Below are 56,625 nucleotides of genomic sequence, written 5' to 3'. Positions count from 1 at the left end.
GAGAGCAAGCAGCATTTCCGCGACGGTTTCTTCAACCTCAAGGTCTGGATGCTCGGCGGTATCGATTTCTCGATCCTGCTCAGCGCCTATGCCATGGGCTTCTGGATGCCGACCTTCATCCGCAACGCGGGGATCACCGACACCTTTCATATCGGTGTGCTCACCGCCCTGCCGAGTGTCGCTGCACTGCTCGGCATGCTGCTGATCGGCGCCAGTTCCGACAAGCACCGCGAACGCCGCTGGCACATCATCGTGCCGTTTTTCATCGGCGCCGCCGCCATGGCCACCAGCACCTTCTTCACCCATAACGTGGTGGCGACGGTGGCCCTGTTCGCCATTGCCTCGGCGGCGATCATCGGCGCGGTACCGGTGTTCTTCAGCCTGCCGGCGACCTTCCTCAAGGGCACCGCGGCGGCCACCGGCTTTGCCCTGGCCTGCTCGCTGGCGAACATCGCCGGGCTGGTCAGCAACTCGCTGATGGGCGTGGCCATCGACCTCACCGGCAGCAGTGCCGGAGCCCTCTGGTTCTTCGCCGGTTGCCTGATCCTCAGCAGCTTCCTGGTGATCGCCTTGCCGGCCAAGCTGGTCAATCGTTAAGTAGGCCACTGACCTGCCGATGGCGTTTCCAGGCATCGGCAGGCAGGCTGGATTAGCGCAATACAACAACCACTCATTGGGGCATATCACCATGCAACGCTTTCTCAAGGGCTGCGCGCTGGCGCTGGCTGTCGGTCTGTCGGCCGGCTCGCTGCAAGCAGCCGAAAAAGTCATCATCGACACCGATTTCAACGTCCTCAACGACGACGGCCAGGCCTTTATCATGCTGGCGCAGTTGCACGCGCAGAAGAAGATCGACCTGCTGGGCATGACCCTGGTCAGCGGCAATGCCTGGGTCGACCAGGAACAGGTCGACGCGCTCAAGGCCGTGGAGCGCATGGGGGTGGAAAAGGAAATTGGCGTCTACTCCGGCGCGGCCTATCCGCTGCTGCATGACTTCGCCACTTATCCACAGGAGCAGGCGCTGTTCGGCGCAGGCTGGCCGGGGGCGTTCAAGAACCCGCGGCCGACCTCGGCGACACAATTGATCGCACCGCCCGATGGCCTGGCAACGCATACCAAACTGCGCAGCGAAACCGCGCCGCAGTTCATTATCGACAGCGTGCGCAAGAATCCCCATGAGGTGACCCTGCTGGCCATCGGTCCGCTGACCAACCTGGCTCTGGCGATCCGCCAGGCGCCGGACATCGTGCCGCTGATCAAGCGCATCGTGTACATGGGCGGTGCCATCGAGATCCCCGGCAACACCACGCCGGCGGCGGAGTTCAACTGGTGGTTCGATCCCGAGGCGGCGAGGATCGTCCTGCGCTCGCCGATCGAACACGTGATCTTCCCCAACGATGTCTGTGAGAAAGTCACCTTCGATGCCTCGGTCTACCAGCGGGTGATTGCGGCCAAGGGGGCGGTGCCGGAGCTGTACAAGAGCGTGTTCGGACCGCAATTCGCCAAGGACCCGGGCTATCACAGCTTTACCTGGGACAGCCTGCCGGCGTTGTTCCTCGCGGAGCCGGAAATCGTCACCGAATCGCGCGATATGTGGATCGATGTCGACACCCATTTCGGCCCGGACTACGGTCGCGCGCTGGGCTACAAGAAGAACCCGCCGGTGGGGACGCAGAAAGCCAGGATCGTGTTCGCGGTGGACCAGAAGAAATTCTGGAACGACTACGTGTCGCTGGTAACCTTGCCGACGCCGGTGAAAAAGCCCTGAGGCCAGCGCTGTCGGATAGGCCGCTATCGCCGGCAAGCCGGCTCCCACAGAAGAGCAACCGTGAACGCTCCATTGGAGTAGACACAGATCTCTGTGGGAGCTGCTTTGCCAGCGATGACCGCGTAGCGGTCGCCATTCAGAACCGCACGTCAGCCGTGTTCAACACCTGCACAAACGCCCCGTTCAAGGTCGCGTTGTGATGTTCGACAATCGCCCGGGCCGATAGCCCGGGCGTATCCATGCAGGTATGGGCATCGCCCACCAGGAGCGCCTCGAACCCCAGATCCCGCGCCAAGCGGCTCGTGCTATCGACGCAATACTGAGTCTTCATCCCGACGATCACCAAGCGCCCAATACCGGCATCATCCAGTTGCTCGGCCAACCCGGTATTGAAGAAACAACTGGGGCGCGTCTTGTCGAGCAAACGATCCACCGCAGGATCAACCTGAAGTTCCGGCACCAGTTGCCACAGGGCACTGCCCGGCGCAATCGGCGAGCCTTCAGGCCCGTTATGCCTGACCGCGAAAATCGGCGCATTGGCCTGCCGCGCCCTGCCAATCAATTGATTGATATTCTCCAGCACCCGCTGCCCTTCCCAGGGCTGGTCGGGAGCGTGGAACAGACCGACCTGCATATCGATGATCAACAAAGCCGAACGCTGTGCATTGTCTGCTTGCATGGGGTGTTTCTCCTTCCGTGTGATACCCACAAGAGTACCGCAAGCAAAAGTCCCCTTCTCTCAAATCCGCAACCGCCAGTGCCCGTTACGACGCAGGTCAACCACGGATAAAGGCTCGATATCGATCGCGTTGAAGGAAGCGGGGCCGGCCCCCAGGGCATGCAGCAGTGCCGCGCGCATCACAAAGGGATGGGTCACCACGATAAAATGCCCCTCCTCGCGAAAGCCCTCGAGCCAGGCCCCGACCCGGGCACACAACGCCGCCACCGACTCGCCCGCCGGCGGGGCCTGCGTCGGGTCCGAGGTCCAGGCCGCGAGCAAGTCGGGCTCGCTCTCAAGCAAGTCGGTCAGCGCAACACCCTGCCATTCGCCAAAATCCAGATCGCCCAGTTCCGGGACGATTTCGATCTCGCCACCCAAGGCCTCGGCGGTCTGCCAGGCGCGGGTTTCCGGGGCACTGAGGATACGCACCGGTTTTTTCAGACGCGCCGCTAGTTCAGCGGCCTTGAGCAAGCCCTTGGGCTCCACCGGCTCGTCCAGCGGGAAACGCCCCAGGCGCTGGGCCTCGGTGCGGGCATGACAAACAAAGCTCAAACGCGTCGGCATAAGGGTGTGTTCCGAAAGGCAGTCCGTGTCGTGGCTCAACATACCGGGAAGTCACTCGACCCGTATTGCAAGTATCGCTCACGCGAACCCAGGCTCAAATGCGACGTTCGGCTGCAGAGCGAGCTAGTATAGTCAGCTCACTTCATTCCACGAGGAACCGCTCGATGCCTGCTGCCCTGCTCAAGAAAACCCTCGGCGCCCTGCTCCTGCTGGCCGGCCTGGCCGGGGCGAACGCCGCCTTCGCCCATGCCCACCTGAAAAGCGAAACCCCGGCCAAGGACGCCACCGTCAGCGCCCCGGCCGAATTGCGCCTGGTGTTCAGCGAAGGGGTCGAAGCGGCCTTGAGCAAGGTCGAAGTCAGCAGCGCCGAGAAGAACGTCATACTGAAAAGCATCGCCACCGATCCGGCCGACAAGAAAACCCTGATCGTCACCCCGGCCGCACCGCTCCCGGCCGGCGAGTACAAGGTTGTGTGGCACGCGGTGTCGGTCGATACCCACAAGAGCGAAGGCAACTACAGCTTCAAGGTGGGCAACTGAGTCTATGCAAAACGCCATGGTCCTGTGCCGCTTCCTGCATTTCGCCGTGGTGTTGTCATTGTTCGGGGCCTGCCTGTTCAGACCCTGGCTGATCGGCAGCGCAGCCCGACCGGCACTGGATCAACGGCTGCTCCGGATCAAGCGCTGGCTGGCGCTGCTGGGCTTGCTCAGCGCCGGGGGTTGGCTGCTGCTGACCACCGCCGATATGACCGGCGACTGGGCCGACGCCCTGAATCCCGCCACCCTGCAGTTGGTTCTGGGCAAGACCTTTTTCGGTCAGGTCTGGAGCTGGCATCTGGGCTTGTGCCTGCTGCTGTTGCTCAGCCTGCTGGCCAACGCCCGCCCGGCCGTCAACCTGCTGCTCGGTTTCCTGCTGCTGGCAACCCTTGCCCCGGTCGGCCACGGCGCCATGCTCGACGGCCTCGACGGGCGCTTGCTGATGCTCAACCAGTTCATCCACCTGAGCGGCGTCGGTGCCTGGGTCGGTGGCCTGATGTTGCTCGCCCTGATGTTGAACCAGCCAGCGGAACATGACATCAAGCAGGTCCTGGGACGGTTCGGCAGCCTCGGCTACCTGATGGTCGCGGTGATTATCGTCACCGGCCTGATCAATGTGCGTGTGCTCACTGGCGCCATCTGGCCGACGCCACTGTTCAGCGGCTTCGCCCTGATCCTGCTGATCAAGGTGCTGATGGTCACGCTGATGCTGGGACTGGCGCTGTTCAACCGGGTGATGAGTCCTCGCGGACGTTTCAGCATCCTGCGCACCAGTGTGGCGGTCGAATGGCTGCTCGGGCTGGGGGCGATTCTCGCGGTATCGCTGTTGGGCACGCTACCGCCGATGCTGATGGACTGAACCCACCCGGGCATGGCCATCGAACAACGTAAAGCCGTCCGAACTTTCATACCCCTGTTCGCAAAAAAACCTGTCTCATCTAATCATCTATATGAATCCATCAGGTATATTCCCTCCAACCGCGTAACAAAATAATACAAGAAGGGGTTCCCGTTGGATCTTTCACATGCCGCGTGGCTTGCCCACGACACCCGCCTGATCGTCTGCTGCCTGCTGGCAATCGCCACCATCATCGTGCTGATCAGCCTGACCAAACTGCCCCCTTTCCTGTCCATCCTGATCGGCACCTTCGTCGCCGGGATCGGCGCCTCGTTGCCGCCAGAAGAAGTGGCCAAGGCCTTCAGCAAGGGCGCCGGCAGCCTGCTCGGCGAAGCCGGGATCATCATTTCCCTGGGTGCCATGCTCGGCGCGTTGATGGCCGAGTCCGGGGCCGCCGACCGTATCGCCTCGACCCTCTTGCGCCATGCGCGGGGCAAGGCCCTGCCCTGGGTCATAGCAATGGTCGCGATGATCATCGGCCTGCCGCTGTTCTTCGAAGTCGGCCTGGTGCTGATGGTGCCGATCATCTTCGTGATCGCCCGCCAATCCGGCCAGCCGCTGCTCAAGGTGGCGATCCCGGCCCTGGCCGGCATGACCACCCTGCACGCACTGATGCCGCCCCATCCGGGCCCGCTGATCGCGGTCAGTGCCTTGCACGCCGACCTTGGCATGACCATGTTGCTGGGCTTTTGCATCGCCGTTCCGGCGGTGATCCTCGCCGGCCCGCTCTACGGGATCTGGCTGTCCAAGCGCATGGATGTGAAGGAGCCGGCCGAACTCGGCGCCCTGTTCACCGCCAAGGTCCAGACCCGGCGCCAACCGAGCTTCGCCATCTCGCTGCTGATCATCCTGCTGCCGGTGCTGCTGATGCTCGGCAGCACCCTGGCCAAGGTCGCCATGGCGCCGCAAAGCAACTTCGCCATCACCCTGAAGTTCCTCGGCGAGCCCTTGGTCGCCCTGGGCATCGCGGTAATCGCGGCGGTGATCTGCCTGGGCTGGTCCATCGGCATGGCCCGCGACCAGGTCGGCAGCGTGCTGCGCAAGAGCCTTGGGCCGATTGCCATGCTGCTGCTGACCATCGGCGCCGGCGGCGGCCTGAAACAGACCCTGCTGGAAGCCGGCATCAGCGACACCATCAGCAAAGTCGCCACTGGCGCCAACATGTCCTACATCCTGCTGGCCTGGCTGATTGCCGTGGCGCTGCGCCAGGCCACCGGTTCGGCTACCGTGGCAACCACCACCACGGCGGGTATTCTCGCGCCGCTGATGGCCGGCCTGGCGAGCACCCAGAGCTCGCTGGTGGCCCTGGCGATCGGCGCCGGCTCGGTGTTCTTCTGCCACGTCAACGACGCCGGCTTCTGGATGGTCCGCGAGTACTTCGGCTTGCAGCTCAAGCAGACAATCTGGGTCTGGTCGGTGTTGCAGACCATTGTTTCAGTGGTTGGCCTGATCGGCACGCTGTTACTGTGGCAGTGGTTCCAGTAACCCATTGCGACGAGTTGAAGATTGACGGAAGGCGCCTCCCAACTGGGATAATGGCGCCTTTCCCCAGGGAATAACCTGACTCAAGGAATAGTCGTCATGGACAAAAAGCAAACCCGGCAACAGGCGCTCGAGTTACTGGACGCCGGGACACCGAAAAGTCAGATTTTCCAGTCCTTGCGTGGCGGCGCCCTGAAAGACAAGGCGCTGGCAGTGTTGCTGGCCAATCATCCCGATCCGCAGCTATACCAGCGCCATCGCTGGAAAGTCATCGGGGTACTCGCCATCATGATCCTGCAGGGCTTGCTGGCGGCCGCCGTCGGCTTTGTGTTCGGGGCGAGTATCGGCCCGACGGCTGTCTGGTTGATGCCCCTGGGTTTCGCCGCCATTCCCTTCCTGCTGGCCTACGGCGTTTACCGCAACCACTCCAGCTACTACACCGTCTACGTCCTGCTCAACGTCTCGCAGTTCCACCGAGCGTTCGACGGATTCAGCGAGGAGCCGATCACTACGGTTATCGGCGTGCTGATCGGCTTTGCCAGCCTGGTGTACGTCATCTACGTGAAGTCACTGCTGTTTCCGGACGTGGTGTTCATGTCACCGAAAAAGATCAAGGGACAGTACGTCTTCAGCCGTTGAGCTCAGTCTTCGGTGTTGGCAAAGCGCTTCAGCACCTCACCGTCCATGCGGTAGCGCACCCATTCACTCAGGGGTTGCGCGCCGATGGATTCGTAGAAGCGAATCGCCGGCTCATTCCAGTCCAGCACACTCCACTCCAGGCGCCCGCAGTCATTGGCGCAGGCAATCTTCGCCAGATGCCGCAACAGCTTCTTGCCCGCCCCGGCACCGCGTTGTAGCGGCGACACGTAGAGGTCTTCCAGGTACAGGCCATTACGCCCGAGCCAGGTGGAGTAGCTGAAGAAAAACACCGCAAACCCGACCGGCTCGCCGTCACGCAGGCAGATCAGGCCATGGGCCGTGGCGCCTTCGCCAAACAGGCTGCGCTCGATGTCGACGACATTGGCGATCACTTCATGGCGGGCTCGCTCGTACTCGGCCAGTTCAGTGATAAAGGCCAGGATCTGCGGCGCATCGCTGGGCCGGGCTTCGCGTATTTCGAGGGACATGGGCGCTTCCAGAGTCGGTGAAGTCGCCCATGCTATGCGGATTGTGCGACGGCTTGAATCATTTCAATGAAAATTCACCATCGGCAGGCCGATCAGCAGCGTCAGGCTGAGGATCAACCCCGCACCGACACCCAGCCCGAGCAGATGCCAACCCAGGGCATCCCGACGCTCCCGGCTTGCGGACAGCGCCGCCTCACGCCCGCGCGATGCCCGGCTGCGCCAGGTACAGCACTTCATAGGCTTTGTCTGCGCGGTGGCGGTCGGGTTCGGATGACGACAGGGTGAACTAGATCAGCAGGAACAACGCCAGCAAGCCACCGAAGATCGCCCACTTTTCCAGGTAGTAGCGGGTGCGATTGCGCTTTTTCAATTCCTTGCCCCGCAGGCGAATACCGTAGATCTTGGTGAAGAACTTGTTGATCCCACCGGTCTTGTCGTTCGCATCATTCGGCGAGGCGGCGGCGGACATCACGTTGCGGCTGAACCAGCGGTTGAACGCTGTCGCCCAGCGATACTTCAACGGACGCTCGACATCGCAGAACAGGATCACACGATTCTGCTCGGTCTTGTTTTCGGCGTAGTGGATAAAGGTCTCATCGAACATCACCGGCTCGCCATCGCGCCAATGGTAGTCCTGGCCGTCGACATTGATGTAGCAGCCCGGATCGTTCGGCGTCTCCAGGCCCAGGTGATAGCGCAGGGAACCGGCGTAGGGGTCGCGGTGGCGAACCAGGCGCGAACCCGGCGGCAACTCGGCGAACATCGCGGCCTTGATGCTGCCGATGCTGTTGAGCAGCTCCGTGGTACGCGGGCACAGCTCGACGGCGGAAGGATGGTTGTCGCCGTACCACTTGAGGTAGAAACGCTTCCAGCCGGTCTTGAAGAAAGAGTTGAAGCCGACGTCGTTGGGCGTCTCGGATTTCTTGATCTCACCGGCACGCAGCAGCGCCAGGGCCTCGGTGCGGATTTCCTGCCAGTTGTCCTGCAGCGGCTTGAGCTCGGGGAAGTCGGCCGGCTCCAGGTACGGACGGCTCGGCACCTTGGAGAACAGGTAGAGGAAGCAGTTGATCGGGGCCAGGAAGGTCGAGTGGTCACTCAGTTGCCGGCTCAGCTTGTGCCGGACCTTGCCGCGCAGGTGTACGTACGCGATGGACAAGACGTAAACAGCGATGATGATGAGTTTCACGGGCGTCGTCACAGAAGTCAAAAGGACACGCTACCCTTCATGCATCTGGTGAGCCGGTGCACACAAGCCGGGGTCCAGACGTCGCAAAGGTAGCCAACGCGCTAGGGTAGAACAGCTGGCGTATGGGTTTCCAGTGTTTCGTCTTCCGGATGAAAGCAAAATCACTATCCATTACAGGATTTTCTTACAGCGCTACTGGCACGGCCCATCTCCGCAGACCTGGCACGCTCTTGTGAACACGAGGCAACCTTGTAGGAGCCGGCTTGCTGCGGACAGTACTCCGGGAACACCGTCAAAATCTCAGCCTATCGGCTGATCGCGAGCAAGCTGGCTCCTACCAAAATCGACTTCAGCCTTTAGCCAACAAGGCGTCCACTTCCTGCGTCCCGGGCGAAGTGGCCGGCCCCCAGCGCGTGACCGCCAGGGCCGCCGCCGCATTGGCGCGACGGGCCGCTTCGGCGGCATCGAGCCCGCCCGCCAGCCCAGCGAGGAACACCCCGGAATGGGCATCGCCCGCGCCGTTGCTGTCCACCGCCCGCACCTTGAAACCGGGCACATGCCGGTGCTCCCCCGCTCGGCTGACCCAGCAACCATTCGGGCCATCGCGAACCACCAGCAGCGCACCGTCGGCCAAACGTTCGGTCAGACAGTCGAGGGAACCGGCAATATCCGTCGCGCCGGTAAAACGCAGGGACTCGACACTGTTGCTGGTCCAGATATCGATACGCGGCAACAACGCGGCCATGGGGACAGCGTCCGGCGAGTTGACCAGAGGGCCCGGATCGAACACCACGGTTACCGCCTTCGGCAAGGCCAATACCCACTCCAGCAGTGCCGGCGCCTTGTCCGGGTATTGCAAGCTGTAGCCGCTGACATAGACGTAGTCGTCGGCCTGCACCGAAACCCGCGCCAGCTCTTCAGCCGAAACACCGCCCTCCGCGCCAATATAGGAAATAAAGGTGCGCTCGGCGCTGGCTTCAGTCAGCGATACGCAAAGCCCGGTGTCCTTCGCGCCATCGCGCTCAAGGGCGATCTCGACCCCTTCCGCCGCCATCGCCTGGCGGGCTATGTCACCAAAGCGCCCGTTACCGTGGCGCCCGAGATAGACCACCGACAAGCCATTGCGCCGGGCCGCGGCCATGACATTGAAACCCGCACCGGCTTCGAAGCTGGCGGCTTTCGCCAGCACGTCGCCACCGGTCGCCGGCAGTTGGTCGAGGGACATGACCAGGTCAACCATGACCTGGCCGGTATGCAGCAACTTAGCCATTGGCATTCTCTACAAAGGCCGCACGGCGATCCGCCGCACCGCCGAGCACGGCGTAAATACCGCCGGCAACCAGAAAGGTGACGATCCAGCCCAGGCCGTTGTGGCCCAGCCAGGAGTCGGACAGGAAACCGCGGAACCAGGTGGTCTCGGCGGTGGTGCCGATGGTGGTGAAGCTGAAGCCCAGGACAATCGCCACGGCCCAGGCGCCGAAGGCACGCCATTCGATGCCGCCGCTATACCAGTAGGCGCTGCTCGGACTGACGTCCAGCAGGTCCTTGGCGCTGTAGTGCTGGCGATGCACCAGGTCGACCACGAAGATCCCGACCCAGGCAGTGATCGGCACCGCCAGCAACGAGATGAAGGTGATGAACGGACCGTAGAAGCTGTCGGCGATCAACATGAAGTAGATAGAGCCGGCGAAGATCGCCACGATATCGACGATCACCGCGTGCACGCGCTTGACCTTCAAGCCCAGGGTCAAGGTGGTCAGGCCCGCCGAGTACACCGACAGGTTGTTCGACAGCAGCAGTCCACCGAATGCAGTGATCAGGTAGGGTACGGCCATCCAGGTCGGCAGCATGTCGCGGATCGCAATGATCGGATCAGTCGCCTGGGCCAGATCGTGGTTGCCTACCGACAGCAGGCCACCAAGGGTGATCAGCAGCACCAACGGGATACCCGCACCGAAGGCCGCCGAGGCCACCAGGCGGACCGCCTTGACGCTCTTGTGCTGGTAGCGCGACATATCGGCGCCGGCGTTGGCCCAACCGATCCCGGTACCGGCCGCCATGGTACCAATGCCGATGATCATCGCGCTCATCGGTGCCGGGGTGGCGTTGAACACCGCGCTCCAATCGATGGTCGCGCAGAGGAAACCGCCCACCAGGATGTTCAGGGCGCCGAAGACATAGGTCGCCCACTTCTGGATCACCAGCAAGGTGGCATGCCCCAGGCCCGAGACCGACAGGGTCAGCAGCACGAAGATGGCGATAAACAACAGGGTCAGCAGCGGGGCGCTCTTGGCCTCTACCGGCGAGTGGAACAGGATCGAACACAAGGACAGCAGCACGAATGCCGCGGTGGTGGTGTTGACCGTTTCCCAGCCCAGGCGCGACATCAGCGAAACGATGGTCGGGCCGATATTGCCGCGCACACCGAAAATCGCCCGCGACAGGGTCAGGCTCGGCGCGTGGCCGCGACGCCCGGCGATGGAGATGATCCCCACCACGGCAAAGGAACCCGCCGCGCCGAGAATCGCGACAATGATCGCCTGCCAGATCGCCAGCCCGCGAAAGGCCACCAGGGTCGCCCCCAGCGGCAGGCCGAGAATACTGATGTTGGCCGCGAACCAGACCCAGAACAGTTGCAGCGGATGGCCATTGCACTCGGCTTCCGGGACCGGCTCTATACCGCGGGTTTCCAGTTGGCCGGCACTTTGTCCGGCGTTTGATGAGGTCATGCTATTGCGCTCCTGATGCCAATTGTTGTGGTTGTTGGGCAGTGCGGAAGGTGTAGAAAACCCTGGGCCACTTCCGGGCCCCCTTCGTCTGCAGTCCATTGCGTGTTTTTATCTGTCAGACATTGCGCAGGGCGATCAGCCCTTGAACCAGGGGCACCAGCTCCAGCGCATTGACTTCAATGATTTTTGCAATCAGGTCGGCGGGCCAGCAGTCCAGGCCGTCGCAGGCCCCGAGCATGGCGCCGAGGATGCCGGCGATGGTGTCGGTATCACCGCCGATGCTGGCGGCCAGGCAGAGAGCGTCGAAGGCCTTGAGCTTGCCGAGCGCGACCCGTTGTGCCAGCGCGAAGGCCACCACCACCGACTCCTGGGACGCCACCGAGGTGCCGACCACGTCATACAGCAGGTCGGCCAGCTCGCTATCCGGGCAATCACGACTGAGTTCACGGGCCCAGCAGATGCGTGGCCCCAGGCGCCCGCCAGCGACCCAATGGCCATGCTGTTCGGCGGTAAAGGCCATCTCGGTGCCAATATTCAGCGCCTGCTCCAGGCCCTGGCGGTTGAGGCCGCTGGAAATCACCGCGGCGACCGCCGCCGCGCTGGAGATTCCCAGGCTGGTGTTGTGGGTGACCTGGCAGGCCTGGATCACCGCCGCGAGAAAGCGCTGAGGCTGGGCGATATCGGCAGCGATGCCCACCGGGGTGATGCGCATGGCCGCGCCGTTGGTGGTGCCGTAGCGCCCGGCTTCCTCGGGGCTGTGGCCGGCGAGGATCATTTCAATGGCGCGCTTGGTCGACGGGCCGAGCAGGTCCTGCGAACCCTTGGCCTGCATCTGCGCCTCCCAGGCGATCAACCGTTCGGCCAGCAGGGCCGGCTCGATATGGCCGTGACCGTCGATCAGCAACTGCCCGACCAGGATCGCCTGTTCGGTGTCGTCGGTGATGGAACCGGCGGGCATGTTCGGCGCGATCGGCTGGTCGGGACCGGCGTCAACCAGCGTGGTGATGCTGCCGAAGCGCACCTGGATCTGGGCGCGGCTCAGGGATTGGGTCGGCATGCCCAGGGCGTCGCCCAGGGCGAGGCCATAGAAGGCGCCAAGGGCGCGATGAATCGGGGTCATGTTGGGTTTCCAAATGCCAGGTGCAGGCGGAAATGCAGCGGATCGAGCAGGCTTTCGACCTGCTCCATAAAACGTCCCTGCTTGTCGTAGGTGGTGCGCAAGGCCTTGAGAAAAACCGTACCCGGTGGACGACCCAGCAGCTGCGCATCTTCGTCGGACAAGGGTTCGGCGCCGATCCATTGATCGCCGCGATCGCCGACATAGCCGTAGGCCGCCAGGGTAATGGTCAGGGAGTTGTCGATCAGGCCGATACTGGGCAAGCCTTCCAGGCCGCTGCTGGCCGGTATCAGCGAATGTTCGAGGGAGACCGCGGTGCCTTCGGTATTGCGCCGGCGCCGATCGAGGGCAACGAACTGCTCGGTACCGTAGCGACTGAACAGGTCCGGGCGCACCACCGCTTCCAGGCGCAACACCTCGGTGTTGATCAGCGCCCCGCTGTCCGCCAGGGCCTGAGCCCAGCCGGCGCGCTGGTCAAGGGGAATGCCATCGTAGGTGACGATGGAGCCCACGCCGCTCTGGGTCGCGATGTAATTGCGCCGCTTGAGCTCGGCCAGCGCCTCGCGCAGCGTGCCACGGCTCACCGAGAATTCTTCGGCCAACTGATGTTCACCCGGCAACAGCAAGCCGTCTCCAAGAAGACCGCTTTCGATGCGCCGGATCAGCTCATCGACCACCTTTTTTTTCTTATCAAATCGGACATGTCTAATCATGTACAAATTGATAACCGAAACAGGCCTTGGGAGGCAAGGGATTTATATTTCAGGGAGATGAATGGTGGTGTTCTTCAGGGCGCCATCGCCAGCAAACTGGCTCCTACAGGTCAGGGTTCACCCTGGAAACAGCGTCCTACCCGACCCCTTTGTGGGAGCCGGCTTGCTGGCGATCCGCCGACAGGCGGAAATCACTCAAGGCTCGAGGCCGATCGGAAAAAACTCGCCGCCGCTCCACACGCCCAGCCAGGATTGGCCGTCGATTTGCCGGGGCACCGCCAGTTCCACCAGTTGGTAGAACACATTGCGGTGAATCAGGGCTTCGAGATTGCTGCGCACATGCACGTAAGGCGCCGGTTCCTGGCTGACCGGATCGATCACCACCCGAATCGGATGCTCGCCACCAGCCGTCACCTGCTCATCGACGTAAGTGGTAAACCGCAGCTGCTGTGCCTCGCCCTGCCCTTCGACCGCCAGGGTCACCGCGACAAAGGGCGCATCGTCGACCTTGATCCCGACCTTTTCCACCGGCGTGATCAGGAAATAGTCATCGCCGTCGCGGCGCATGATGGTGGAGAACAACTTGACCATCGGCTTGCGGCCAATCGGCGTGCCCTGGTAATACCAGGTGCCGTCACGGGCGATACGCATGTCGATATCGCCGCAGAACGGCGGATTCCACAAGTGGACCGGCGGCAGGCCCTTTTCCGTCTTGGGGATTTGTGCCAACAGGTCGTTGGCCTTGCCCGGCTCACTCATACTCAATCCGACATCCACTGTTCACCAATACCCAACAGACTACGCGCATATTCGGCCAAGGGGGCGGCGATCAGGTCTTCGGGCTTGTTGTTGTGGAACGTCAGCAAGCCACCACGGCTTTTGATCCGTGCGGTATCGATCAGGTATTGGCTACCGGTCTCGATCAACATGATCTGGATCACGCCGCTGTCCAAGCCCAGACGGTCGACGGATTCCTGGTCGGCCCATTCGTCGTAGTTGCCGATGCGGTCGTCCGCCTTGGCGAAGCGCGTGTACAGCAGGTAGTGGGCGCCGGCGGAACGGGCTTCGGCCATGGCCTGGTCCAGACCGAGGGGCCCACGGGCGCGGCGCACCATGGGGAAGTACTCGATGAAACCCTTGAAAGCTTCCTCGGCCACCACATTCGGACGCGGGTAGGCACTGCCGGGCGGCGTGAAGGCGCCCTGGGCAATGTAGATAAAGGAGTCCGGCTGGAGGCGGAACGAGTGGATCCGGCGCGTATCGCTATGGTCGAGCAGCCCCACATCGCTCATCTGATAGCGGACACCTTCGCCCATATCACTGACTTTCATGCAGCCGCCCAGCGCCAACAACGCCAGCAGCACAACCAGGCTACGCATCCTACCCTCCAGAGGCCGGTGACGGAAAACCGGCGAATAGTCGCCTGGATGCAGCTTCCGCGCCAGATCAACCAGGAAGATGATGCAAACCTGTGAGAGCGGTGCTTGTGTGAGAGCGGTGCTTGTGTGGGAGCGGTGCTTGTGTGGGAGCGGTGCTTGCCCGCGAAGAGGCCCTTGAGATCGCTATAAGCTTCGCTGCGGTGCGGCGATCCGACAAGCACCGCGCCCACAATTAAATCGGCAGTGTTCTCAAAGCCGTGGTCAGCCGCCGATGATTTTCATCACCGTCGCACCGCCCGAGAAGGCCACTTCCTGCTTGTCGCCCAAGGCCTTGACCAACAGCCGCTGCAGTGCCGGCAGCGCCTCGTGGCGGGGCTTGTCCAGCAGGTCACCGACATAATGCCGGTTGCTCGACGACAGACAGCCATGCAGCCAGCCGGTGGACGACAGCCGCAAGCGCGAGCAGGTCCGGCAGAATGGCACGCTTTCGTTGGCGATCACCCCAAAGTAACCGCGCCCCGGAATCGCATAACGCACCGCGGTGGCATCCACCGGCGCATCGGCCTGCAGGTATTCGTAGCGCTCGCCGATCAGGCCGAGCAACTGCTGGAGGCTGACGAACTGCTGGAGAAAAGCATTGCCGTCGCTGGCCAGGTGGCCCATGCGCATCAGCTCGATAAAGCGCAGCTCGTAACCATGCTCAAGGCAATAATCCAGCAGCGGCATCACCTGGTCCAGGTTCTGCCCGCGCAACGGCACCATATTGACCTTGATCTTCAGCCCCGCCGCCCGCGCCTGCGCCATGCCGTCGAGCACGCTGGCCAGATCGCCGCCACGGGCGATGCTGCGAAAAGCAGCGGCGTCCAGGGTATCGAGGGAAACGTTGATCCGCTTGATCCCGGCATCCACCAGCAAGGGCAGCTTGCGTGCCAACAACTGACCATTGGTGGTCAGGCTGATGTCTTCCAGGCCCATCTGGCCGACCGCGCCCATAAAGGCTTCCAGCTTCGGACTGACCAGCGGCTCGCCGCCAGTAATGCGCAAGCGCTCGATCCCCGCCGCCTCGATCAGGTAGGCCACGCCACGCGCCATGGCCTGCGCCGACAGCTCGTCCTGGGCAGCCACCAGCCGCTTGCCATTGGGCACGCAGTAGGTACAGGCATAGTTGCAGGCGGATGTCAGACTGATGCGCAGGTTACGAAAACGCCTGCCTTGACGGTCAACGATCATGGAACACTCCGGCGATGGACTGTGGCACGCGCAAAACTTGACCCATAAATCAAGTTTTTACAAGCCCTATCCGTAGGAGCCGGCTTGCCGGCGATCCAGGCGACGCGGATTCAAGTTGCATCGCGTTATCGTTCATCGCCGGCAAGCCGGTTCCTACAGAACTCCACCGAGTATACGCCGCGCGCAGGGGCAAAGGGGTCAGGCGGCTGGCGTTTCGGGGTCGCGCTTGCGCTTGTTGCCCATGCGCACGCCGATGTCCATCAGGAACTGGAAGAAACCTTCCTGGTCCTCCAGCACATTGCTCCAGAACGGCGAGTGGTACAGCGCAACGGCGCCATGCACCAGGGCCCAGGCGGCGCAATAGTGGAAGTACGGCGGCACATCCTCGAGCTTGCCTTCGCTGATGCGGCCCTTGATCAACAAGGTCAGGCGTTCGAAGTTGGAAGCACGGATCTTGTGCAGTTCCTCGACCATCTCTGGCACCTGGTGGCCCTTGACCACTTTTTCTTCCAGGCGGTCGAACAGGCGATAGCGCTGGGGATCGCGCATGCGGAATTCGAAGTAGGCCCGGGACAGGGCCTCCTTGTCCTTGTCGACATCCGCCGAATGCAGCAGCTCGTTCAAGTCACGCTCGTAGTCGAGCATCAGGCGCAGGTAGATTTCCGCCTTGGATTTAAAATGCTTGTAGATGGTGCCTTTGCCGATACCGACGGCATCCGCGATCATCTCGACGGTGACACTGTCTTCACCTTGCTCGAGGAACAGCTTTAGCGCGGTATCGAGAATTTCTTGCTCGCGGCGACGAAACTCACGGACCTTACGGGGTTCTTTGTGCATAAGAAAAGGTCTGTAGGGGCAAAATCGAAGCCAAGCATTATGCCTGACTCGCGCCAAATTGCACGAATCATCCGAGGCTTTTCGTTTTCACCGTCGACGAATCAGCCCGCGCTGGTCAGAAAGGCTTCGCAGTGGTCACCGATCGTCGCCTGCGGCGGCCACCGAAAAGCGTCCTGAGGCGATGAGAACTCAACAGAAGCGCCTGTATTCCAAATCTGTTTAAAAAATGAGCAATGCTGACTGGACGTCGGGCGATCCTGGCCAATACTTGAACTGTCGGCGCGACATCTCCCCCAAGTGACACGCCGATAAAGGTGCCGAAGGACCGCGTACCTTTGTTTTACTCCTAATGGTCTTAACCCGGATTCACCCCCCAGAACCCGGGTTTTTTTTGCCCGCGATTTGCAGGAGCCCCACAAGATCGCGGCCCGACGATATGGTCGTGGTGAAACGCCCTTCGTTGCCCTCAGGAGCCTACATGCGCCAGCGGAAACAGGCGCTTGAAGTTCTCGGTGGTCTGTTCGGCAAGCTGCTCGTAAGGCACCCCGCGCAGCATCGCCAGGTAGTCCGCGACATCGCGCACATATTGCGGCAGGTTCGGCTTGCCGCGATGAGGAATCGGCGCCAGGTACGGCGAGTCGGTTTCCACCAGCAGGCGATCGGCCGGCACTTGCCGCGCCACATCGCGCAAGGCGTCGGCATTGCGAAAGGTGACGATACCCGAGAGGGAAATATAGAAGCCCAGGTCCAGTGCGGCCTTGGCCATCTCCCAGTCTTCGGTGAAACAGTGCAGCACGCCGGCCTGGGGCAGTTGTGCCTCGCGCAGCAACGTCAGGGTGTCGGCGCGCGCGCCACGGGTATGGACGATCACCGGCTTGCCGGTCTGCGCGGCCGCTTGCAGGTGCAAGCGGAAGGACGCCTGTTGCAGTTCGGCCGCCTCGGGTTCGTAGTGATAGTCCAGGCCGGTCTCACCAATGGCCACGACCCGTGGATGCTCAAGCTCGCGCAGCAACCAATCGAGCGCTGGCGCGGCGTCAGGTTTGACGTCCAGCGGGTGGACGCCGATCGAACAATCGACATCGGCATAACGCTCGGCCAGGGCCTTCACGTCGGCGGCGTTATCGACACTGACACCGATACACAGGAAGTGCCCGACACCGCGCTGACGCGCCGCATCAAGCGCTGCATCGAGGGAGCCCGAATGTTCGGCGAGATCAAGACGGTCGAGGTGGCAATGGGAATCTACAAGCATAAAAAGGCGACAACTACATCGTATGGGTGGGACGGTCGGACTTCAGGGCGCCGGCCAGATGGGTTTCGATCTTGCTGCGGGCGGTGTTGTCGCCGTCGTTGAATTGCACGCCGACCCCCGCCGCACGGTTACCCTGGGCCCCCTTGGGGGTGATCCAGGCGACCTTGCCGGCGACCGGGATTTTTTCCGGTTCGTCCATCAGGTTGAGCAACATGAACACTTCGTCGCCCAGCTTGTAGCTCTTGCTGGTGGGGATGAACAGGCCACCGTTCTTGATAAAAGGCATATAGGCCGCGTACAGCACGGACTTGTCCTTGATGGTCAGGGACAGGATACCGTTGCGCGGGCCGGGACCAATGGGTTCGTTCATACTCGCTCCGGTCTTGCAGATAGCCGATTCTAGGCCCATCGCCTCAGTGTTGGGTAGGTAAAGCTGCCCATTGCACCAACAGCGCTTCGAGCAACAGCACCCGGTTCAGGTTGGCCTTGCTCAGGACCTTCTGGCGCTGGGCGAGAATCCAGTCCTGGATCGACAGGACCTTGTCCCGGGCAGTTTTCTGCGCCAGGTATTGCACCACCTTGCGCATGTCCCCCAGACCCAGGCCAGCTTCGTCCTCGGTCAGTTGATAGCGCAGGATCAAGCTCGACCAATCGCAGAACCAGTCGAACAGCAACAACAATGGAATGGCGTTCCACCCCTCAGCCAACTGGGTGGCCGATTGCTGTTGCTTGAGCAATTTCTTCACCCCGTCGACCACCAGCGCCCGCTGTTCGCGAACGCCCTGGGCCTGGAGGCTGACAGCGGCCAGGGGCGAACCCGCCGCCAGGGTCAGCAATTCGACCCGCTCTTCTTCGCTGCTGTCCGGCAAGGCTCCAGCCAGCCATTGCAGGCTCATGGCCTCGCTCGGCAGCGGGCAGGCCTGTTGCACGCAACGGCTGCGGATGGTCGGCAACAACCGGCTGGACTGGTGACTGACCAGCAACAGCACGGTATCCCCGGAAGGTTCCTCAAGGCTCTTGAGCAAGGCGTTGGCGGCGTTGATGTTCATCGACTCCACCGGCTCGATCAGCACCACCTTGCGCCCGCCCAGTTGCGCGGTCTGGACCACGAAGCTGACCAGATCGCGAACCTGGTCGACCTTGATCGCCTTGTCGGCTTCTTCCGGTTCCAGGATGTAATTGTCCGGATGACTGCCGGCGTTCAGCAACAGGCAGGATTTGCAGTGACCGCAGGCATTGAGGTTTGCCGGGCTCTTGCACAGCAGCAGCGCCATCAGCCGTTCGGCCAGGGCGCGCTTGCCGATGCCCGCCGGACCGTGCAACAGATAAGCATGGGCATGCTGGGGCCGCCCGGCCATTTGCTGCCAGAGACCGTCCTGCCAGGGATAGGCTTCAGCCACGGTGCCGCTCCAGGATTTCCGGCAGCAGGCGGTCGAGGGACTGTTGCACCTGGGCCAGCGGCTGGGCCGCATCCACCAGCCGGTAGCGCGACGGATCGGCGGCGAGGCGCTTCAGGTAGGTGCTGCGCACGGCGTCGAAAAACACTCGGCCTTCCTGCTCGAAACGGTCCAGCCGCCCCCGAGCGCTGGCCCGAGCCAGGCCGACCTCCACCGGCAGGTCGAAGACCAGGGTCAGGTCCGGACGCAGTTGGCCCTGGACAAAACTTTCCAGGGTGGCGATACGCTCCTGGGACAGGCCGCGACCACCGCCCTGGTAGGCATAGGTGGCATCGGTAAAGCGGTCACACAGCACCACCGCGCCGCGGGCCAGGGCCGGGCGGATTACCGTGGCCAGATGCTGGGCGCGCGCGGCGAACACCAGCAGCAGCTCGGTGTCGGCACACATGGCCTCGTCGCTGGGCGCCAGCAGCAGTTCGCGGACCTTCTCGGCCAGCGGCGTACCGCCGGGCTCGCGGGTCAGCAACACATCGACGCCTTGGGCCCGCAGGCACTCGGCCAGGTAATCGCGGTTGGTGCTTTTGCCAGCGCCTTCCGGGCCTTCCAGGGTGATAAACAAGCCAGTCACGGGCAATCCTTAATCAGGGTCATTGCGAGTCTTTCGTCTCGGCTTCGGGTGTCGCGGGTGTCGCGGGTACAGGTTCGACAACCGGGGCCGGTGCGGGGTTCGGTGCCGGCTCAGGCACCCCGGGAACCGGGCTCTGGACCGAGGCCGGTGCTGTCGCCGGGGCAGCCGGAGCGGGTGCCGTCGCCGGAGCAACCGGCGGAACCGTTGGAGCAGGTGCCACCGCCGGAGCTGTCGTCGGAACCGCCGGCGCGGGGCTGGAACGGTAGTCGGCCCGGCGCTTGAGCTGGAACTCGCGCACCGCGTTGTTATGCGAGTCCAGGTCGTCGGAGAAGACATGGCTGCCATCGCCGCGCGCCACAAAGTACAGGCTGTTGCCCGGCACCGGGTTCAACGCGGCGTGAATCGCCTCGCGGCCAACCATGGCAATCGGGGTCGGCGGCAGACCGGCGTTCATATAGGTATTGTAGGGGTTGGCCTCACGCAGGTGGGCACGGGTGAGCTTGCCGGTATAACGCTCGCCCAGGCCGTAGATCACCGTCGGGTCGGTCTGCAACAACATGCCTTGCTGCATCCGCCGGACAAACACCCCGGCGATCTGGCCACGCTCCTGGGGCACACCGGTTTCCTTCTCCACCAGCGAGGCCATGATCAGGGCCTGGTAAGGCTCGGTGTAAGGCGCATCAGGGGAGCGTTTCTGCCACTCCTGGGCCAGGACACTGTCAAGACGGTCGTAGGCCTTCTCCAGCAGCTCGGCGTCGCTCATGCCGCGCACGAAGCGGTAGGTGTCCGGGAAGAAGCGCCCCTCGGCGAACACGTCCTTGTGCCCCAACTTGGTCATGACCTCGCTGTCACTGAGGCCGGTCAGGGTTTGCTGGAGCTTTTCGTTTTTGGCCAGGGCATTGCGAACCTGGTGGAAATTCCAGCCTTCGACCAGGGTCAGGCTGTACTGCACCACTTCGCCGCGCTGCCACAGGGACAGCAGCCCGCGCACGTCCATGCCCGGCGTGAGCCGGTACTCGCCGCTATGGAAGGGTACGCCAGCAAGATTGAAGCGCCAGTAGAGGCGCAGCCAAAAGGCATCCTTGAGCAAGCCCTCGGACTCGAGGCGATTGAACGTGCCCGTCGGTGTCGCACCAGCCGGTACATCCAGCAGTTGTTCCTGCGTCAGGTTGAGGGACTGCTCCAGCGCCGAATGCAGCTTCCAGGCCGAACCGCCCAGCAGCAAACCGGCCAGCACCAGAACGGCTTGCAGCAGCACCAAGAATTTACGTCTCAATTCAAACTTCCAATAGCGCGCGGGCAATACCTTGCAGTTTACGGGTGAGCGGGCCAACCGACCAGCTCAGGTCGGCAAAAGCCCGAACGGGCCAGATGCCATAGACGCTGTTACAGAGAAAAACTTCATCGGCTTGCCGGAATTGCTCCAGGCTGATGTCGGAAATATCAACAGGGATTGCCAGTGCTTGGGCCTCTTCCAACAACTGCGCCCGCATCACCCCCGCCACACCACAACGGCTCAGGTCGGCGGTACGGAGCACACCCGCCTGCACCAGGAACAGATTGCTGAACACCCCTTCGATCACCCGACCCGAGGTGTCGAGCATCAAGCCTTCGGCATATTCGGCGCCCTGCCATTCTGCACGGGCCAGGACCTGCTCCAGGCGATTGAGATGCTTGAGCCCGGCCAGCAAGGGCTGCTCGGACAAACGCGTGGTACAGGGAAAAAGACCAATACCTTGCTGTTGGTAGGTCTGTGGATAAGTCGGCGACGGACTGCCTTGCAGGATCCGCCGCGGCAGCGTATCCGCCGACGCCGCATAGCCGCGCTGGCTGTCGCCACGGGTGAGAATCAGCTTGAGCACGCCCTCCCCCAGTGCGGCACTGTAGGCGAGCAGCTCGCAACGAACCCGTTCGTGATCCGCCACGATGCCCAGGCGTCGACAACCCTCCGCCAGGCGCTGCAGGTGCCGCTCCAGCAGCAGCGGTCGACCGCCTTTCACGGCGAGGGTCTCGAACAGACCATCGCCGTAGGCCAGGCCGCGGTCCTTGAGGGACAACGCATCGCCCGGCTGGCCGTCGACCCAGCTGTCCATCACTCGGCGAACCGGCGGAACACCAGGGAGCCGTTGGTACCGCCAAAGCCGAAGGAGTTGGACAGCACGACATCGATGGGCATGCGCCGGGCTTCGTGGGGCACGAAATCCAGGTCGCAGCCTTCATCGGGCTCGTCGAGGTTGATGGTCGGCGGCGCCACCTGGTCGGCGATGGCCAGCACGCTGAAGATCGCCTCGATGGCCCCGGCGGCGCCCAGCAGGTGGCCGGTCATCGACTTGGTGGAACTGATCGCCAGCTGGTAGGCATGCTCGCCAAACACCCGCTTGATCGCCTGGGCTTCGGCCAAGTCGCCGGTCGGGGTCGAGGTGCCGTGAGCATTGATGTACTGCACCTGATCCAGGTTCAGCTTGGCATCGCGCATCGCATTGGCGATACAACGGGCCGCACCGGCACCGTCCTCGGGCGGCGAGGTCATGTGGTAGGCGTCGCCACTCATGCCAAAGCCGATCAGTTCGGCGTAGATGGTCGCGCCACGGGCCTTGGCGTGCTCCAGTTCTTCGAGCACCAGCGCGCCGGCACCGTCGGACAGCACGAAACCGTCACGTCCCTTATCCCACGGACGGCTGGCGCGGGCCGGCTCGTCATTGCGCGTGGACAGGGCGCGGGAGGCACCGAAGCCGCCCATGCCAAGGCCACAGGCGGCCATTTCGGCACCGCCGGCAATCATCACATCGGCTTCATCGTAGGCAATGTTGCGTGCGGCCATGCCGATGCAATGGGTGCCGGTGGTGCACGCCGTCGCGATGGCATAGTTCGGCCCCTGGGCACCCAGGTGGATGGACAGGAAACCGGAAATCATATTGATGATCGAACCCGGCACGAAAAACGGCGAAATGCGCCGTGGGCCCTGGTCGTGCAGCGTGCGGCAGGTTTGCTCGATATTGGTCAGACCGCCAATACCCGAGCCCATGGCCACGCCGATACGCTCACGGTTGGCATCGGTGACCTCGAGGCCGGCGTTACGCACTGCCTGGAAACCGGCTGCCAGGCCGTATTGAATGAACAGGTCGAGTTTGCGGGCTTCTTTGGCCGACAAATATTCTTCGACATTGAAGCCTTTTACCGAGCCGCCAAAACGGGTGGTATAGGCAGAAAGGTCTGTGTGTTCGATCAGACCAATGCCACTACGGCCAGCCAGAATGCCTTGCCAGGTACTCGCAACATCGGTACCCAATGGCGACAACATCCCCATGCCGGTGACTACGACGCGTCTACGCGACACAGCACTCTCCTTTATCCTGTTGACGACACTTTGCCTCACACCTAAAGAAAAAACCGCACGCCGTGATGGCAGTGCGGTTTTTCCATGACAGCAGGCAACGATTACAAACTATTACGCCTGATGCTTGGTAACGTAATCGATAGCGGCTTGTACGGTAGTGATTTTTTCAGCTTCTTCGTCAGGGATTTCGGTCTCGAATTCCTCTTCCAGAGCCATCACAAGCTCAACGGTGTCAAGGGAGTCGGCACCCAGGTCTTCAACGAAGGAAGCAACGTTGGTCACTTCTTCTTCCTTGACGCCCAGTTGCTCGGCAACGATTTTCTTGACGCGTTCTTCGATGGTGCTCATACCTTGTTTTCACTCCTAATGGAAAAATTCAGGCAGCTGGCCGGTGGGTAAGTGTATAGAAAGGCTTTTCAGCTTTTCAACCGAAAGCTTCAGCCTTTGCCCCCCTTTGCCCTCTGCCCCTCAATAAGTTGCAGCTTTATAACGGATTTTAGACAGCTGGTATGACATTTTTTTGAAGCAATCCGTCACATTTGAATTACATGTACATCCCGCCGTTCACCGGGATTGTAGCCCCAGTCACGTAAGCCGCACCGTCCGACGCCAGAAAAGCGACCACTTGCGCAATCTCTTGAGCCTGGCCCAGACGGCCCAGCGGAATCTGCGTCAGCAAGGCTTCACGCTGCGCCTCAGGCAATTCGCGGGTCATATCGGTGTCGATGAACCCTGGGGCCACCGAGTTTACCGTAATTGAGCGCGAACCGACTTCACGCGCCAATGCACGGCTGAAACCTTCGAGGCCGGCCTTGGCTGCTGCGTAGTTTACTTGGCCTGCGTTGCCCATGGCACCCACAACCGAACCAATATTGATGATTCGTCCCCAACGGGCCTTGGTCATGCCACGCAGAACCCCCTTGGACAGGCGGAACAGACTGTTGAGGTTGGTATCGACCACGTCGTACCACTCGTCATCTTTCATCCGCATCATCAGGTTATCGCGGGTGATACCGGCATTATTGACCAGGATCGCCGGCGCACCGAACTGCTCGCTGATGCTCGCCAGCACTGCGGCAACCGATTCATCGCTGGTTACATTAAGCTCCAGGCCGGTGCCTTGAATGCCATGCTCCTTGAGGGTCGCGGCAATCCGTTCGGCGCCCGAGGCCGAGGTCGCGGTGCCGATGACCACGGCGCCGAGACGCCCCAGCTCGAGGGCGATGGCTTGGCCGATGCCACGGCTGGCGCCGGTGACCAGTGCAACTTTACCTTGCAGACTCATGCAGGCTTCTCCTGATTCAGGCCCGCGCCGCGCGCGTGGCGGCGAAGGCATCCGGGGTATTGAGGTTGGACGTGTTGACGCCATCGGCGCAACGTTTGTTCAGACCGGCCAGCACCTTGCCGGGGCCGCACTCGACCAGTTCGGTGGCACCGTTGGCCGCCAGGCACTGGACCGACTCGACCCAACGCACCGGTTTGTAGAGTTGTTCCAGCAGGTCGCGCTTGAGGGTCGCGAGGTCCGTGACCACCTGGGCGCTGACGTTCTGCACCAACGGGATCTGCGGTGCCTGCCAGTCGATGGCGGCAACCGATTCGGCAAAGCGCTCGGCAGCCGGACGCATCAGCTCGCAATGCGACGGCACGCTGACCGGCAGCGGCAGGGCACGCTTGGCACCCTTGGCCTTGCAGACCTCCATGGCACGCTCGACGGCGGCCTTGGCGCCGGCGATCACCACCTGGCCCGGCGAGTTGAAGTTCACCGCGCTGACCACTTCGCCCTGGGCGGCCTCGGCACATGCGGCAAGCACATCGGTATCGTCCAACCCGAGGATCGCCGCCATGGCGCCCTGCCCGGCCGGAACCGCTTCCTGCATCAACTGGCCACGACGCTCCACCAGCTTCACCGCATCGCCCAGGCTCAGGCTGCCGGCGGCGACCAGCGCACTGTACTCGCCCAGGCTGTGACCGGCGACATAGGCCGGACGCGCACCGCCCTCGGCCAGCCACAGACGCCACAAGGCAATGGACGCCGTGAGGATGGCCGGCTGGGTCTTGTCGGTCTGGTTGAGCTGTTCTTCCGGGCCCTGCTGGGTCAACGCCCAGAGGTCATAGCCCAGGGCATCGGAGGCTTCTTTGAAGGTCTCCAGGATCAGCGGGTATTGCGCGCCCAACTCGGCCAGCATGCCGAGGGACTGCGAACCCTGTCCTGGAAAGACGAATGCGAGGGATGTAGACATGTAACAAGCCCCTAATGATCTTGTCGTCGGAGAATTGACGTCCCGCCGTGGCGGACGCAAGAAACTGTCAGTTTGGATGGCTGATTGAACTGAACGGTCACATTTAAGCATCCCCGCAGGAAAACGCCTAAAGCAATAGATCCTCCAGGCGACCATGCAGGCGCTCGGGGAGGTTTTCCTGGATCTCGATCAGGGCCCGCGCAATCGCGCTCTGGAAGCCCTCGACCCCGGCGGAGCCGTGACTCTTGATGACAATACCCTGCAGGCCGAGAAAACTCGCGCCATTATGCCGCGCCGGGGCGAGATCGGCCTGCAGGCGCTTGAGCAGCGGCAAGGCCAGAGCCCCGACCAGCCGCGAGGCCAGGCTCTGCTTGAAGAGCACCTCGATCCGCGCGGCGATCATGGTTGCCAGACCTTCGCTGGACTTGAGCAGGATATTGCCGACAAAACCGTCGCAGACCACCACATCAGCCTCACCGCGATACAAGCCGTCGCCTTCGATGAAGCCGATGTAGTTCAACCCTCGTGCCTGTTGCAACAGGGTCGCCGCCAGCTTGACCTGCTGGTTGCCCTTGATGTCCTCGGTACCGACATTGAGCAAAGCGACACGCGGCCGCGCCACGCCCAGGGCCTCGGCGGCCACCGCGCCCATCACGGCGAACTGGAACAGGTGCTCGGCACTGCAATCGACATTCGCCCCCAGGTCCAGCAACTGGCAATAACCGCGCTGGGTCGGGATGGCCGCGACCATGGCCGGACGATCGATACCCGGCAAGGTCTTCAGCACATGCCGCGACAAAGCCATCAAGGCACCGGTATTGCCCGCACTGACACAGGCCTGGACCTTGCCATCGCGCAGCAACTGCAAGGCCAGGCGCATCGACGAATCCGGCTTGCCGCGCAGGGCCTGGGACGGACGCTCGTCCATGGTGATGATTTCGCTGGCAGGGGTAATGGTCAGGCGTGCGCGATCCACAGTCGGATGACTGGCGATCAGGGGTTCAAGCTGGGAAGGTTGACCGACAAGGGTCAGGTGCAACGAGGGTGTGGCAGACAGACAGGCAATACTGGCCTGGACAATGCTGCGGGGACCGAAGTCCCCGCCCATTGCGTCGATCGCGATGATCTGAGCGGACAAGATTTACTCGTCAGCGCCCTTGTCGATCACTTTACGGCCACGGTATACGCCTTCTGGCGATACGTGGTGACGCAGGTGAACTTCACCGGTGGTCTTTTCCACGGACAGGGTGCTTGCCTCGAGGGCGTCGTGCGAACGACGCATGTCACGGGCGGAGCGGGATTTTTTGTTCTGCTGAACAGCCATAATTGATTAACTCCTAAACGTTTGGGTCACGCTTTAACTGCGCCAATACACTGAACGGGTTGGACCGCGTTACCTCGTCCTCGCTCGGTTCGGGCTCATCGAGCCCCGCCGGCTGCTGGCATTCTTCCGGATGATGAGCAGGCACAATGGGCAAGGCGAGCAGAAGCTCTTCCTCGATCAATGCCTGCAGATCCAAAGGATCTTCGCCCAGTTCCAGCACGTCATAACCTTTCGGCAACGACTGGGTATTCGCACCCTCCTTCACCACAGCATAACTGCATTCGCTGTGGATCGGCAGGGTGACCAGCTCAAGACAACGCTGGCAAACCATTTTGACTTCGGTGTCGATAAAGCTGTGAATCATCACAGACTTACGTTCATCTCGTTCAAAAACGAATTTAGCCTGCACCGTACCGACAGTGTCGGAAAGCGAGTCGCAGAGTCTCTCCAAATTGGCCAGCAGCAGTTCACCTTGAAGGGTGGTGCCACGATCAGCCAATTTGCGCGGGTCAACGTGAGGTGGAATCGGGTCATTCAACATAGGCGCAGCATTCTAGGGATGCACCCTGCCACTGTCAAAGGAAATTAGGCCCTGTCCGTCAGCTGGCGGGCCGACTAGAATCGCCGACCTGCCTCAGGAGAACCGCATGCTGCCTTTGTTACTCGCCTCAAGCTCGGCCTATCGCCGGGAATTGCTGACCCGCCTGCGCCTGCCCTTCAGCTGCGCATCGCCGGATATCGACGAAAGCCAGCGCCCGGGAGAAGCCGCCATCGAGCTGGTCAAACGCCTGGCCGAGGAGAAAGCCCGAACCCTCGCCGCCCGTCATCCGGCGCACCTGATCATCGGCTCGGACCAGGTCGCGGTACTCGACGGACGGATACTCGGCAAGCCCCACGGCTTCGAGAAGGCCCGCGAACAGCTGCTGGCCGCCAGCGGCAACCGCGTCAGCTTCCTCACCGGGCTGGCCCTGCTCAACAGCCAGACCGGGGCATGCCAAGTGGACTGCATCGCCTTCAGCGTGCTGATGCGCAACCTGGATGTCGAACGCATCGAACGCTACCTGCACGCCGAACAACCCTATGACTGCGCTGGTAGCTTCAAGGCCGAGGGATTGGGCGTGAGCCTGTTCCAGAGCACGGAAGGGCCGGATGCCACCAGCCTGATCGGATTGCCACTGATTCGCCTGGTGGACATGCTGCAGGCCGAGGGCCTGCAGATTCCGTAATACCTTTCATCACAAAACCCTCAGCCTGCCGGTTGATCGCGAGCAAGCTTGCTCCCACAAGATAGTGCGACGCAGTATTCAGCCAATAAAAAACCGGTCATTGGCGACCGGTTTTTTTATTGCTGCACGAATATCAGCGCAAGGTCGGCCCCTGGAAGCCCATCCACATTGCCAACTGCTCGGCGACACTGGCACCGAGCTTTTTCGAGAAGCGATCGAAAGGCGACTCCTGAACGGTAAAGTCCACCAACTCCTTCTCGCCGATCACGTCCCGCGCCACCGAACTGGCACTGCCCAGGCCATCGATCAACCCCAAGGGCAGCGCCTGCTCGCCGGACCAGACCAGCCCGGAGAACAACTCCGGATGATCCTTGTCTTTCAGGCGATCACCACGGCCCTTCTTCACACTGGCGATGAACTGGTTGTGGGTGGTGTCCAGCACGCCCTGCCAGAACTGGGTCTCATCGGCCTTCTGCGGCTGGAACGGGTCGAGAAACGCCTTGTGCTCCCCCGAAGAGTAGGCACGCCGCTCCACACCCAGCTTCTCCATGGTGCCGACAAAACCGTAACCGGCCGCCGTCACACCAATGGAACCGACCAGGCTGGACTTGTCGGCATAGATCTCATCCGCCGCACTGGCGATGTAGTAGGCCCCGGAAGCACCGACATCGGAAATCACCGCATACACCTTGGTATCCGGATGCAGACCACGCAGGCGACGAATCTCGTCAAACACATAACCCGACTGCACCGGACTGCCGCCCGGACTGTTGATACGCAGGATGATTGCCTTGACCTTCGGATCTTCGAAGGCAGTGCGCAGGCTGCCGACAATATTGTCGGCGCTGGCCGACTCCTTGTCCGCAATCACTCCACGCACCTCGATCAGGGCGGTGTAGTGAGCCCCACGACTGGCGCTCTTCTCCAGATTGATCAGCGGCGAGAACATCACCAGCACGCCAAGCAGGTATACAAAGGTCAACAGCTTGAAGAAGATTCCCCAGCGCCGCGAACGACGCTGCTCTTGCACTCCGGCCAGCAAGGTCTTTTCCAGCAGCTTCCAGCTTTTCTCATCAGCCGAACCCGATTCGGCATTCGCCTTTGGCGGCGCGCCCCACTCATCAGACATGCGTACTCACCCCAATGAATTCAATTGACCCGGCCATCGAGCCAGGCATGCAACTGTGGAAAACTGTCAATCGCCAAGCGCGGCTCGAACACCCGCAACTCATCCAGCGACAGGGCACCATAACCTACAGCCACTGAATCCATGCCAGCATTGCGCGCCATTTGCAAATCGAACGCCGAGTCCCCGACCATCAAGGCCTGGGAAGCCGGGACAGCACAATGGGCGAGAATCTGCTCAAGCATCAGCGGGTGCGGCTTGCTGGCGGTTTCATCGGCGGCACGGGTGATATCGAAATAATCCAGCCAGCCATGGGACTTCAACACCCGATCCAGCCCGCGACGGGCCTTGCCGGTCGCGACCGCCAACTGGTAACCGGCGGCACGAAACGCCTCCATGGACTGCACCACCCCAGGAAACAGGGGCGAGGGCTCTGCCTCAAGGGCGATGTAGATATCGGCATAGTGTTGACGAAAAACAATCAATTCATCATCGCTGATCATCGGGTACAGGGTGCGAATCGCCTCGGGCAAACCCAAACCGATAATCCCCTTGACCGCCGCCTCATCGCGCAGGACAAACCCCGAACGCGCGGCCGCCTCGCCCATCGCCTCGACAATCCGACCAATGGAATCGGCCAAGGTACCGTCCCAATCGAAAATCAACAGTTTGTATTCAGACCGCACTCAGTCTCTCCACTGTCTTGGCCCACATTTCATCCACCGGTGCCTGCAGCTTCAATTCGCCGCCATCAGGCAGCGGCACGGTCAGCATATAGGCGTGGAGGAACAGGCGCTTGCCACCCAGCTCGCGGATTTCCTTGGTGAACCCATCGTCACCGTACTTGCTGTCACCGGCAATACAGTGCCCGGCGTGCAGGGTGTGCACACGAATCTGGTGGGTACGACCGGTCACCGGTTTGGCCTCGACCATGGTGGCGAAATCACCGAAACGACGCAGCACCTTGAACACCGTGAGCGCCTCCTTGCCCTCCTCGTTGACCTCGACCATGCGCTCGCCGGAGCGCAGGTTGCTCTTGAGCAGGGGCGCGCGCACCTGCTTGATCGAAGCAGCCCAATTACCGCGAACCAGGGCCATATAGCGTTTGTCGATGCCGTCGCCGCGCAACGCTTCGTGCAGATGGCGCAACATGCTGCGTTTCTTGGCGATCATCAGCAGGCCAGAGGTATCACGGTCCAGGCGATGGACCAGCTCCAGCTCCTTGGCATCCGGGCGCAACTGACGAAAGGCTTCGATCACGCCGTAGTTCAGGCCGCTGCCGCCGTGCACGGCAATGCCGGCCGGCTTGTTGATCACGATCAGCGCCTTGTCTTCGAACACAATCGAAGCCTCCAGGCGCTGCAACAGGCCCTGGGCCAGGGGCACCGGCTCGTCGCGCTCGGGAACGCGCACCGGCGGAACCCGCACGATATCGCCGGCCTGGAGCTTGTACTCGGGCTTGATGCGCCCCTTGTTTACCCGCACTTCGCCTTTGCGCAAAATGCGGTAAATCAAGGTCTTGGGCACACCCTTGAGCCGGGCGAGAAGGAAATTGTCAATGCGCTGGCCGGCATATTCCGGCGAGACCTCAAGCAGTTGTACGCCTGGAGTCGGGGGGGTAGTCGTCGTCATGCCGGCGATGATAACAATTTTTTATGGAATTGAAGCACTTAATCATTGCTGCTATAGTCGCGAACGTCGCCAAAAGCGGCTGGACAGAGGACCAACGGCCAACAGCCGGCCCTGCCCAACGTAATTCATCAGGATGCGAGGCCGTCCTACGGGGCTTTCGCCGTTCGAGGAAAGGTTCGCGATTGTAACGAGCGCAGGTGACATGAGGCCTGAAGCGCGCCGGAAAACTGAGTCAACACTCGTTTCCCGAGCCGGTATTAACGGCCAGTTCACAAAGTGCAGTCGATCACGGATCACACCTGGGCGAAGGCTTCGGAAACAACGCCTAATTAGCCATGAGCGTGCTTTCCCCTTTCGGAGAACACGGTAAATGCCAACCCGCTGCGGATTCTGCGCGCGGCCGCACCCGAATTATCAGGGATACGTGTAGGGTGGAGATGCACAACCGTCGGACTGTGTAGCATTAGGCTTTATCAAGACGCTTCATATCGTCCACACCCGCGGTTGATTCCTCCTCCTGACAGAGCTTTTGCTTGTGAGGTGTCTTTTGTCACCCCAAGAAGCAGGACGCGTGAGTCGCGATTTCGTCCCCTCTGGACGAACCTCGCCCGACACAGGAATGGCCAACCACTCCTGACGCACCTGACACCGACCGTGAGAAGTCGTGTGTGCCGAACGCCGTTTCCGGCAGCCCGGAAACCGACGGTACTACATGAAAAGAATGCTGATTAACGCAACTCAACCCGAAGAGTTGCGTGTTGCCCTGGTAGACGGCCAGCGCCTCTACGACCTGGACATCGAGTCCGGTGCCCGCGAGCAGAAGAAGGCCAACATCTATAAAGGCCGGATTACTCGCATCGAGCCAAGCCTTGAGGCTGCCTTTGTCGATTTCGGCTCTGAGCGCCATGGCTTCCTGCCGCTGAAAGAAATCTCCCGCGAATACTTCAAGAAAGCCCCCGAAGGCCGCGTCAACATCAAGGACGTCCTGAGCGAAGGCCAGGAAGTTATCGTCCAGGTCGAGAAAGAAGAACGTGGCAACAAGGGCGCCGCCCTGACCACCTTCATCAGCCTGGCCGGTCGTTACCTGGTACTGATGCCGAACAACCCGCGTGCCGGCGGTATCTCCCGGCGCATCGAAGGCGAAGAGCGCAACGAACTGCGTGAAGCGCTGAACGGCCTGGTGGCTCCGGCCGACATGGGGCTGATCGTGCGCACTGCCGGCCTTGGCCGCAGCAGCGAAGAAATGCAGTGGGACCTCGACTACCTGCTGCAACTCTGGACCGCCATCAAAGAAGCCTCGCTGGATCGTTCCGCGCCTTTCCTGATCTACCAGGAAAGCAACGTGATCATCCGCGCCATCCGCGACTACCTGCGCCAGGACATCGGCGAAGTGCTGATCGACAGCGTTGAAGCCCAGGACGAAGCCCTGACCTTCATCCGCCAGGTAATGCCGCAGTACGCCAGCAAGATCAAGCTGTACGAAGACAGCGTACCGCTGTTCAACCGTTTCCAGATCGAAAGCCAGATCGAGACCGCCTTCCAGCGCGTCGTCGAACTGCCTTCCGGCGGCTCCATCGTGATCGATCCGACCGAAGCCCTGGTGTCCATCGACATCAACTCGGCGCGCGCCACCAAAGGCAGCGACATCGAAGAAACCGCGCTGCAGACCAACCTGGAAGCCGCTGAAGAAATCGCCCGTCAGTTGCGCCTGCGCGACATCGGCGGCCTGATCGTCATCGACTTCATCGACATGACCCCCGCCAAGAACCAGCGCGCCGTGGAAGAAAAAGTCCGCGAATGCCTGGAAGCCGACCGTGCCCGTGTACAAGTCGGTCGCATCTCGCGCTTCGGCCTGCTGGAAATGTCCCGTCAGCGCCTGCGTCCGTCCCTCGGCGAAAGCAGCGGCATCGTCTGCCCGCGTTGCAATGGCACCGGCATCATCCGTGATGTCGAATCGCTGTCCCTGGCAATTCTGCGCCTGATCGAAGAAGAAGCCCTGAAGGACCGCACCGCCGAAGTCCGCGCCCAGGTGCCGATCCCGGTCGCCGCCTTCCTGCTCAACGAAAAACGCAACTCGATCACCAAGATCGAACTGCGTACCCGTGCGCGCATCGTGATCCTGCCGAACGATCACCTGGAGACACCGCACTTCGAAGTGCAACGTCTGCGTGATGACAGCCCGGAAGCCCACACCAACCAGTCCAGCTACGAAATCGCTGCGGCCGCCGCCGAAGTGGAAGAAGTCCAGCCGGCCGCGGCCACGCGCACCCTGGTTCGCCAGGAAGCGGCGGTCAAGACCGCTCCAGTCCGCGCCAACGCACCGGTTCCGGCCGAAGAAGTGGCGGCTCCTGTTGTCGCCCCTGCGCCGGTCGTGGCCGAACCCAGCCTGTTCAAGGGCCTGGTGAAGTCGCTGGTCAGCCTGTTCGCCAGCAAGGAAGAGCCTGTGGCTCCGGCCGTGGTTGAAAAACCGGCAGCCGAGCGTCCGGCCCGTAACGAAGAGCGTCGCAACGGTCGCCAGCAGAGCCGCAACCGTAACGGTCGCCGCGATGAAGAGCGCAAGCCGCGCGAAGAGCGTGCGCCACGTGAAGAACGTGCACCGCGCGAGCTGCGTGAAGAACGTACCCCACGGGAAGAACGTGCACCGCGTGAAGAACGTGCGCCACGTGAAGTCCGCGAAGCCCGTGACGAAGCACCGGCCGTAGCCCGCGAAGAACGCGCTCCACGCGCTCCGCGTGAAGAACGTGCACCGCGCGCCCCGCGTGAAGATCGTAAGCCACGTGGCGAGCGTGAAGAGCGCGTGCGTGAACTGCGTGAGCCGCTGGATGCCGCACCGGTAGTCACCGCCGCGGCAACGACTGCCGCCGTGATCGCGGAAGAGCGTCCGGCCCGCGCCCCACGTGAAGAACGTCAGCCGCGCGCACCGCGTGAAGAACGCCAGCCGCGTGCCGAGCAGGTTGCCGTCGCCGGTGAAGAAGAAGTGTTGCAGGGCGAAGAGCAGTTGCAGGACGATGGCCAGGACAACGCCGAAGGTGGCGATCGTCCACGTCGCCGTTCCCGCGGTCAGCGTCGTCGCAGCAACCGTCGCGAGCGTCAGCGTGATGCCAACGGCAATGTGATCGAAGGTTCGGAAGAAGGCAGCGAAGAACACCACGAGCCAGCCACCGCTGCCGAACTGGCTGCCGGTCTGGCCGTGACCGCTGCTGTCGCCAGCAGCGTGATCAGCGCTCCAGCCGAAGCCGAAGCGCATCAGCAGGCCGAACTGGCCACTGCCGCGATCCAGGAAACACCAGCGGTTGAAGCCCCGATCGTTGAAGCAACCACTCCAGTGAAAGCGCCTGCGGTGCCGGAAGTGGAAGTTGCTCCGGTTCGTGAAGCCGAGCCAGTGGTTGAAATCGCTGCCGAACCCGCTGTTGTCGCTGAGCGGCCGGTATTCGTGGCGCCTGAGCCGGCCATCGAAACATCGGTTGTCGAAACACCGGTTGTCGCGGCGCCAGTCGTTGAAGAACCAGTGGCTCACACCCCGGTTGCCGAAGCCATCGTTGAAGCTCCGGTCTCGGAAGCAGCGCCAGAGCCGACTCAGGAAGTCCAGGCCACGTTCCAATGGTCCGAACCAGCGGTCGAAGCCCCTCAGGCAGCCGTGACTGAAGCGGTGATGGCTGAAGAGCCAGCCGTGGTTGCACAGCCAGAGCCTGCTCCGGTGGTTGCCCCAGTCGTGGCTGAAGTCGCTGCACCGGTTGTCGAGGCGGCTCCCGCCAGCGCCCTGACCAGCAACGGCCGTGCACCGAACGATCCACGTGAAGTGCGTCGTCGCAAGCGTGAAGAAGAGCGTCTGGCTCAGGAAGCTGCCGAACGTGCCGCTGCTGCTCCCGCAGTAGAAGCCGTGGTCGCTGCCGAACCGGCGCCCGCACCTGAAGCCGCTCCGGCGCCGTTCGTCTCGACCGAAAGCGAAACGGCTGCACCGACCATCGACGAAAACCTGCAGTCCGTCGATGAAGTGGTTGAACACAACCACAAAGCCCCGGAAGAAGCCCACGAGCCTAAACCCCTCGCCTGATTCTGAAGGCTGTTGAAAAGCCCCGCCTGCAGTGATGCAGGCGGGGCTTTTTTTGTCCGTGGGCCAGGCCCCTCCTCTCGCAACTGAAGATTCAGCTGCCATATAGCTAGGAAAAGTCCCACATGACAGATTGAAGTCTACTGACTGACTCCAGTTTTTCGGCGGCGCACAGTCAAGCCTCTCAGGGACGGGTGAGAGGGCGATGTTCATAACGGACACAAACAAGACGCTGGCCTGGTGCTTTCCTTTCAAGAGGGCTGGCGCTCAAAGCCGGGAAGTCGCGGATCCACAAATCTGCTACGACGCCTTGGCCAAGGCCACGGGCGGCACCTACCCGCTGGGGCAAGGTGGCCTCTGGCACGGCGGGGTGCATTTCGACAAAAACACCGCGGAGCTCCTCGACCAGAAAGCCGTGCGTTGCATTGCCGATGGCGAAGTCATTGCCTACCGCATCGATCAGGCCTATCCCACCGCCCCCAAGGCCAACGGCGAGCCGGCGACCTATTCAACGGGGTTCGTGCTGGTCAAGCATGACCTGAGCCTGCCTGGCGAGCCGCACAGCGCCATAGCCCCACTGCCGCCACCGTCGCTGACGTTCTACAGCCTTTATATGCATTTACTCAGTTGGGAGCGCTACCAGCGCGAGCCTGACAGAGCCAGGCCTGTGTTCTGGATAGGAGAGCCGCAAACCAAGGGGCAAGTGATCGTTCTCGACACCCCATTCGCCATCAAGTCCAGGGAATTGATCGGACATCCCGGCACTTTCAGCACACCCAGCCATGCGGATGGCGAAGGCCTGCTGCATCTGGAAATCTTCAGTTGCGACGATGTTCCTGCTTTTATCGAAAAGAGCCGAGCCTATGCCGCTCGCCTTCCCGAGAGTGCAAGAGGCCTGGTAGGCATCAGCACAATCGCCAGCGCGCTGGCACCTCACACAGCGCAGATCAATGCCGCCAATCCACCGAAAATGGCCATGCGCAGCCTGCGGACGCTCCCGGGCCTGATCCTGCCACGGGCGGTCCTCGACAACCGGTCCAATGAACGCTGGATCGAGGAGAAAAAACGTATCCGGAAACTGTCCTGGTGGGCCGAGTTGGCGGGAAAACACGGGATCAATCCGAACGGGAAAGCCTGGCACTTCCATCCCATCGGATTATTGGCGAACTTTGTGGCCATCGAAGATGAAAACGACCTCAAGTGGCTCACGGTGGAGCGAGGACAACTGACATTTGATGTGGAGGGTAATGATATTGATGATCCGGCGCATCCGCTGCATATCTACTTCAGTCGCAAGGTGCATTGGCCGGGTGGAGCTTCGGGGATAACCATTGGTCGTGGGTATGATCTAGGGCAGAGAGAGAATGTCGAACTTGATCTGACTGCAGCGAATATCGATGAACCGCTGTATAGCTGGCTGATCGGGGCAAAAGGGCTTAAAGGTCAAGCGGCAAAAAACCACCTCAAGACTGCCAGCACAGAGATCAAGCGATTTACCATTTCCAGAAAGCAGCAGCACGATCTGTTTATACCCGTATATGAAAAAATGAAAAACGATGTCCTACGTATTTCAGCCCAAGAGTTCAACGTCTTCCATTATGGAGCATTAAAATGGAATTCTATAGACAAGAAAATTCAAGACTTGATAGTAGATTTAACCTACAGAGGAGACTACAGCACTCACTCCAGGCCGTTAATACAAAAGCACTTTGTAAACAATGACCTTTCAAAGCTGACAGACATAATGAGCGATAGCTCAAACTGGCAAAATGTACCATCTGACCGTTTCAATAGACGAATAGGACATCTAACAAGGTAAACTTATGAAAAAAAACAATATTTCTCCTACTTGCTTACACCCCCAATATAAGCGCGGAACAGATTAGCTACGAATCAATTTACGAGGTAAAGTCCGAACGCATTGGCAATATAGTTGCCCGGTATTTGATAAGCAGAAACAACTACCCCTGTTTAAATATAGAAACCCTGGACCCCGAAAAAAAATGGACAATCTCCTCAAGGAAACAATTCTGTAGTTTTGAGGAAAAATCCTTCATGACAGACTTTACTGACGCCAACTTCGAAAATATAGTATTTTCAGAGAAAGGATTACATGCAACGTTATCAATCACACGACTCAGGATCTCGGGCGAAGAACTATACGAATGTTTGGTTCCTATACAAGGGAATCACATAGGAAATCTCAACTGTAGTCGCCAGGAATAAGCATTCCAGGTACGTCCACATCCCAAAGCACACCTGGGTCTTCGACAGACACTTCTCGCACTTTGCCGCCCACAAACAAAGGCTTGGCTCCGCGATCCCCAGACAGCCCCATCAAGGCCGGCCCAAACGAGCGACCAAACCCAACCGGATGCCCATACTCGCCCTGAAAAATCGGCACACAGATGCCATCGTCTTCAGTTCTCTCCAGCACCTGTGCAACCGTCTGCGGCAGGATAAACGGCATATCCCCCAGCAACACCAGCCACCCTGCCTGATCGATCGTCGCCGCCACCGCGGCGGCGAGACTGTCGCCCATGCCCGTCGATTCGATCAGCAACACCCGACAGTCATACGCCCGCGCCAGGCCAATCACCTCGACCCGATCCGCCGTCGTCACCAACAAGCGGGTTCCAAGCCCCTGCGGCAACCCCAGCAGTACATGCTCCAACACTGCCCGCTCGACACCATCACGGCCAACACAACGCGCCAGCAACTTGTCCTGATCGGCCCCCGCCGCCTGTCGAAAACGACTGCCCTGCCCCGCCGCCAGGACAATGGCCGCAACAGAATTACTCACTGGCTGCCAACTCCGGCTTTTTCTGCCGCAACTCGACACCGTTCTTGATCGCCACGATTTCCGCCATCAGGGACAAAGCAATCTCCGCCGGCGTATGACTGCCGATATGCAAACCGATCGGGCCATGCAGACGAGCAATGGCATCCGCGGCCAAGCCGAGCATTGCCAGGTTGTCCCGGCGTTTCTGGCTGTTGACCCGCGAACCCAATGCACCGATGTAGAACGCCCGGGAATTCAATGCCGTGAGCAATGCCATATCGTCCAGTCGCGGATCGTGGGTCAGGGCGACGATGGCCGTACGCTCGTCGGTCTGGATATTCAGCACCGCCTCATCGGGCATACCCGGCACAAAACGCCCGTGCTGTTCTTCCCAGCCGTAGACGAACTCCTTGCGTGGATCGCAGATCAAGACTTCAAAATCCAGCAACCGGGCCATTTCCGCCACGTAGCGCGACAACTGACCGGCACCGATCAACAACAGGCGCCAACGTGGACCGTAGATCGCCCGCAAACGCTCACCGTCAAAACTCAAAGTGTCGGTTTTGCCCGCTTCGCTCAAGGTCACTGAGCCGCTGGCCAGGTTCAGCTCCCGGGCGACAATCTCATGGGCCTCGCAGCGCGCCAGCAACTGCGCGACCCAGGCCGGATCGCCGACCCGCTCCTCGGTCAGGCGCAAGGTGCCGCCACAAGGCAGGCCAAAACGCGCCGCCTCGTCACGGGTCACGCCATAGGTCACCAGTTGCACCGGCGGCCCATCTTCTGGCAAGCGGCCATCCTGCAAGCGGGCAATCAAATCGTCCTCAATACAGCCACCGGACACCGAGCCAATCACCACGCCATCCTCGCGCAGGGCCAACATCGCCCCCGGCGGACGTGGCGCGCTCCCCCAGGTCTGGACCACGCTGTACAGCACCACTCGCTGTCCCGCGCGGCGCCATTGCAGCACGCTGCGCAGGACATTCAGATCAACACTGTCCATCAGACTTTCACCTGGTTCCAGCCTTGCAGCTGGTAACGCACCGGCAGGTTACGGATGCGCTTGCCGGTGGCGGCAAAGATCGCATTGCACAGTGCCGGCGCAATCGGCGGCACGCCCGGCTCACCGACGCCGCCCAACGGCACCTCGCCCGGCGGCGTGACCAGATGCACCGCCACCTCCTTCGGCGCCAGGGACATGCGCGCCACTTCATACATATGGAAATTGTCCTGCTGCACCTTGCCCTCCTTGAAGCTGATCTCACCCAGCATCGCGTTGCCCAGGCCCATGACGCAAGCCCCTTCGAACTGCGAGCGAATCCGCTCCGGGTTGATCTGCGGGCCACAGTCCACGGCGATATCGGCCTTGTGCACGATCAGGCTGCCATCGTCCTTGACCTCCACCTCGATCACCGCCGCCACATAGGTGACGAAGCTGTAATGCACCGCCAGCCCCAGGCCGCGCCCTGGCGGCAACTTGCGGCCCCAGCCGGCGGCCTTGGTGGCGGTTTCCAGGACCGTGCGCATACGCCCGGTATCGATTGGATAACGCTCGGGGGATTCACCGTAGTTCCACTGCTCGCTCAGGGTTCGCGGATCGATCTGGCGATCCGGCCCCAGCAACTTGAGCTGATAAGCCAGTGGATCCTGGCCGGCTTTATGGGCCAGTTCGTCGACGAAACTCTGGATGGCGAAACCATGGGGGATGTTCGACACCGAACGGTACCAGCCGACCCGCGTATGCACCTTGGCCTCCGGGTTTTCCAGGCGCACGTTGGGAATGTTGTAGGCCATGTTGGTAAAGCCCATGCCCATTTCAAAGGCGCCCTCGTTGTTCATATTGGGCGCAAACAGTGCCGTGATACTCGGTGCCACGGTGCGATGCAGCCACCCGGATGGCGTGCCGTCCTTGTTCAGGCTGGCCCGCAGGTATTCCGCTGACACGGTATGGAAATACGAGTAATGGATATCGTCTTCGCGGGTCCACTGCACGCGCACCGCCTTGCCCGGCATTTCCTTGGCCAGGATGGCCGCCTCGATGATGTAGTCCGGCTTGGACTTGCGCCCGAAACCGCCACCGAGCAGGGTCACGTTGACGGTGACCTGGTCGAAGCCGATCCCCAGACGCTCGGCAATCCGCTCGCGGGTGACCTGAGGCGCCTGGGTGGGCGCCCAGGCTTCGCAGTGGCCGTCGTGGAAACGGGCAATGGCGACCATCGGCTCCATCGGCGACTGGGCCAGGTGCGGCAGGTAATAACCGGCTTCGAACTGGCTGTCGGCGCGCTTCAAGGCCTCTTCGACATTACCGGTATCGCGTACCACCTTGCCGGGCTGGCGCGCCGAAGCTTCCAGTTCCTGACGATAGGCAATCGAGTCATAACTGGCGTTGACGCCGTCATCCCAGGCGATCGTCAGCGCCTCGCGGCCCTTGATCGCCGCCCAGGTATTGCTGGCAATCACCGCCACACCGCCCAGCGGCTGGAACTCGGAAGGCAGCGGGCGGCTTTCGATTTCCACGACCTTGAGCACGCCCGGGACCTTCAGCGCGGCGGCGGCATCGAAGGATTTGAGCTTGCCGCCATACACCCGCGGACGAGCCACGGTGGCGTAGAGCGTGCCCTCGAAATGCACATCGGCACCGTACAACGCACGGCCGGTGACGATATCCGCCCCGTCGATGGCCCGGAACGCTTCCTTGCCGATATAGCGGAACGCCGACGCTGGCTTGAGCTTCAGGCTGTCACGGGCCGGAACGGCCAGTGCAGCGGCAGCCGCCGCCAGGGCCCCGTAACCGAGTTCACGCCCGCTCGGGCTGTGGATAACCTTGTGCAACTGCGCTCGGCACTCCGCCAGCGGAACGTTCCACTGCGCGGCCGCCGCCTGTTCAAGCATGCTCCGGGCCGCCGCGCCGCAACGCCGCATCGGTTCGTACCAATGGCGCATGCTGCGTGAACCGTCGGTGTCCTGGTTGCCGAAACGCACCTCGTCCCCCGGCGCCTGCCTGACCTTGACCAGGGCCCAGTCGGCCTCGAGCTCGTCGGCCACTACCATGCTCAGGCTGGTACGCACGCCCTGGCCCATCTCCGCGCGGTTGCAGATCACCGTCACGCTACCGTCGGCCTCGATGCTCACATAGACCTTGGGATCATCGACCCAGCCATTGGGCATATGATCGGCCCCGTATTTCTGCTCGCCTTCGGCAAAGGCCTCAGGCAGCCCCCAGGTCGCCGCCAGGACCAGCGCACCGGTGGCGCCGACGCCCTTGAGAAAGCCGCGCCGGCTGAGATTGCTCAGGGCGAAATCGTTCACGGACAGGTTCATGCCTTAGTCTCCCGCAGATGGGCCGCGGCCTGGTGAATGGCCGTCTTGATGCGGTTGTAGGTCCCGCAACGACAGATATTGCCAACCATGGCCTCTTCGATCTGGGCATCGCTGGGCTTTGGGTTGACCTTGAGCAAGGCCGTGGCCGACATGATTTGCCCGCCCTGGCAGAAGCCACACTGGGCGACCCCACCGTCCAGCCAGGCTTGCTGCAGCGCCTGACCGACCGGGTCGCTGTGCAGGTTGTCGATGGTACTGACGCTCTGCCCCGCCACGGAGCCGACGGGGGTGATGCAGGAGCGCACCGGCAAGCCATCGATGTGCACGGTACAGGCGCCGCACAGGCCCATGCCGCAGCCGAATTTGGTCCCGGTATAACCCGCCACGTCGCGGATCGCCCAGAGCAGCGGCATGTCCTCGGTGACGTCCAGTGGATGGTCTTGACCGTTGAGTTTCAGGGTAATCATGGGCACGCCCGCATAGTTCAAGGTTATGGGGTCGAGCCATCCGCCGTTGAATGCCACGGTTCGACACGGGGCGGATCGACTCAGGCTAAGGGGCTCTCTCATGAAGCGAACGCTTCATCGGGCCTTTCATGGGATCTGTTTTTACGCCGTTGGCCGGCGAAGGGAAAGCCGTATTCGGAAAAAAGCCAGGTGTACGCTGGATCGCTCTGAATCGGGCTTGTCCGTGATAACGGCGGTGAATGCCGCAGCGCTATCGCCGGCAAGCCGGCTCCTACAGGGTTTCGCGTACGACGACAGAATGCGGCGAAACACCGAGCGTTGACGATAGTGAATATGCCACCGCTATCGCTAAGAGCATAGCTTCAGTAGAGATTCGGCTCCATTTCCAGCTCAACGGAAAAGCGTTGCAAAATGTCGGCCTGAATCCGCCGCGCCAGCGCCAGCAATTGCAGGCCGCTCGCCGCGCCATAGTTGACCAGCACCAGCGACTGCAAGCGATGCACCCCTGCGTCTGCATCGCGAAAGCCCTTCCAGCCTGCCGCCTCGATCAGCCAACCCGCCGCCAGTTTCACCTGACCGTCAGCCTGTGGATAACTCACCAGGCCAGGATGCAGCGACTTCAGTTCGGCGGCCAATGCCGCTGAAACCAGCGGGTTCTTGAAAAAGCTGCCGGCATTGCCCAACACCGCCGGGTCCGGCAGTTTTTCGCTGCGAATGCTGCAAATCGCACGGCTCACATCCAGCGCGGTCGGCTGGTTGATTCCCTGCTCGGCCAGGCGCGTGGCCACAGGGCCGTAACCCAGGTGCAAATGCTCGACGCGACTCAAGGCAAAGCGCACCCGCAGAATCAACCAGCGCCCGGCGGCGTGCTTGAACAGGCTGTCGCGATAACCAAACTGGCACTCTTGCAGGGAAAACTCGCGCAGCTCGCCAGTTTCACGATCCAGGGCGGTCAGGCCCGCAAACACATCCTTGATCTCGACCCCGTAGGCGCCGATGTTCTGCATCGGTGCGGCGCCGACGGTACCGGGAATCAGGCTGAGGTTTTCCAGACCCGACCAGCCCTGGGCCAGGGTCGACAGCACAAACGGATGCCAGGGTTCGCCGGCCTCGGCTTCGATCACGACATTGATGCCGTCATCGTGCAGCCGCCGAATCCCCCGGGTGCCCATGCGCAACACCAGTGCCTGGATATCCGCGGTCAACAGCAGGTTGCTGCCGCCACCGATCACCAGCAGCGGCAATTGCTGCTGCGCCGCATAGGCCAGGGCCTCATGGACATCGGCATCGCTATGGGCCTCGGCGAACCACTGCGCACGGACATCGACGCCAAAACTGTTGTAGGGTTTAAGGGACACCCCGGCTTGCACTTGCAGGGTCATAGACGCCCCTTGAGTTCGATCACCAACCGATCGCAGGCTTGTTCGATCAGGTGCAGCACCTGCTCGAAACCGTGTTCTTCGTCGTAATACGGGTCCGGCACTTCCTCGACCTCACCGTCATAACGGCGCAGGAACAGGTCCAGTTCGGCCTTGCCCTGGGGCGGTTGCAGTAACTTGAGGTTACGCAGATTGCTCTGGTCCATGGCCAGGACCAGGTCGTAGCGGTTGAAATCCGCCGCGCCGACCTGCCGGGCGCGCTGGGCCGACAGGTCATAGCCGCGCATCCGCGCCGCCCGCTGGCTGCGAGTGTCCGGCGGCTTGCCGACATGCCAGGGACCGGTGCCAGCGGAGGCCACCTCGATCTGCTCGGCCAAGCCGGCCTCACGCAATTTGTGCCGCAAGACACCTTCGGCCGTGGGCGAACGACAGATATTGCCCAGGCAGACAAACAGAACCCGCATCAAGCCTCCAGCAGACGACGAACGCGATCGAGGTCTTCCGCGGTATCGACGCCGGTAGGTGGCGCCTCCAGGGCATCGGCGACGTGAATCCGTACGCCGTGCCACAGCGCCCGCAGTTGCTCCAGGCGTTCGGTGGTTTCCAGCCAGCACGGGCCCCAACTGACGAAGTCATGCAGGAAGCCGGCGCGATAGGCGTAGATGCCGATATGACGGCGGAAAGGCACGCCTTGTGGCAGTTGCTCGCGACTGACGGCAAAGTCATCCCGCGCCCAGGGCAGGGTCGCCCGGCTGAAGGTCAGGGCCAGGCCATTGATGTCGCTGACCACCTTGACCACATTCGGGTTGAACAGGGCTTCCAGGTCATGGATCGGTTCGGCCAGGGTGGCCATGCGCGCTTCGTCATGGGCCGCCAGGTTGGCCGCGACCTGATCGATCACCGCCGGCGGAATCAGCGGTTCGTCGCCCTGGACATTGACGACAATGGCATCCGCCGCCAAGCCCAGCAAGGTGGCCACTTCGGCCAGCCGATCGGTGCCGGACTCGTGATCTTCGCGGGTCAGCAGCACTTCGGCACCAAAGGCCTGGCAGGCCTCGACGATACGCGCATCGTCGGTGGCCACTACCACCCGCTGGGCGCTGCTTTTGCACGCCTGTTCCCAAGTGTGCTGGATCATCGGTTTGCCGGCGATCAGTTGCAATGGCTTGGCCGGCAGGCGGGTGGAGGAAAAGCGCGCCGGAATGACAACGACGAACGGGGTGGTCATTTGTCCAGGCGCTCGTCGGTGCTCAGGGTCCGGGCTTCGCTTTCCAGCATCACCGGGATGCCGTCGCGGATCGGATAGGCCAGGCCCGCGCCCTTGCTGATCAGTTCGGTCTTGTCGGCGCTGAGCTTGAGGGGACCCTTGCAGATCGGGCAGGCGAGGATGTCGAGCAGTTTGGTGTCCATGAAGGTTCCCTGGATAAAAACGGGTTTAGGGCAAGAGTCGGTCGGGCAACAGGCGTAGCAGTTGGGTGTCGAACCAGGCCGTGAAAGCCTCGGACGGTAACGCATCCACCGCCAGGTACCACCAGTCGGGCGCCGCGAAGGCCCGGCATTTCACCGCATCTTTTTCGGTCATCACCAGTGGCAGCGTCGGTTCGAAGCTCAAGGTCCCGGCGCTGTACTCGGCATGGTCGGCAAAAGCATGGGGTACAGGCTGCCAGTGTAGCGTTTCGAGGGTGTTGAAGAAACGTTGTGGGTTGCCGATACCGGCGACCGCATGCACGACCTGTCCGCGGGGGAAATGATCGACGGGCTTGCGCTCGCCGGTCAGCAGGTTGACCAGCGCCGTCGGTTGCAGGCGAAAGGCGAAGCCGTTGTTACGGTCTTCGCTGGCGCCGTTGTAGAGCACCCCATCGACACTTTGCAGGCGTTCAATCGGTTCACGCAGCGGACCGGCGGGCAGGCAGCGGCCATTGCCCAGGCCGCGGGCGGCATCGATCAGCACCAGTTCCAGGTCGCGGGCCAGGCGGTAATGCTGCAGGCCATCATCGGACAGGATCAGGTCGAGTTTTTCCGTCGCCAGCAAGGCCCGGACCGCTCGACCGCGGTCCGGATCGATCATCAATGGCACGCCATTGCGCTGGACGATCAACAGCGGCTCGTCACCAACCAGCGCCGCCGCCTGGTCGGCCCGCACCCGCCAGGGCAACTGGGGCGGCTTGGCGCCATAGCCGCGACTGACCACGCCGACCCGCAGGCCGCGCTGCCGACAATGCTCGATCAGCCAGAGAATCATCGGTGTCTTGCCGGTGCCGCCGACGGTGATATTGCCCACCACGATCAACGGCACCGGCGGCTGGTAGATCGATCCCTCGCCCGCGACGAAACGCGCACGCTTGCCGTCGACCACCCGGCGATACAGCCACTCCAGCGGGCGCAGCAGGGCCAACGCCGGATGACCGTCATACCAGGCGGCGAGCAGGCGCTCGGAGAAGCTCATCAGGGGGCCGGCGCTGCTTCGACGGTGGTCATGCGCAAATGGCTGAAGCCCAGCTTGCCGGCCGCATCCATCGCCGTGATCACGGCCTGGTGCTGGGTCTTGCCGTCGGCGCTGATCGACAGCGGCAAACTGGTATCGCCGCCGGACTCTTTCTGCACCGCGTCCATCAGGCTGGCCAGGTCATTGCTCGGCAGGCGCTGGTTGTTCACCGTGTAGACACCCTCGGCACTGATGGCGATATCCAGTTGTTTGGGAATACGGTCCTCGGCTGGCGAGCCGCTGACCGCCTGCGGCAGGTCGACCCGCAGTTCGGTCTGGCGGGTAAAGGTGGTGGTGGTGACGAAAAACAGCAGCAGGACGAACACCACGTCGATCAACGACGTCACGTTGATATCCACGGGCTCCAGGGGCTTGCGGCGGAATTTCACGCTTTACCCTCTGGCATGTCGACGTCGCGATCGCCCTGCACCACCTCGACCAGCTTGATCGCTTCCTGCTCCATGCCCACCACCAGTTCATCGACCCGGCGCAACAGGAAACGATGGAAGAACACCGCCGGAATCCCGACCATCAGGCCCGACGCCGTAGTGACCAGCGCCTTGGAAATCCCCCCGGCGAGCACGCTGGCATTGGCGGTCATGCCCGTACTCATGAACGAACTGAAAATATCGATCATGCCCAGCACCGTGCCCAGTAGCCCGAGCAAGGGCGACATGGCGGCAATGGTGCCGAGGGCGCTGAGGTAGCGTTCCAGTTCGTGGATGACCCGGGCGGCGGCTTCCTGAATACACTCTTTCATGATCTCGCGACCATGCTTGGAGTTCGCCAGGCCCGCGGCGAGGATCTCGCCCAGGGGGGAATCGGCGCGCAGTTGCTTGAGTTTTTCCTTGTCCAGTTGCTTGTCCTTGATCCAGCGCCAGACCTGCCCGAGCAGATGCTCCGGGGTCACGCGGCTGGCCCGCAGCGTCCACAGGCGCTCGGCGACGATGCCCGTTGCAGCAATGGAGCTCAAAATGATCGGCAGCATCATCCAGCCGCCGGACTTGACCAATTCCCACACAGTGACAGTCCCCTCGAAAAAGTGCGCCACTCTAACATAGGGGTTGCGAGGGCCGAAGATCGTGATGTCGCATGCCGGAGGACTTTAATAACCCAGGGTTATTGAACAACACCGGGCTATTGCCGCCAGAAGCGCCGCGCGGCTTGCAGGGCCCGCGGTTCGTCGAAACGACCCAGCAGCAAACGTAGCGCGCCCTGTTCCGCGCTGTCGAAAATGGCCATGTCCAAGGCTTTGTAACGCGCGATGACCTGCGGGTGGGGATGACCGAAGGCGTTACCGCGTCCACGGGAAATCAGCACGCCACGGGGGGACAAGCGTTGCAGGAAAACCACCGACGAGGAACTGCGGCTGCCGTGATGAGGGGCCTGCAGCCAGTCGCTACTGATCGCCAGTGGACTGTCGAGAAAGGCCCGCTCGGCCTCGACATCGATATCGCCGGTCAGCAGCAGACGCTCGCCATTGGCCTCGATCTGCAGGACGCAGGAAGATTGATTGCTGTCCCGGGCCTGAGGCCAGCGCCACAGGGTAAAACGCACGCCATCCCACTGCCAGTGCCGGCCGCTGACACAGGACTGGGCCCGCAACACCGCGGGCAAGCCCTCGGGGTCGCCGCCGAGCACTTCGCCCACCGGCAAGCCACGTCGTACGGCCAGGGCGCCGCCGGCATGATCGGCATCGGCATGGCTGAGCAGCAACGTATCGAGTTGCCGCACACCCAGCTTGCGCAAGGACGGCAGCACCACCCGTTCGCCCTGGTCAAACTCGCCAAAGCGCGGTCCGGCGTCGTACAACAGACTGTGTTGGCGGGTTCGGACAAGGATCGCCAGGCCCTGGCCGACATCCAGTTGCCAGACCTCGGCCTCGCCCGGCGCCACCTGCGCCGAAGGCGCAAACACCGCCAGCGCCGCCAATGGCCAACCCAGGGGCCGCAGGGGCAGACCAGCGGGCAGCAACAACAGCAGGATACCCAGGCCACTCAGCGCCCAGGCCCAGAACGGAACGGCCGCCGGTACCCAGGCCGGTACCTGTGCGGCCAGCCATTCAAGCCCTTGAAACAACCCGCCGAGCACGCCGCCGGCCAACCACAGCAGTCCCTCGCCCAGCCATGGCAAGGGCAACAGCAGCGTGCCGAGCAAAGCCAAGGGCAAGACCAGCAGACCGATCAGGGGGACGGCGAACCAGTTGGCCAGCGGCGCGCTGAGACTGACCGGCAGCCCCAGCAACAGCAATGCGGGAAACAAGCCGAGGGCGATCACCCATTGCGCGCGGGTCCAGCTCTGCCAGAAGCTCCAGGCGCCCAGTCGTCCACTGAAGGTGAAGATCAGCACCGCCACGGCGGCAAAGGACAACCAGAATCCCGCTTGCAGACTCACCAGCGGGTCGAACAACAGCACCAGGTTCAAGGCCGCCAGCAGCGGCACCAGCGCCCCCAGGTGGCGATAACGCAAACGCCACAGCAGCACCATGGCGAGCATCACACAGGCCCGGCGCACCGGTACGCCGAAACCGGCCAGCAGCGCATAGCCCAGCGCCGCCGCAAACGCCAGGGCGCACGCCCACGGCAGCCAGGGCAGGCGGCCCGGCCACAGACCATAACGCGCCAACCCGGCGATCAAAGCGTAGACCAGCCCCGCGAACAGGCCGATATGCTGGCCGGAAATCACCAGCAGATGCAGGGTGCCGGTGTCCTGTAGCACGCGCCAGGTCTGTGTCGACAGTCCCGAGCCGTCACCGAGCACCAACGCCACCAGGATTGCCGACTGCCCCTGGGTATCGACTTGCAGCAAACGCCGCCTGAGCGTATCGCGCCAGCCGCCGCTGGCAGGGGCTAGCAACTGCCCGTCCTTGATCGTGCCGGTGGCGCCGATGCCGCGAGCGAGCAACCAGGCCTCATAGTCGAACCCGGCGGGATTGAGCAAGCCATGCCCCCGTTTGAGCTGTACCGCCAGGCGCCAGCGCTCGCCACCGCGCAGATCCGGGCCACCGAACCAGGACACACGCAAACGAGCCGGCAACCGGGCTCGACGCGACGTCGCGCCCTCCAGCTCGAAGCGCACCACCTGTTCGTCACGTTGCGGCAAACCGACCACCCGGCCTTCCACCCACAGCGTCTGACCGTCCAGCGCTGTCGCCAGCCGATCATCCAGCCCCCGTTGTGCCTGGAAACAGGCCCAACTGAAGCCGAACAGAAACAACGCCAGGGGATAAGTGCGAAACGGCAGCAGCATCCAGCCGAGTACCGGCAGCACCAGCAGCAGCCCACCGGGCGGCAGTTGTGGCAGGAAACGCAAGGCCACAAGCCCCGCCGCCAGCGCCAACATCCCTGTGCGCATAACCCCCTCCTTGAACCCATTCAGTTCTCGGAATAGCCGGGTTACGCGGACGGTGCTTTATTTACTGTCACAAAATCTGAATCGGCCGCCCGTAAAATCCGGGCATACTGCCCGCCTGAATCGCCCGAGAAGCCTTATGCCGCGTCGCTTATTCAAACGCTACATGCCGGACCCGACCCGCATCAGGGAACATAAACACTTACGTTTTTTCGGTCCGCTGCTCCACGATCCGAACCTCTGGCACCTCAATCGGCACTCGGTGGCGCGGGCCATGGCGGTGGGTTTGTTTGCGGCCTTGATGCCGATGCCCTTGCAGATGCTGCTGGCGGCACTCCTGGCGATTCTCGTGCGCGGCAACCTGCCGATTGCCGTCAGCCTGGTGTGGCTGACCAATCCGCTGACGATTCCGCCGATTTTCTATTGTGCCTACCAACTCGGCGCCTGGTTGCTGCACGTGCCGCCCCGCAGCCTGCCCGACGAGTTGACCTGGGCCTGGATCAGCGGGCAGCTGTCGACGCTCTGGCAACCGCTGTTGCTCGGTTCGCTGGTATTGGGAGTGGCGCTGGGCGCCTTGGGTTATTACCTGACCATGAGCTACTGGCGCTGGTGGGTGGCCAGGCAATGGAAACGGCGCCTGGAACGGCGCCGTCATCCATGAAACCCGTTACTGGCGCATACCGCGGCCGCTGACCAGCAACCGCGCACAACCGATGTAGAGGGCCAGGGTCGCCACGACCATGAAAGTGATGGCCACGCTGATGCGGATGTCCGACACCCCGAGAATGCCGTAGCGGAAGGCGTTGACCATGTGCAGCACCGGGTTGGCCAGCGACACGGTCTGCCAGAACGGCGGCAGCAGGGTAATCGAGTAGAACACCCCGCCGAGGTAGGTCAGCGGCGTCAGCACGAAAGTCGGGATAATCGAGATATCGTCGAAGTTACGTGCAAAGACCGCGTTGATGAACCCCAGCAGCGAGAAGATCGTTGCCGTCAGTATCACCACCAGTAGGGTCACGCCCAGGTGATGGACCTGCAAATGGGTGAAGAACAGCGACAGCAGGGTCACGATAATCCCCACCATCAGCCCGCGCAGGACACCGCCGAGGGTGTAGCCGATCAGGATGGTATGCGGCGAGACCGGGGAAACCATCAACTCTTCGATGGAGCGTTGGAACTTGCTGCCGAAGAAGCTCGAGACCACGTTGCCGTAGGAGTTGGTGATCACCGACATCATGATCAGCCCCGGCACGATGTACTCCATGTAGGTGAAACCACCCATCCCGCCGATCTGCTTGCCGATCAGGTTACCGAAGATCACGAAGTACAGGACCATGGTAATGGCCGGCGGCAGCAGGGTCTGTGGCCAGATCCGGGTAAAACGCCGGACTTCGCGGTAAACGATGGTGTTGAGGGCGACCAGGTTGGGCTGCAGTTCCGAACTCATACCGCCACCTTCGACAGGTTTTTTTCCACCAGGGACACGAACAGCTCCTCCAGGCGATTGGTTTTGTTACGCAGGCTCAGAACTTCGACCTGCTGCGTGGCCAGTTGCCCAAACAACGCCGTGATCCCCGCCGCCTTGTCGACCTGGACTTCCAGGGTGCGACTGTCCAGCAGCTTGCTCGGATAACCGATCAACTGCGGCGCGTGCTGCAGATCGTTCTTCAGGTCCAGCAGGAACGTCTCCACATGCAGTTGGCTGAGCAACTGGCGCATGCTGGTGTTTTCGACGATGGTGCCGTGATCGATGATGCCGATATTGCGGCACAACTGCTCAGCCTCCTCCAGGTAATGGGTGGTGAGGATGATGGTGATGCCTTTCTGGTTCAGTTCGGTGAGGAAGGTCCACATCGAACGACGCAGTTCGATGTCGACCCCCGCGGTCGGCTCGTCGAGGATCAGCAGGCGCGGTTCATGCACCAACGCCCGGGCGATCATCAGCCGGCGCTTCATGCCGCCGGACAACGACCGCGATGGCACGTCGCGCTTGTCCCACAGGCCCAACTGGGTCAGATACTGCTCGGCGCGTTCCTTGGCGATTTTCGCCGGAATGCCGTAGTACCCGGCCTGGGTCACGACGATATCGAAGGTCTTCTCGAACTGGTTGAAGTTGAACTCCTGAGGCACCACGCCAATACAGCGCTTGAGTGCGGCGGGTTCGCGATCCAGGTCGTGACCGAACACCTTCACCGTACCGCCGCTCTTGTTCACCAGGGTCGAGAGAATGCCGATGGTCGTGGATTTGCCGGCACCGTTAGGACCGAGCAAGGCGAAAAAATCACCTTCGGCGACATCCAGATCGATACCACTCAGGGCCTGGAAACCGTTGCCGTAGGTTTTGGTTAGCTGCCGGATGGACAGAGCGGAACTCATATCGGATTCATGCACCAAGAAGGGAAGAAAGAACTAAATAAGGGCACGCCGTTTTGAATACAACAGCGGCGAACCGGCCTCATGTTGCTTGGGCTCGCCGCACAAGTACAGCAACCGACGTTAATAGTGGCTATTAAGTCAACGCGGTCATCACCGCACGCTGATAGGCCGGACGCTGCTTCAGGCGTTCGTACCAGGCACTCAAATGAGGCATCGGCGGGCGTTCGATGGGCATTTCGAACCAGGCATAAATAAAGCTGCCCAGGGGAATATCGCCCATGCCGATCTCATCACCCGACAGGTAGGGTTGCTCGGCCAGCGCCGCATCGGCCCGCTGCAGCAGGTCGGCGCAGATTTTCAACGAGGCGTTGATCGCAGCCCAATCCTGTTGTTCGACGGGGGTACGCAATACGCCCCAGAACACCCCGCGAAACGGTGTGGCAAAGGACGAGGTGGTCCAGTCCATCCACTTGTCCGCCTTGGCCCGCGCCTGCGGATCATTGGAGAACCAGTTGGAGCCGGCGGCATGCTTGGCGGTCAGGTAGCGCACGATGGCGTTCGATTCCCAAAGGACGAAATCACCGTCCTCGATCATCGGCACCAACTTGTTAGGGTTTTTCGCACGATATTCGGGAGTATCGACTACGCCGAACGCTCCTCCGGCATCCAGAGACTCGTAAGGCAGGCCAAGCTCCTCGGCACACCACAAAGCTTTTCTGACGTTCGATGAATTTTTCCTACCCCAGATCTTCAGCATGACAGCCTCTCTATGGATAAATGCCGACGCAGTCTACCCCTGAACAGCCCTGGCTCAAATCCTTGCACCTGCGGAAAGTAGCAGAGCGAATGAGGCCAGTCGCGACGCCAAGCATGACGAAGATGGGCGAACTCCACTCGCACGGGACGGTCACTATCGATAGCCTGCTTACTGTTCGAGCCGGTCGCCCGGGCCGTTGCACGTGCAAGCATCTGCCTACAGATTTGGACACACTGCCCCATGCCCTGTTTACCGGATGCCGACTAAGCTCTGGGAATGCCTTGGCGCTATCTTTATGGAGGATTGCATATGCTGTTGTTGTGGATATTGGTACTGGTGATCGGCGTCGCCTGGCTGGCACATCGCCGAATCGCTGCGCTTCCCGTCCTCGGCATAGTCGCCGTCTACCTCATCGCGATGGGCCGGTTCGGCCATGCACCGGGCACACTGATGCTGGTGCTGTGGGTGTTGCTGGCGGTTGTCGCGGCCGCGCTGCTGCTGCCCGATCAGCGACGCAAGCGGTTCAGCGCCCCGCTGTTCGCCTGGTTCCGTAAAGTCCTGCCGCCGATGTCCGAGACCGAACGCGATGCCATCGACGCCGGAACCGTCTGGTGGGATGGCGAGCTGTTCAGCGGACGTCCGGACTGGAACAAGCTGCTGGCCTATCCCAAGGCCCAGTTGAGCGAGGAAGAACAGGCGTTTATCGACGGTCCGACCGAGGCACTCTGCGCGATGGTCAGCGACTGGCAGATCGGCCAGGCCATGGACCTGCCGCCCGAGGCCTGGGCGCACATCAAGCAGCACGGCTTCTTTGCCCTGATCATTCCCAAGGCGTTCGGCGGCAAGGGCTTTTCTGCCTATGCCCACTCCCAGGTGGCGATGAAACTGGCGACCCGCAGCGGCGACCTCGCCTCCACCGTGATGGTGCCCAACTCGCTGGGCCCGGCGGAACTGTTGCTGCATTACGGTACCGACGAGCAACGCAATCATTACCTGCCACGCCTGGCCCGCGGCGACGATATTCCATGCTTTGCCCTGACCGGCCCGCTGGCCGGTTCCGACGCTGGTTCCATGCCGGACACCGGCGTTATCTGCAAGGGCCAATGGCAAGGCGAGGAAGTCCTCGGCCTGCGCCTGAACTGGGAAAAACGCTACATCACCCTGGGCCCGGTGGCGACCCTGCTGGGGCTGGCCTTCAAGGCCCATGACCCGGAGCACCTGCTCGGCGAGGAGGAAGATCTGGGCATCAGCCTCGCGCTGATTCCCACCGACACCCCGGGGGTCGAGATCGGCCGACGCCACCTGCCCCTGGGCGCCGCCTTCATGAACGGCCCGAACTCGGGCAAGGATGTGTTTATCCCGCTGTCGTTTCTGATCGGCGGCCAGGACATGCTCGGCAAAGGCTGGATGATGCTGATGAACTGCTTGTCGGTGGGCCGCTCGATCTCGCTGCCGGCAGTGGGCACGGGGGCGGCCAAGTTCACCAGCCTGGTGACCGGCCAGTACAGCCAGGTCCGCGAACAGTTCAACGTACCGCTGGCCGCCTTCGAGGGTATCCAGGAAGCCCTCGCCCGTATCGGCGGCAACGCCTGGCTGATGGACAGTGCGCGAATGCTCACGGCCAATGCCGTCGACCTCGGCGAGAAACCCTCGGTGCTCTCGGCGATTCTCAAATACCACCTGACCGAACGCGGTCGCGAGTGCATCGGCCACGCCATGGACGTGCACGGCGGCAAGGGCATCATCATGGGCCCGAACAACTACCTGGGCCGCAGTTGGCAGGGCGCGCCGATCTTCATCACCGTGGAAGGAGCGAACATCCTGTCGCGCAACCTGATGATCTTCGGCCAGGGCGCGATTCGCTGCCACCCCTTCGTCCTCAAGGAAATGGCCCTGGCTGCCCGCGAGGATCACGAGCAGGCACTGGTGGAATTCGACAAGCTGTTGCTCGATCACATCGGCTTTGCCATCAGCAACGCCGCCAGCACCCTGGTCCTGAATCTCGGGCTAGGACATTTCGAGGCGGCGCCGGGCAATCGTCTGAGCCAGGGCTATTTCCGCGCGCTGAACCGCCAGGCGGCGGCGTTCGCCCTGCTGGCGGACCTGTGCATGATGCTGCTGGGCGGCGAACTGAAGCGTCGCGAACGGCTGTCGGCCCGCCTGGGGGATGTACTCAGCCATCTGTACCTGGCGTCGGCGGCGCTCAAGCGTTATCACGACCTGGGCTCCCCGGAATACCTGCAGCCACTGCTCACCTGGGCCATGGAAGAAAGCCTCGGGCACTCGGAACGGGCCCTCGACGAATTGTTGAAAAACTTCCCGAACCGCGTGCTTGGCTGTCTGTTGCGCGCGGTGGTATTTCCGTTCGGTCGTCGGCACACCGGCCCTTCCGACGAACTGGATGCCGAAGTCGCCGCCGTGCTCGGTCGGGCCAAGGGCGACCCGGCGCTGGAAGCCGTGCTCGAAGGCTGTTACCGCCCGCAATCGGCAAGCGATCCGGTTGGAGCCCTGCAACACGCCTACGACCTGTTGAGTGCCAGTCACGAGCTACAGAAAAAACTGCACAGCGCACTCAAGAGCGGCCAGGTCAAGCCGCGTGCCGAGGAGTCGGCTATCGATGCGGCCCTGGAGGCCGGCGTGTTGCAACCCGCCGAAGCCGAAACCCTGCGCCAGGCAGAAGCCGCCCGGCGCAAGGTCATCGATGTGGATGACTTCAGCAAGGAACAACTGCGCCCAGGCAAAGGCAAGGTTCGCTAGGGTCCGAGCGCCGGCAGGTCGGCTGGGTATATAGCCTGACACGACAACGGGCGCCGAGAGCCTTATACTCTCGCGCCCGTTTTACCCTTGAGGACCCCTGTCATGTCCAACCTCGTTGCCGATCACCTGGTCCTGCTCGACCACCTGCGCAGCATTCTGGTCGCCGTCGGCGAAGCCGAGCAGGTCCCCGAAGAAAGTCACGCGCTGTTCCTCGAACGTTTCGATGAGTTGCGTGCACAGCTGCCGGTCGAGCCGGTGGAAAGCCAGTACCTGGGCCAAGACCTGCTGTGCCAGGTAATCCTGCGCTATCCGCAAATTGCCCATCTGGTGCCACGCGACCTGCTGTGGTTCTTTGGCGGCGACTGCCTGCATTACATGCCGGATGACGAGCTGGAGCTGTACCAGGCGCTGGAAGAGCGCCGTTATGAAGCCGAACAGAACGACGAGCCGTTCGACTGGAATCAGGAAAAGCAGTTGCTGGCGCTCTCGACCCAGGACAGCAAGCACTGATACGCACCGCTCGCCCAGGCTGGATGCGGCCCTTGTGGGAGCTGGCTTGCCGGCGATGAAGCCCTTGAAACAGGCATCGCCTGTCCGGCCGCCATTGCCAGCATGCCGGCGCCTACAACGCTTTGCGCAACGTCGGCTCCCGGGCCAGGCGCTCCACCAGGTAGTCGATAAACACCCGCAACTTTGGCGACAGGTAGGGCGTCGGCGTATACAGCAGCCAAAGGCCGCCGTGATAGGACGCCAGAAACGTCCAGGCGGGTAGCACCTGGACAATCAAGCCCTGCTCCAGCGCATGCCGCGCCGTGAAATACGGCAGGCTGCCAATGCCGATATGCTGCAGCACCGCATCCAGCCGTACACCGGTGTGATTAGCCGCATAACGCCCGCGCACCCCGACGGTCACCGACTTGCTGCCCTGCCTGAACTTCCAGCGCGCGTCGTTGGGTGTGTCCCCCAGATAGATGCAACTGTGCTCCAGCAGGTCATGGGGATGCTGCGGCGTGCCGTGCTCGGCCAGATACTGCGGGGTCGCACAGAGCAGATGCTCGATGGGCATCAACTGGCGTCCCACCAGCCCGACCGGTGGATGGTCGGTGATGCGCAGGATCAGGTCGACATTGTCCTCGATCAGGTCCACCGGCCGATCCTCGAGAATCATCTGTACATCCACCTGCGGATAACGCCGCAGAAACTCCGGCATATGCGGATGCACGACAAAACGCCCCACCGCCTTCGGCACGCTCACCCGCACCAGTCCCCGGGCCTCATGGGTGTACTGACCGCTGATCTCCATCACCGAACGGGCTGCGCTGACCATTTCCCGGCAACGTTTGAAGGTCTCCTCGCCACTGTCGCTCAGGCGCAATTTGCGTGTGGTGCGTTGCAGCAGCCGGGTCGCCAAGGCCTTTTCCAAGCGGGAAATCGAGCGACTCACCGCTGAAGGCGAGGAACCGAGCTGGCGTGCGGCTTCGGAGAAGCTGCCGGTCTCGACCACCTTGACGAAAATCGCCATTTCACTCAGCAACGCCAGGGGCGGATTTATGCTCATGACGCACAGGTCCATTGAGATTTGATCGGATTATCACAGGCTAGCAGCCTTTTTATACTGGCGACACACCCACCCGATCCGAACCGGCATCCGATCATTTCCCCCTGGAACCATCATGAATCCCCAGTACCTGAACGAATTTATCGCCCTGGCAGGCATCCACTTTCTCGCCGTGGTCGCCCCCGGCCCGGATTTCGCCGTGACCATCCGCCAGAGCGTGCGCTTCGGCCGGCTGATCGGCGCGATCACCGCCCTCGGCATCGGCGCCGGGATCTCGGTGCACGTGCTCTACACCCTGCTCGGCGTCGGCGCCTTGATGCACAGCGCGCCCTGGTTGCTGAACGTGGCCAAGGTGATCGGCGGCGGCTACATCCTCTACCTGGGTATCAACCTGCTGCGCAGCAAAGCCCAAGCGGCGCGCGCGGATTTCGATCAAGCCGCCGACGAGCTCCCGCGGCAGAGCCTGACCAAGGCCTTTATGGTGGGCTTCCTGACCAACGCCACCAACCCCAAGGCCACGCTGTTCTTCCTGGCGATCTTCACCACCGTGGTCAGCGCCTCGACGCCAATGAAGATCCAGGCGCTGTATGGCCTGTGGATGTGCAGCGTCAACGCACTGTGGTTCATCCTGGTCAGCCTGCTGTTTTCCAGCGAACGGATCCGCCAGGCGTTCCTGAAGATGGGCCACTGGTTCGAACGCACCATGGGCGTGGTACTGATTCTGTTTGCGGGGAGGCTGATGCTATCTTTATAAGAAGCCTGAAAAATCACGCGCAAACAAAAACGCCGCTCATTGCTGAGCGGCGTTTTTGTTGAATATGGAGCGGGAAACGAGACTCGAACTCGCGACCCCGACCTTGGCAAGGTCGTGCTCTACCAACTGAGCTATTCCCGC

General features: G+C 61.9%; 58 protein-coding genes and 1 tRNA gene (1 of these 59 only partly in view). 13 read left to right on the top strand and 46 right to left on the bottom strand.

Annotated elements, in window-relative coordinates; translation table 11 throughout:
- Both AC07T0_RS26030 and AC07T0_RS26025 read left to right on the top strand, forming a co-directional pair.
- Positions 1-597 carry the final stretch of an MFS transporter gene (locus AC07T0_RS26030; protein WP_495003880.1) on the top strand. It extends 714 nt beyond the left edge of the window, so the window shows 597 of its 1,311 coding nt (coding positions 715-1,311); the start codon falls outside the window, past its left edge; it ends in the stop codon at positions 595-597.
- 91 nt (positions 598-688) lie between these two features.
- Complete coding sequence (locus AC07T0_RS26025; RefSeq protein WP_495003898.1) at positions 689-1,768, top strand: nucleoside hydrolase; 1,080 nt, start codon at positions 689-691, stop codon at positions 1,766-1,768.
- Positions 1,769-1,904: 136 nt separating this feature from the next.
- On the opposite strand, the gene AC07T0_RS26020 is transcribed toward AC07T0_RS26025, so the two are convergent.
- On the bottom strand, positions 1,905-2,447 hold the full coding sequence (locus tag AC07T0_RS26020; protein WP_495003879.1) for a cysteine hydrolase family protein: 543 nt from the start codon (positions 2,445-2,447) through the stop codon (positions 1,905-1,907).
- Between the two features lie 60 nt (positions 2,448-2,507).
- A complete protein-coding gene (locus AC07T0_RS26015) occupies positions 2,508-3,053 on the bottom strand; it encodes a histidine phosphatase family protein (RefSeq protein ID WP_495003878.1) in 546 nt (181 codons plus the stop codon).
- A gap of 164 nt (positions 3,054-3,217) precedes the next feature.
- Between AC07T0_RS26015 and copC the strand changes: the two genes are divergently transcribed.
- The 4 genes from copC to AC07T0_RS25995 all read left to right on the top strand — a co-directional run bounded on the left by copC (position 3,218) and on the right by AC07T0_RS25995 (position 6,608).
- On the top strand, positions 3,218-3,592 hold the full coding sequence (gene copC / locus AC07T0_RS26010; RefSeq protein WP_495003877.1) for a copper homeostasis periplasmic binding protein CopC: 375 nt from the start codon (positions 3,218-3,220) through the stop codon (positions 3,590-3,592).
- Between the two features lie 4 nt (positions 3,593-3,596).
- Entirely contained in the window at positions 3,597-4,448 is an 852-nt protein-coding gene (gene copD / locus AC07T0_RS26005; protein ID WP_495003876.1) for a copper homeostasis membrane protein CopD, read from the top strand.
- 153 nt (positions 4,449-4,601) lie between these two features.
- Complete coding sequence (locus tag AC07T0_RS26000; protein ID WP_495003875.1) at positions 4,602-5,972, top strand: GntT/GntP/DsdX family permease; 1,371 nt, start codon at positions 4,602-4,604, stop codon at positions 5,970-5,972.
- A gap of 96 nt (positions 5,973-6,068) precedes the next feature.
- Positions 6,069-6,608 carry a hypothetical protein gene (locus AC07T0_RS25995; protein ID WP_495003874.1) on the top strand — a complete coding sequence of 180 codons (540 nt, stop codon included), beginning with the start codon at positions 6,069-6,071 and terminating at the stop codon, positions 6,606-6,608.
- A 2-nt stretch (positions 6,609-6,610) separates the two neighbouring features.
- On the opposite strand, the gene AC07T0_RS25990 is transcribed toward AC07T0_RS25995, so the two are convergent.
- From AC07T0_RS25990 to AC07T0_RS25875, 24 genes are all read right to left on the bottom strand, one after another.
- Complete coding sequence (locus AC07T0_RS25990) at positions 6,611-7,096, bottom strand: GNAT family N-acetyltransferase (RefSeq protein WP_495003873.1); 486 nt, start codon at positions 7,094-7,096, stop codon at positions 6,611-6,613.
- Between the two features lie 63 nt (positions 7,097-7,159).
- Entirely contained in the window at positions 7,160-7,333 is a 174-nt protein-coding gene (locus tag AC07T0_RS25985) for a hypothetical protein (protein WP_495003872.1), read from the bottom strand.
- Positions 7,334-7,382: 49 nt separating this feature from the next.
- Positions 7,383-8,282 carry a lipid A hydroxylase LpxO gene (lpxO, locus tag AC07T0_RS25980; protein WP_495003871.1) on the bottom strand — a complete coding sequence of 300 codons (900 nt, stop codon included), beginning with the start codon at positions 8,280-8,282 and terminating at the stop codon, positions 7,383-7,385.
- Between the two features lie 349 nt (positions 8,283-8,631).
- On the bottom strand, positions 8,632-9,552 hold the full coding sequence (locus tag AC07T0_RS25975; protein WP_495003870.1) for a PfkB family carbohydrate kinase: 921 nt from the start codon (positions 9,550-9,552) through the stop codon (positions 8,632-8,634).
- Positions 9,545-11,011 (bottom strand): purine-cytosine permease family protein, encoded by a 1,467-nt coding sequence (locus AC07T0_RS25970; protein ID WP_495003869.1) that lies wholly within the window; start codon positions 11,009-11,011, stop codon positions 9,545-9,547. Before AC07T0_RS25970 ends, AC07T0_RS25975 begins: the two co-directional genes overlap by 8 nt.
- A 115-nt stretch (positions 11,012-11,126) precedes the next feature.
- Positions 11,127-12,131, bottom strand: coding sequence for an ADP-ribosylglycohydrolase family protein (locus AC07T0_RS25965; protein ID WP_495003868.1), 1,005 nt, complete (start codon positions 12,129-12,131; stop codon positions 11,127-11,129).
- Positions 12,128-12,841: a GntR family transcriptional regulator gene (locus AC07T0_RS25960; protein WP_495003867.1), complete on the bottom strand. Its 714-nt coding sequence runs from the start codon at positions 12,839-12,841 to the stop codon at positions 12,128-12,130. Before AC07T0_RS25960 ends, AC07T0_RS25965 begins: the two co-directional genes overlap by 4 nt.
- A gap of 195 nt (positions 12,842-13,036) precedes the next feature.
- The gene (locus AC07T0_RS25955; RefSeq protein ID WP_495003866.1) at positions 13,037-13,600 is read right to left on the bottom strand and encodes a DUF1285 domain-containing protein; all 564 of its coding nucleotides are present in this window, start codon (positions 13,598-13,600) and stop codon (positions 13,037-13,039) included.
- Positions 13,601-13,602: 2 nt separating this feature from the next.
- A complete protein-coding gene (locus tag AC07T0_RS25950; protein WP_495003865.1) occupies positions 13,603-14,220 on the bottom strand; it encodes a DUF4823 domain-containing protein in 618 nt (205 codons plus the stop codon).
- A gap of 261 nt (positions 14,221-14,481) precedes the next feature.
- Entirely contained in the window at positions 14,482-15,450 is a 969-nt protein-coding gene (locus tag AC07T0_RS25945) for a GTP 3',8-cyclase MoaA (RefSeq protein WP_495003864.1), read from the bottom strand.
- Positions 15,451-15,648: 198 nt separating this feature from the next.
- Positions 15,649-16,287 (bottom strand): TetR/AcrR family transcriptional regulator, encoded by a 639-nt coding sequence (locus tag AC07T0_RS25940; RefSeq protein ID WP_100940748.1) that lies wholly within the window; start codon positions 16,285-16,287, stop codon positions 15,649-15,651.
- Between the two features lie 466 nt (positions 16,288-16,753).
- A complete protein-coding gene (locus AC07T0_RS25935; RefSeq protein ID WP_495003863.1) occupies positions 16,754-17,539 on the bottom strand; it encodes a TatD family hydrolase in 786 nt (261 codons plus the stop codon).
- 13 nt (positions 17,540-17,552) lie between these two features.
- Entirely contained in the window at positions 17,553-17,909 is a 357-nt protein-coding gene (locus AC07T0_RS25930; protein ID WP_103496781.1) for a PilZ domain-containing protein, read from the bottom strand.
- Between the two features lie 43 nt (positions 17,910-17,952).
- On the bottom strand, positions 17,953-18,939 hold the full coding sequence (locus AC07T0_RS25925; protein WP_495003862.1) for a DNA polymerase III subunit delta': 987 nt from the start codon (positions 18,937-18,939) through the stop codon (positions 17,953-17,955).
- On the bottom strand, positions 18,932-19,564 hold the full coding sequence (gene tmk / locus AC07T0_RS25920; protein ID WP_495003861.1) for a dTMP kinase: 633 nt from the start codon (positions 19,562-19,564) through the stop codon (positions 18,932-18,934). The genes AC07T0_RS25925 and tmk overlap by 8 nt, the downstream gene beginning before the upstream one ends.
- Before the next feature lie 19 nt (positions 19,565-19,583).
- The gene (gene mltG, locus AC07T0_RS25915; protein WP_495003860.1) at positions 19,584-20,840 is read right to left on the bottom strand and encodes an endolytic transglycosylase MltG; all 1,257 of its coding nucleotides are present in this window, start codon (positions 20,838-20,840) and stop codon (positions 19,584-19,586) included.
- A gap of 1 nt (position 20,841) precedes the next feature.
- Positions 20,842-21,657 (bottom strand): aminodeoxychorismate lyase, encoded by an 816-nt coding sequence (pabC, locus tag AC07T0_RS25910; protein WP_495003859.1) that lies wholly within the window; start codon positions 21,655-21,657, stop codon positions 20,842-20,844.
- Positions 21,657-22,901, bottom strand: a complete 1,245-nt coding sequence (gene fabF / locus AC07T0_RS25905) for a beta-ketoacyl-ACP synthase II (protein ID WP_495003858.1) — start codon at positions 22,899-22,901, stop codon at positions 21,657-21,659. The genes pabC and fabF overlap by 1 nt, the downstream gene beginning before the upstream one ends.
- 111 nt (positions 22,902-23,012) lie before the next feature.
- The gene (acpP, locus tag AC07T0_RS25900; protein WP_495003857.1) at positions 23,013-23,249 is read right to left on the bottom strand and encodes an acyl carrier protein; all 237 of its coding nucleotides are present in this window, start codon (positions 23,247-23,249) and stop codon (positions 23,013-23,015) included.
- 196 nt (positions 23,250-23,445) lie between these two features.
- The gene (gene fabG, locus AC07T0_RS25895; protein ID WP_121133400.1) at positions 23,446-24,186 is read right to left on the bottom strand and encodes a 3-oxoacyl-ACP reductase FabG; all 741 of its coding nucleotides are present in this window, start codon (positions 24,184-24,186) and stop codon (positions 23,446-23,448) included.
- 16 nt (positions 24,187-24,202) lie between these two features.
- Positions 24,203-25,141, bottom strand: a complete 939-nt coding sequence (gene fabD / locus AC07T0_RS25890; RefSeq protein ID WP_495003856.1) for an ACP S-malonyltransferase — start codon at positions 25,139-25,141, stop codon at positions 24,203-24,205.
- Positions 25,142-25,268: 127 nt separating this feature from the next.
- The gene (gene plsX / locus AC07T0_RS25885) at positions 25,269-26,279 is read right to left on the bottom strand and encodes a phosphate acyltransferase PlsX (RefSeq protein ID WP_495003855.1); all 1,011 of its coding nucleotides are present in this window, start codon (positions 26,277-26,279) and stop codon (positions 25,269-25,271) included.
- 3 nt (positions 26,280-26,282) lie between these two features.
- Positions 26,283-26,465: a 50S ribosomal protein L32 gene (rpmF, locus tag AC07T0_RS25880; RefSeq protein ID WP_003179396.1), complete on the bottom strand. Its 183-nt coding sequence runs from the start codon at positions 26,463-26,465 to the stop codon at positions 26,283-26,285.
- Positions 26,466-26,478: 13 nt separating this feature from the next.
- On the bottom strand, positions 26,479-27,006 hold the full coding sequence (locus AC07T0_RS25875) for a YceD family protein (RefSeq protein ID WP_495003854.1): 528 nt from the start codon (positions 27,004-27,006) through the stop codon (positions 26,479-26,481).
- Between the two features lie 106 nt (positions 27,007-27,112).
- Between AC07T0_RS25875 and AC07T0_RS25870 the strand changes: the two genes are divergently transcribed.
- Complete coding sequence (locus tag AC07T0_RS25870) at positions 27,113-27,691, top strand: Maf family protein (RefSeq protein WP_495003853.1); 579 nt, start codon at positions 27,113-27,115, stop codon at positions 27,689-27,691.
- 133 nt (positions 27,692-27,824) lie between these two features.
- On the opposite strand, the gene sppA is transcribed toward AC07T0_RS25870, so the two are convergent.
- The 3 genes from sppA to rluC are packed head-to-tail and all read right to left on the bottom strand — an operon-like array spanning position 27,825 to position 30,449.
- A complete protein-coding gene (sppA, locus tag AC07T0_RS25865) occupies positions 27,825-28,820 on the bottom strand; it encodes a signal peptide peptidase SppA (protein ID WP_495003852.1) in 996 nt (331 codons plus the stop codon).
- Positions 28,821-28,840: 20 nt separating this feature from the next.
- Positions 28,841-29,503 carry an HAD-IA family hydrolase gene (locus AC07T0_RS25860; protein ID WP_495003851.1) on the bottom strand — a complete coding sequence of 221 codons (663 nt, stop codon included), beginning with the start codon at positions 29,501-29,503 and terminating at the stop codon, positions 28,841-28,843.
- A complete protein-coding gene (rluC, locus tag AC07T0_RS25855) occupies positions 29,493-30,449 on the bottom strand; it encodes a 23S rRNA pseudouridine(955/2504/2580) synthase RluC (RefSeq protein ID WP_495003850.1) in 957 nt (318 codons plus the stop codon). Before rluC ends, AC07T0_RS25860 begins: the two co-directional genes overlap by 11 nt.
- A 712-nt stretch (positions 30,450-31,161) precedes the next feature.
- Between rluC and rne the strand changes: the two genes are divergently transcribed.
- Together rne and AC07T0_RS25845 are read left to right on the top strand one after the other, a co-directional pair.
- Positions 31,162-34,503: a ribonuclease E gene (gene rne / locus AC07T0_RS25850; protein ID WP_495003849.1), complete on the top strand. Its 3,342-nt coding sequence runs from the start codon at positions 31,162-31,164 to the stop codon at positions 34,501-34,503.
- A 202-nt stretch (positions 34,504-34,705) separates the two neighbouring features.
- On the top strand, positions 34,706-36,319 hold the full coding sequence (locus AC07T0_RS25845; RefSeq protein ID WP_495003848.1) for a pesticin C-terminus-like muramidase: 1,614 nt from the start codon (positions 34,706-34,708) through the stop codon (positions 36,317-36,319).
- 384 nt (positions 36,320-36,703) lie between these two features.
- Here the strand turns inward: AC07T0_RS25845 and AC07T0_RS25840 are convergent, their stop codons facing one another.
- The 12 genes from AC07T0_RS25840 to AC07T0_RS25785 all read right to left on the bottom strand — a co-directional run bounded on the left by AC07T0_RS25840 (position 36,704) and on the right by AC07T0_RS25785 (position 48,285).
- Positions 36,704-37,303, bottom strand: coding sequence for a nucleotidyltransferase family protein (locus AC07T0_RS25840; protein WP_495003847.1), 600 nt, complete (start codon positions 37,301-37,303; stop codon positions 36,704-36,706).
- Positions 37,296-38,282 (bottom strand): XdhC family protein, encoded by a 987-nt coding sequence (locus AC07T0_RS25835; RefSeq protein ID WP_495003846.1) that lies wholly within the window; start codon positions 38,280-38,282, stop codon positions 37,296-37,298. Before AC07T0_RS25835 ends, AC07T0_RS25840 begins: the two co-directional genes overlap by 8 nt.
- A complete protein-coding gene (locus tag AC07T0_RS25830) occupies positions 38,282-40,600 on the bottom strand; it encodes a xanthine dehydrogenase family protein molybdopterin-binding subunit (protein WP_495003845.1) in 2,319 nt (772 codons plus the stop codon). The genes AC07T0_RS25835 and AC07T0_RS25830 overlap by 1 nt, the downstream gene beginning before the upstream one ends.
- Positions 40,597-41,067: a (2Fe-2S)-binding protein gene (locus tag AC07T0_RS25825; protein WP_495003844.1), complete on the bottom strand. Its 471-nt coding sequence runs from the start codon at positions 41,065-41,067 to the stop codon at positions 40,597-40,599. The genes AC07T0_RS25830 and AC07T0_RS25825 overlap by 4 nt, the downstream gene beginning before the upstream one ends.
- 362 nt (positions 41,068-41,429) lie before the next feature.
- Positions 41,430-42,449, bottom strand: a complete 1,020-nt coding sequence (gene murB / locus AC07T0_RS25820) for a UDP-N-acetylmuramate dehydrogenase (RefSeq protein ID WP_495003843.1) — start codon at positions 42,447-42,449, stop codon at positions 41,430-41,432.
- The gene (locus AC07T0_RS25815; RefSeq protein WP_495003842.1) at positions 42,446-42,910 is read right to left on the bottom strand and encodes a low molecular weight protein-tyrosine-phosphatase; all 465 of its coding nucleotides are present in this window, start codon (positions 42,908-42,910) and stop codon (positions 42,446-42,448) included. Before AC07T0_RS25815 ends, murB begins: the two co-directional genes overlap by 4 nt.
- Entirely contained in the window at positions 42,910-43,674 is a 765-nt protein-coding gene (gene kdsB / locus AC07T0_RS25810) for a 3-deoxy-manno-octulosonate cytidylyltransferase (protein ID WP_495003841.1), read from the bottom strand. Before kdsB ends, AC07T0_RS25815 begins: the two co-directional genes overlap by 1 nt.
- Positions 43,671-43,856 carry a Trm112 family protein gene (locus AC07T0_RS25805; RefSeq protein ID WP_007931663.1) on the bottom strand — a complete coding sequence of 62 codons (186 nt, stop codon included), beginning with the start codon at positions 43,854-43,856 and terminating at the stop codon, positions 43,671-43,673. The genes kdsB and AC07T0_RS25805 overlap by 4 nt, the downstream gene beginning before the upstream one ends.
- A gap of 25 nt (positions 43,857-43,881) precedes the next feature.
- Positions 43,882-44,892 (bottom strand): tetraacyldisaccharide 4'-kinase, encoded by a 1,011-nt coding sequence (gene lpxK / locus AC07T0_RS25800; RefSeq protein ID WP_495003840.1) that lies wholly within the window; start codon positions 44,890-44,892, stop codon positions 43,882-43,884.
- Positions 44,892-45,320 (bottom strand): ExbD/TolR family protein, encoded by a 429-nt coding sequence (locus AC07T0_RS25795; RefSeq protein ID WP_495003839.1) that lies wholly within the window; start codon positions 45,318-45,320, stop codon positions 44,892-44,894. Before AC07T0_RS25795 ends, lpxK begins: the two co-directional genes overlap by 1 nt.
- The gene (locus AC07T0_RS25790; RefSeq protein WP_495003838.1) at positions 45,317-45,952 is read right to left on the bottom strand and encodes a MotA/TolQ/ExbB proton channel family protein; all 636 of its coding nucleotides are present in this window, start codon (positions 45,950-45,952) and stop codon (positions 45,317-45,319) included. The genes AC07T0_RS25795 and AC07T0_RS25790 overlap by 4 nt, the downstream gene beginning before the upstream one ends.
- A gap of 116 nt (positions 45,953-46,068) precedes the next feature.
- Entirely contained in the window at positions 46,069-48,285 is a 2,217-nt protein-coding gene (locus tag AC07T0_RS25785; RefSeq protein WP_495003837.1) for a DNA internalization-related competence protein ComEC/Rec2, read from the bottom strand.
- 136 nt (positions 48,286-48,421) lie between these two features.
- On the opposite strand from AC07T0_RS25785, the gene AC07T0_RS25780 reads away from it, so the two are divergent.
- Positions 48,422-48,943, top strand: a complete 522-nt coding sequence (locus AC07T0_RS25780) for a DUF2062 domain-containing protein (protein WP_495003836.1) — start codon at positions 48,422-48,424, stop codon at positions 48,941-48,943.
- Between the two features lie 6 nt (positions 48,944-48,949).
- Here AC07T0_RS25780 and AC07T0_RS25775 read toward each other — a convergent pair whose 3' ends face one another.
- The 3 genes from AC07T0_RS25775 to AC07T0_RS25765 all read right to left on the bottom strand — a co-directional run bounded on the left by AC07T0_RS25775 (position 48,950) and on the right by AC07T0_RS25765 (position 51,415).
- Positions 48,950-49,729: an ABC transporter permease gene (locus AC07T0_RS25775; RefSeq protein WP_442438809.1), complete on the bottom strand. Its 780-nt coding sequence runs from the start codon at positions 49,727-49,729 to the stop codon at positions 48,950-48,952.
- Positions 49,726-50,658: an ABC transporter ATP-binding protein gene (locus AC07T0_RS25770; protein ID WP_495003835.1), complete on the bottom strand. Its 933-nt coding sequence runs from the start codon at positions 50,656-50,658 to the stop codon at positions 49,726-49,728. The genes AC07T0_RS25775 and AC07T0_RS25770 overlap by 4 nt, the downstream gene beginning before the upstream one ends.
- 133 nt (positions 50,659-50,791) lie before the next feature.
- On the bottom strand, positions 50,792-51,415 hold the full coding sequence (locus AC07T0_RS25765) for a glutathione S-transferase (protein ID WP_495003834.1): 624 nt from the start codon (positions 51,413-51,415) through the stop codon (positions 50,792-50,794).
- A 309-nt stretch (positions 51,416-51,724) separates the two neighbouring features.
- On the opposite strand from AC07T0_RS25765, the gene AC07T0_RS25760 reads away from it, so the two are divergent.
- Positions 51,725-54,172 carry an acyl-CoA dehydrogenase gene (locus AC07T0_RS25760; RefSeq protein WP_495003833.1) on the top strand — a complete coding sequence of 816 codons (2,448 nt, stop codon included), beginning with the start codon at positions 51,725-51,727 and terminating at the stop codon, positions 54,170-54,172.
- Between the two features lie 102 nt (positions 54,173-54,274).
- Positions 54,275-54,682 (top strand): PA2817 family protein, encoded by a 408-nt coding sequence (locus tag AC07T0_RS25755; protein WP_100940784.1) that lies wholly within the window; start codon positions 54,275-54,277, stop codon positions 54,680-54,682.
- Positions 54,683-54,794: 112 nt separating this feature from the next.
- On the opposite strand, the gene AC07T0_RS25750 is transcribed toward AC07T0_RS25755, so the two are convergent.
- Positions 54,795-55,730, bottom strand: a complete 936-nt coding sequence (locus AC07T0_RS25750) for a LysR family transcriptional regulator (protein WP_495003832.1) — start codon at positions 55,728-55,730, stop codon at positions 54,795-54,797.
- Between the two features lie 115 nt (positions 55,731-55,845).
- Here AC07T0_RS25750 and AC07T0_RS25745 point away from each other — a divergent pair, with 115 nt between their 5' ends.
- Positions 55,846-56,484: a LysE family translocator gene (locus AC07T0_RS25745; RefSeq protein ID WP_495003831.1), complete on the top strand. Its 639-nt coding sequence runs from the start codon at positions 55,846-55,848 to the stop codon at positions 56,482-56,484.
- A 65-nt stretch (positions 56,485-56,549) separates the two neighbouring features.
- Here the strand turns inward: AC07T0_RS25745 and AC07T0_RS25740 are convergent.
- Positions 56,550-56,625 (bottom strand) — tRNA-Gly (locus AC07T0_RS25740).

This window comes from Pseudomonas sp. GW821-FHT04D07 (genome assembly GCF_059420225.1).
Note: the sequence above shows the minus strand (reverse complement) of the source record. Positions and strands in the feature narration are given on the sequence as shown.

Coding starts and splice junctions, on each gene's coding strand:
- AC07T0_RS26025 (WP_495003898.1), top strand. CDS start 689: ATGCAACGCTTTCTCAAGGGCTGCGCGCTGGCGCTGGCTGTCGGTCTG.
- AC07T0_RS26020 (WP_495003879.1), bottom strand. CDS start 2,447: ATGCAAGCAGACAATGCACAGCGTTCGGCTTTGTTGATCATCGATATG.
- AC07T0_RS26015 (WP_495003878.1), bottom strand. CDS start 3,053: ATGCCGACGCGTTTGAGCTTTGTTTGTCATGCCCGCACCGAGGCCCAG.
- copC (WP_495003877.1), top strand. CDS start 3,218: ATGCCTGCTGCCCTGCTCAAGAAAACCCTCGGCGCCCTGCTCCTGCTG.
- copD (WP_495003876.1), top strand. CDS start 3,597: ATGCAAAACGCCATGGTCCTGTGCCGCTTCCTGCATTTCGCCGTGGTG.
- AC07T0_RS25995 (WP_495003874.1), top strand. CDS start 6,069: ATGGACAAAAAGCAAACCCGGCAACAGGCGCTCGAGTTACTGGACGCC.
- AC07T0_RS25990 (WP_495003873.1), bottom strand. CDS start 7,096: ATGTCCCTCGAAATACGCGAAGCCCGGCCCAGCGATGCGCCGCAGATC.
- AC07T0_RS25985 (WP_495003872.1), bottom strand. CDS start 7,333: ATGAAGTGCTGTACCTGGCGCAGCCGGGCATCGCGCGGGCGTGAGGCG.
- AC07T0_RS25975 (WP_495003870.1), bottom strand. CDS start 9,552: ATGGCTAAGTTGCTGCATACCGGCCAGGTCATGGTTGACCTGGTCATG.
- AC07T0_RS25970 (WP_495003869.1), bottom strand. CDS start 11,011: ATGACCTCATCAAACGCCGGACAAAGTGCCGGCCAACTGGAAACCCGC.
- AC07T0_RS25965 (WP_495003868.1), bottom strand. CDS start 12,131: ATGACCCCGATTCATCGCGCCCTTGGCGCCTTCTATGGCCTCGCCCTG.
- AC07T0_RS25960 (WP_495003867.1), bottom strand. CDS start 12,841: ATGATTAGACATGTCCGATTTGATAAGAAAAAAAAGGTGGTCGATGAG.
- AC07T0_RS25955 (WP_495003866.1), bottom strand. CDS start 13,600: ATGAGTGAGCCGGGCAAGGCCAACGACCTGTTGGCACAAATCCCCAAG.
- AC07T0_RS25950 (WP_495003865.1), bottom strand. CDS start 14,220: ATGCGTAGCCTGGTTGTGCTGCTGGCGTTGTTGGCGCTGGGCGGCTGC.
- AC07T0_RS25945 (WP_495003864.1), bottom strand. CDS start 15,450: ATGATCGTTGACCGTCAAGGCAGGCGTTTTCGTAACCTGCGCATCAGT.
- AC07T0_RS25940 (WP_100940748.1), bottom strand. CDS start 16,287: ATGCACAAAGAACCCCGTAAGGTCCGTGAGTTTCGTCGCCGCGAGCAA.
- AC07T0_RS25935 (WP_495003863.1), bottom strand. CDS start 17,539: ATGCTTGTAGATTCCCATTGCCACCTCGACCGTCTTGATCTCGCCGAA.
- AC07T0_RS25930 (WP_103496781.1), bottom strand. CDS start 17,909: ATGAACGAACCCATTGGTCCCGGCCCGCGCAACGGTATCCTGTCCCTG.
- pabC (WP_495003859.1), bottom strand. CDS start 21,657: ATGGACAGCTGGGTCGACGGCCAGCCGGGCGATGCGTTGTCCCTCAAG.
- acpP (WP_495003857.1), bottom strand. CDS start 23,249: ATGAGCACCATCGAAGAACGCGTCAAGAAAATCGTTGCCGAGCAACTG.
- fabG (WP_121133400.1), bottom strand. CDS start 24,186: ATGAGTCTGCAAGGTAAAGTTGCACTGGTCACCGGCGCCAGCCGTGGC.
- fabD (WP_495003856.1), bottom strand. CDS start 25,141: ATGTCTACATCCCTCGCATTCGTCTTTCCAGGACAGGGTTCGCAGTCC.
- rpmF (WP_003179396.1), bottom strand. CDS start 26,465: ATGGCTGTTCAGCAGAACAAAAAATCCCGCTCCGCCCGTGACATGCGT.
- AC07T0_RS25875 (WP_495003854.1), bottom strand. CDS start 27,006: ATGTTGAATGACCCGATTCCACCTCACGTTGACCCGCGCAAATTGGCT.
- AC07T0_RS25870 (WP_495003853.1), top strand. CDS start 27,113: ATGCTGCCTTTGTTACTCGCCTCAAGCTCGGCCTATCGCCGGGAATTG.
- sppA (WP_495003852.1), bottom strand. CDS start 28,820: ATGTCTGATGAGTGGGGCGCGCCGCCAAAGGCGAATGCCGAATCGGGT.
- rluC (WP_495003850.1), bottom strand. CDS start 30,449: ATGACGACGACTACCCCCCCGACTCCAGGCGTACAACTGCTTGAGGTC.
- rne (WP_495003849.1), top strand. CDS start 31,162: ATGAAAAGAATGCTGATTAACGCAACTCAACCCGAAGAGTTGCGTGTT.
- AC07T0_RS25845 (WP_495003848.1), top strand. CDS start 34,706: ATGTTCATAACGGACACAAACAAGACGCTGGCCTGGTGCTTTCCTTTC.
- AC07T0_RS25835 (WP_495003846.1), bottom strand. CDS start 38,282: ATGGACAGTGTTGATCTGAATGTCCTGCGCAGCGTGCTGCAATGGCGC.
- AC07T0_RS25830 (WP_495003845.1), bottom strand. CDS start 40,600: ATGAACCTGTCCGTGAACGATTTCGCCCTGAGCAATCTCAGCCGGCGC.
- AC07T0_RS25825 (WP_495003844.1), bottom strand. CDS start 41,067: ATGATTACCCTGAAACTCAACGGTCAAGACCATCCACTGGACGTCACC.
- murB (WP_495003843.1), bottom strand. CDS start 42,449: ATGACCCTGCAAGTGCAAGCCGGGGTGTCCCTTAAACCCTACAACAGT.
- AC07T0_RS25815 (WP_495003842.1), bottom strand. CDS start 42,910: ATGCGGGTTCTGTTTGTCTGCCTGGGCAATATCTGTCGTTCGCCCACG.
- kdsB (WP_495003841.1), bottom strand. CDS start 43,674: ATGACCACCCCGTTCGTCGTTGTCATTCCGGCGCGCTTTTCCTCCACC.
- AC07T0_RS25805 (WP_007931663.1), bottom strand. CDS start 43,856: ATGGACACCAAACTGCTCGACATCCTCGCCTGCCCGATCTGCAAGGGT.
- lpxK (WP_495003840.1), bottom strand. CDS start 44,892: ATGAGCTTCTCCGAGCGCCTGCTCGCCGCCTGGTATGACGGTCATCCG.
- AC07T0_RS25785 (WP_495003837.1), bottom strand. CDS start 48,285: ATGCGCACAGGGATGTTGGCGCTGGCGGCGGGGCTTGTGGCCTTGCGT.
- AC07T0_RS25780 (WP_495003836.1), top strand. CDS start 48,422: ATGCCGCGTCGCTTATTCAAACGCTACATGCCGGACCCGACCCGCATC.
- AC07T0_RS25775 (WP_442438809.1), bottom strand. CDS start 49,729: ATGAGTTCGGAACTGCAGCCCAACCTGGTCGCCCTCAACACCATCGTT.
- AC07T0_RS25770 (WP_495003835.1), bottom strand. CDS start 50,658: ATGAGTTCCGCTCTGTCCATCCGGCAGCTAACCAAAACCTACGGCAAC.
- AC07T0_RS25765 (WP_495003834.1), bottom strand. CDS start 51,415: ATGCTGAAGATCTGGGGTAGGAAAAATTCATCGAACGTCAGAAAAGCT.
- AC07T0_RS25760 (WP_495003833.1), top strand. CDS start 51,725: ATGCTGTTGTTGTGGATATTGGTACTGGTGATCGGCGTCGCCTGGCTG.
- AC07T0_RS25755 (WP_100940784.1), top strand. CDS start 54,275: ATGTCCAACCTCGTTGCCGATCACCTGGTCCTGCTCGACCACCTGCGC.
- AC07T0_RS25750 (WP_495003832.1), bottom strand. CDS start 55,730: ATGAGCATAAATCCGCCCCTGGCGTTGCTGAGTGAAATGGCGATTTTC.
- AC07T0_RS25745 (WP_495003831.1), top strand. CDS start 55,846: ATGAATCCCCAGTACCTGAACGAATTTATCGCCCTGGCAGGCATCCAC.